45 protein-coding genes and 1 pseudogene (1 of these 46 running past the window's edge) are annotated in these 57,671 nt (G+C 56.0%); 36 read left to right on the plus strand and 10 right to left on the minus strand.

The window, feature by feature from the left end; translation table 11 throughout:
- Together L8H52_RS05160 and L8H52_RS05165 are read right to left on the minus strand one after the other, a co-directional pair.
- Positions 1 to 1,276: the 5' portion of an N-acetylglutaminylglutamine amidotransferase gene (locus L8H52_RS05160; RefSeq protein ID WP_242205798.1), read on the minus strand. 497 nt of this gene lie to the left of the window's left edge; 1,276 of the gene's 1,773 nt are visible here — the first part of the coding sequence; the start codon lies at positions 1,274 to 1,276; its stop codon lies off the left edge, out of view.
- Positions 1,277 to 1,385: 109 nt separating this feature from the next.
- Complete coding sequence (locus L8H52_RS05165) at positions 1,386 to 2,870, minus strand: DUF6543 domain-containing protein (RefSeq protein WP_242205796.1); 1,485 nt, start codon at positions 2,868 to 2,870, stop codon at positions 1,386 to 1,388.
- A gap of 340 nt (positions 2,871 to 3,210) precedes the next feature.
- Between L8H52_RS05165 and L8H52_RS05170 the strand changes: the two genes are divergently transcribed.
- Complete coding sequence (locus L8H52_RS05170; RefSeq protein ID WP_242205794.1) at positions 3,211 to 8,022, plus strand: NEL-type E3 ubiquitin ligase domain-containing protein; 4,812 nt, start codon at positions 3,211 to 3,213, stop codon at positions 8,020 to 8,022.
- Between the two features lie 3 nt (positions 8,023 to 8,025).
- On the opposite strand, the gene mnmC is transcribed toward L8H52_RS05170, so the two are convergent.
- A complete protein-coding gene (mnmC, locus tag L8H52_RS05175; protein ID WP_242205792.1) occupies positions 8,026 to 10,005 on the minus strand; it encodes a bifunctional tRNA (5-methylaminomethyl-2-thiouridine)(34)-methyltransferase MnmD/FAD-dependent 5-carboxymethylaminomethyl-2-thiouridine(34) oxidoreductase MnmC in 1,980 nt (659 codons plus the stop codon).
- Positions 10,006 to 10,176: 171 nt separating this feature from the next.
- On the opposite strand from mnmC, the gene pap reads away from it, so the two are divergent.
- Entirely contained in the window at positions 10,177 to 11,691 is a 1,515-nt protein-coding gene (gene pap / locus L8H52_RS05180) for a polyphosphate:AMP phosphotransferase (protein ID WP_242205790.1), read from the plus strand.
- Positions 11,692 to 11,793: 102 nt separating this feature from the next.
- Positions 11,794 to 12,978: a thiolase family protein gene (locus L8H52_RS05185; protein ID WP_242205789.1), complete on the plus strand. Its 1,185-nt coding sequence runs from the start codon at positions 11,794 to 11,796 to the stop codon at positions 12,976 to 12,978.
- Between the two features lie 134 nt (positions 12,979 to 13,112).
- Here L8H52_RS05185 and L8H52_RS05190 read toward each other — a convergent pair whose 3' ends face one another.
- On the minus strand, positions 13,113 to 13,307 hold the full coding sequence (locus L8H52_RS05190; RefSeq protein ID WP_242205787.1) for a DUF6316 family protein: 195 nt from the start codon (positions 13,305 to 13,307) through the stop codon (positions 13,113 to 13,115).
- A gap of 210 nt (positions 13,308 to 13,517) precedes the next feature.
- Here L8H52_RS05190 and L8H52_RS05195 point away from each other — a divergent pair, with 210 nt between their 5' ends.
- Entirely contained in the window at positions 13,518 to 14,477 is a 960-nt protein-coding gene (locus tag L8H52_RS05195; RefSeq protein WP_242205785.1) for a DMT family transporter, read from the plus strand.
- Between the two features lie 104 nt (positions 14,478 to 14,581).
- Here the strand turns inward: L8H52_RS05195 and L8H52_RS05200 are convergent, their stop codons facing one another.
- Positions 14,582 to 15,976, minus strand: a complete 1,395-nt coding sequence (locus L8H52_RS05200) for a class II fumarate hydratase (RefSeq protein ID WP_007908383.1) — start codon at positions 15,974 to 15,976, stop codon at positions 14,582 to 14,584.
- A gap of 193 nt (positions 15,977 to 16,169) precedes the next feature.
- On the opposite strand from L8H52_RS05200, the gene L8H52_RS05205 reads away from it, so the two are divergent.
- The 7 genes from L8H52_RS05205 to L8H52_RS05235 all read left to right on the plus strand — a co-directional run bounded on the left by L8H52_RS05205 (position 16,170) and on the right by L8H52_RS05235 (position 24,000).
- Positions 16,170 to 16,685, plus strand: coding sequence for a DUF2059 domain-containing protein (locus tag L8H52_RS05205; RefSeq protein ID WP_242205782.1), 516 nt, complete (start codon positions 16,170 to 16,172; stop codon positions 16,683 to 16,685).
- A 12-nt stretch (positions 16,686 to 16,697) separates the two neighbouring features.
- Complete coding sequence (locus L8H52_RS05210; protein WP_064391455.1) at positions 16,698 to 16,997, plus strand: BolA family protein; 300 nt, start codon at positions 16,698 to 16,700, stop codon at positions 16,995 to 16,997.
- Between the two features lie 102 nt (positions 16,998 to 17,099).
- Positions 17,100 to 18,041, plus strand: a complete 942-nt coding sequence (locus tag L8H52_RS05215) for a rhodanese-related sulfurtransferase (RefSeq protein ID WP_242205780.1) — start codon at positions 17,100 to 17,102, stop codon at positions 18,039 to 18,041.
- 35 nt (positions 18,042 to 18,076) lie between these two features.
- On the plus strand, positions 18,077 to 18,679 hold the full coding sequence (locus tag L8H52_RS05220; protein ID WP_242206005.1) for a DsbA family protein: 603 nt from the start codon (positions 18,077 to 18,079) through the stop codon (positions 18,677 to 18,679).
- Positions 18,672 to 20,498, plus strand: coding sequence for an ABC transporter ATP-binding protein (locus L8H52_RS05225; protein WP_242205779.1), 1,827 nt, complete (start codon positions 18,672 to 18,674; stop codon positions 20,496 to 20,498). Before L8H52_RS05220 ends, L8H52_RS05225 begins: the two co-directional genes overlap by 8 nt.
- A gap of 201 nt (positions 20,499 to 20,699) precedes the next feature.
- Entirely contained in the window at positions 20,700 to 23,159 is a 2,460-nt protein-coding gene (locus tag L8H52_RS05230; RefSeq protein ID WP_242205777.1) for an EAL domain-containing protein, read from the plus strand.
- A 46-nt stretch (positions 23,160 to 23,205) separates the two neighbouring features.
- The gene (locus tag L8H52_RS05235) at positions 23,206 to 24,000 is read left to right on the plus strand and encodes an iron-containing redox enzyme family protein (protein WP_242205775.1); all 795 of its coding nucleotides are present in this window, start codon (positions 23,206 to 23,208) and stop codon (positions 23,998 to 24,000) included.
- Between the two features lie 138 nt (positions 24,001 to 24,138).
- Here L8H52_RS05235 and L8H52_RS05240 read toward each other — a convergent pair whose 3' ends face one another.
- From L8H52_RS05240 to L8H52_RS05260, 5 genes are all read right to left on the minus strand, one after another.
- A complete protein-coding gene (locus L8H52_RS05240; RefSeq protein ID WP_242205773.1) occupies positions 24,139 to 25,065 on the minus strand; it encodes a GGDEF domain-containing protein in 927 nt (308 codons plus the stop codon).
- Between the two features lie 361 nt (positions 25,066 to 25,426).
- Positions 25,427 to 26,167 carry a YciK family oxidoreductase gene (locus L8H52_RS05245; protein WP_242205771.1) on the minus strand — a complete coding sequence of 247 codons (741 nt, stop codon included), beginning with the start codon at positions 26,165 to 26,167 and terminating at the stop codon, positions 25,427 to 25,429.
- Positions 26,168 to 26,243: 76 nt separating this feature from the next.
- A complete protein-coding gene (gene mupP, locus L8H52_RS05250) occupies positions 26,244 to 26,915 on the minus strand; it encodes an N-acetylmuramic acid 6-phosphate phosphatase MupP (RefSeq protein ID WP_127929289.1) in 672 nt (223 codons plus the stop codon).
- Positions 26,916 to 26,919: 4 nt separating this feature from the next.
- Positions 26,920 to 27,618 carry a bifunctional 2-polyprenyl-6-hydroxyphenol methylase/3-demethylubiquinol 3-O-methyltransferase UbiG gene (gene ubiG, locus L8H52_RS05255; protein WP_016986963.1) on the minus strand — a complete coding sequence of 233 codons (699 nt, stop codon included), beginning with the start codon at positions 27,616 to 27,618 and terminating at the stop codon, positions 26,920 to 26,922.
- Positions 27,619 to 27,676: 58 nt separating this feature from the next.
- Positions 27,677 to 29,011, minus strand: a complete 1,335-nt coding sequence (locus L8H52_RS05260; RefSeq protein WP_242205769.1) for a TRZ/ATZ family hydrolase — start codon at positions 29,009 to 29,011, stop codon at positions 27,677 to 27,679.
- A 108-nt stretch (positions 29,012 to 29,119) separates the two neighbouring features.
- On the opposite strand from L8H52_RS05260, the gene mtnA reads away from it, so the two are divergent.
- The 25 genes and pseudogenes from mtnA to L8H52_RS05385 all read left to right on the plus strand — a co-directional run bounded on the left by mtnA (position 29,120) and on the right by L8H52_RS05385 (position 57,571).
- Complete coding sequence (gene mtnA / locus L8H52_RS05265; RefSeq protein WP_242205767.1) at positions 29,120 to 30,196, plus strand: S-methyl-5-thioribose-1-phosphate isomerase; 1,077 nt, start codon at positions 29,120 to 29,122, stop codon at positions 30,194 to 30,196.
- Between the two features lie 423 nt (positions 30,197 to 30,619).
- Positions 30,620 to 33,394, plus strand: coding sequence for a DNA gyrase subunit A (gene gyrA, locus L8H52_RS05270; protein WP_242205765.1), 2,775 nt, complete (start codon positions 30,620 to 30,622; stop codon positions 33,392 to 33,394).
- Positions 33,395 to 33,625: 231 nt separating this feature from the next.
- Positions 33,626 to 34,711 (plus strand): 3-phosphoserine/phosphohydroxythreonine transaminase, encoded by a 1,086-nt coding sequence (serC, locus tag L8H52_RS05275; RefSeq protein WP_212549006.1) that lies wholly within the window; start codon positions 33,626 to 33,628, stop codon positions 34,709 to 34,711.
- A complete protein-coding gene (gene pheA, locus L8H52_RS05280; RefSeq protein WP_007908404.1) occupies positions 34,711 to 35,805 on the plus strand; it encodes a prephenate dehydratase in 1,095 nt (364 codons plus the stop codon). The genes serC and pheA overlap by 1 nt, the downstream gene beginning before the upstream one ends.
- A 13-nt stretch (positions 35,806 to 35,818) precedes the next feature.
- A complete protein-coding gene (hisC, locus tag L8H52_RS05285) occupies positions 35,819 to 36,931 on the plus strand; it encodes a histidinol-phosphate transaminase (protein ID WP_242205763.1) in 1,113 nt (370 codons plus the stop codon).
- A 28-nt stretch (positions 36,932 to 36,959) separates the two neighbouring features.
- The gene (locus L8H52_RS05290) at positions 36,960 to 39,167 is read left to right on the plus strand and encodes a bifunctional prephenate dehydrogenase/3-phosphoshikimate 1-carboxyvinyltransferase (RefSeq protein WP_242206004.1); all 2,208 of its coding nucleotides are present in this window, start codon (positions 36,960 to 36,962) and stop codon (positions 39,165 to 39,167) included.
- Complete coding sequence (gene cmk, locus L8H52_RS05295; protein ID WP_064391442.1) at positions 39,164 to 39,853, plus strand: (d)CMP kinase; 690 nt, start codon at positions 39,164 to 39,166, stop codon at positions 39,851 to 39,853. Before L8H52_RS05290 ends, cmk begins: the two co-directional genes overlap by 4 nt.
- 119 nt (positions 39,854 to 39,972) lie before the next feature.
- Complete coding sequence (rpsA, locus tag L8H52_RS05300; RefSeq protein WP_093435292.1) at positions 39,973 to 41,658, plus strand: 30S ribosomal protein S1; 1,686 nt, start codon at positions 39,973 to 39,975, stop codon at positions 41,656 to 41,658.
- A gap of 364 nt (positions 41,659 to 42,022) precedes the next feature.
- Positions 42,023 to 43,078 (plus strand): class I SAM-dependent methyltransferase, encoded by a 1,056-nt coding sequence (locus L8H52_RS05305; RefSeq protein WP_242205761.1) that lies wholly within the window; start codon positions 42,023 to 42,025, stop codon positions 43,076 to 43,078.
- Between the two features lie 95 nt (positions 43,079 to 43,173).
- Positions 43,174 to 43,310 (plus strand): annotated as a pseudogene (locus L8H52_RS05310) (group II intron reverse transcriptase/maturase); the annotation flags it as partial.
- 235 nt (positions 43,311 to 43,545) lie between these two features.
- Positions 43,546 to 43,824 carry a hypothetical protein gene (locus L8H52_RS05315; RefSeq protein WP_242205758.1) on the plus strand — a complete coding sequence of 93 codons (279 nt, stop codon included), beginning with the start codon at positions 43,546 to 43,548 and terminating at the stop codon, positions 43,822 to 43,824.
- A 152-nt stretch (positions 43,825 to 43,976) separates the two neighbouring features.
- A complete protein-coding gene (gene ihfB, locus L8H52_RS05320) occupies positions 43,977 to 44,273 on the plus strand; it encodes an integration host factor subunit beta (RefSeq protein ID WP_007950920.1) in 297 nt (98 codons plus the stop codon).
- Between the two features lie 30 nt (positions 44,274 to 44,303).
- Positions 44,304 to 44,543, plus strand: a complete 240-nt coding sequence (locus tag L8H52_RS05325; protein ID WP_242205756.1) for a LapA family protein — start codon at positions 44,304 to 44,306, stop codon at positions 44,541 to 44,543.
- Between the two features lie 224 nt (positions 44,544 to 44,767).
- The gene (rfbB, locus tag L8H52_RS05330) at positions 44,768 to 45,844 is read left to right on the plus strand and encodes a dTDP-glucose 4,6-dehydratase (protein ID WP_242205754.1); all 1,077 of its coding nucleotides are present in this window, start codon (positions 44,768 to 44,770) and stop codon (positions 45,842 to 45,844) included.
- The gene (gene rfbD, locus L8H52_RS05335; RefSeq protein WP_242205752.1) at positions 45,841 to 46,734 is read left to right on the plus strand and encodes a dTDP-4-dehydrorhamnose reductase; all 894 of its coding nucleotides are present in this window, start codon (positions 45,841 to 45,843) and stop codon (positions 46,732 to 46,734) included. Before rfbB ends, rfbD begins: the two co-directional genes overlap by 4 nt.
- Positions 46,735 to 46,919: 185 nt before the next feature.
- Positions 46,920 to 47,843 (plus strand): glycosyltransferase, encoded by a 924-nt coding sequence (locus L8H52_RS05340; protein WP_242205750.1) that lies wholly within the window; start codon positions 46,920 to 46,922, stop codon positions 47,841 to 47,843.
- The gene (locus L8H52_RS05345) at positions 47,840 to 48,802 is read left to right on the plus strand and encodes an SDR family oxidoreductase (RefSeq protein WP_242205748.1); all 963 of its coding nucleotides are present in this window, start codon (positions 47,840 to 47,842) and stop codon (positions 48,800 to 48,802) included. Before L8H52_RS05340 ends, L8H52_RS05345 begins: the two co-directional genes overlap by 4 nt.
- Positions 48,799 to 49,803, plus strand: coding sequence for a glycosyltransferase family 4 protein (locus tag L8H52_RS05350; RefSeq protein ID WP_242205746.1), 1,005 nt, complete (start codon positions 48,799 to 48,801; stop codon positions 49,801 to 49,803). The genes L8H52_RS05345 and L8H52_RS05350 overlap by 4 nt, the downstream gene beginning before the upstream one ends.
- Before the next feature lie 691 nt (positions 49,804 to 50,494).
- On the plus strand, positions 50,495 to 51,379 hold the full coding sequence (rfbA, locus tag L8H52_RS05355) for a glucose-1-phosphate thymidylyltransferase RfbA (protein ID WP_242205744.1): 885 nt from the start codon (positions 50,495 to 50,497) through the stop codon (positions 51,377 to 51,379).
- The gene (rfbC, locus tag L8H52_RS05360) at positions 51,379 to 51,957 is read left to right on the plus strand and encodes a dTDP-4-dehydrorhamnose 3,5-epimerase (protein ID WP_242205742.1); all 579 of its coding nucleotides are present in this window, start codon (positions 51,379 to 51,381) and stop codon (positions 51,955 to 51,957) included. The genes rfbA and rfbC overlap by 1 nt, the downstream gene beginning before the upstream one ends.
- Positions 51,954 to 52,733 (plus strand): ABC transporter permease, encoded by a 780-nt coding sequence (locus L8H52_RS05365; RefSeq protein WP_242205740.1) that lies wholly within the window; start codon positions 51,954 to 51,956, stop codon positions 52,731 to 52,733. Before rfbC ends, L8H52_RS05365 begins: the two co-directional genes overlap by 4 nt.
- A gap of 1 nt (position 52,734) precedes the next feature.
- Positions 52,735 to 53,460 carry an ABC transporter ATP-binding protein gene (locus L8H52_RS05370; RefSeq protein ID WP_242205738.1) on the plus strand — a complete coding sequence of 242 codons (726 nt, stop codon included), beginning with the start codon at positions 52,735 to 52,737 and terminating at the stop codon, positions 53,458 to 53,460.
- The gene (locus L8H52_RS05375) at positions 53,457 to 54,881 is read left to right on the plus strand and encodes a hypothetical protein (RefSeq protein WP_242205736.1); all 1,425 of its coding nucleotides are present in this window, start codon (positions 53,457 to 53,459) and stop codon (positions 54,879 to 54,881) included. Before L8H52_RS05370 ends, L8H52_RS05375 begins: the two co-directional genes overlap by 4 nt.
- Positions 54,871 to 55,743: a class I SAM-dependent methyltransferase gene (locus L8H52_RS05380; protein WP_242205734.1), complete on the plus strand. Its 873-nt coding sequence runs from the start codon at positions 54,871 to 54,873 to the stop codon at positions 55,741 to 55,743. Before L8H52_RS05375 ends, L8H52_RS05380 begins: the two co-directional genes overlap by 11 nt.
- A 673-nt stretch (positions 55,744 to 56,416) precedes the next feature.
- Complete coding sequence (locus L8H52_RS05385; protein WP_242205732.1) at positions 56,417 to 57,571, plus strand: acyltransferase; 1,155 nt, start codon at positions 56,417 to 56,419, stop codon at positions 57,569 to 57,571.
- The last annotated feature ends 100 nt before the right edge of the window (positions 57,572 to 57,671 follow it).

The following is a 57,671-nucleotide window of genomic DNA, read 5'->3' on the forward strand; positions in this document are numbered from 1 at the left end:
AGTCGCCGGCTGCATCGTTCGCGGTCAGCCATTTGGGCTGCACGGTCGCGGCATAGTCGTCGTAACTGCGGTCGAAAAACGCATTGCGATAGGCCGCATACGGATCGGCCGCGCCGTCGACTTGCGGATACCAGTGATAACCGGCGAACAACTCGTCCGCGCCCTGGCCGCTCTGTACCACCTTGCAATGCTTGGCCACTTCGCGCGACAGCAGATAGAAGGCGATGCAGTCATGGCTGACCATTGGCTCGCTCATCGCGCGGAACGCGGCGGGCAGTTGCTCGATGATCTCTTTCTCGTCGATACGCAATTGATGATGTTGGGTGCCGTAGTGTTTGGCGATCAGATCCGAATACTGAAACTCGTCACCGCGCTCACCGCCGGCATCCTGAAAACCGATGGAAAAGGTCGACAGATTCTCGACGCCGACTTCACGCAACAGGCCAACCAACATGCTTGAGTCGACACCGCCGGACAGCAGCACACCGACATCCACAGCGGCGCGTTGACGGATCGCCACCGCTTCGCGGGTGCTGTCGAGCACGCGGTCGACCCAGTCTTCGAGGGTGAGGTTTTTCTCGTCGTCGCGTGGGCCGTAAGGCAGGGTCCACCAGGTTTTCTGCTCGGTGCTGCCATCGGCTTCAACACGCATCCAGGTCGCCGGCGGCAGTTTTTCGATGCCCGCCAGCAAGGTGCGCGGCGCCGGGACCACGGCGTGGAAATTCAGGTAGTGATTGAGCGCCACCGGGTCGAGGATCGGGTTGATGTCACCGCCCTTGAGCAACGCCGGCAATGCCGAGGCAAAGCGCAGGCGCTGGCCGGTGCGCGACAGGTACAACGGCTTCACGCCGAGACGGTCGCGGGCGATGAACAGGCGTTTGGCGTCGCGTTCCCAAATGGCAAACGCGAACATGCCGTTGAGCTTCGGCAGTAGTGCCTCGCCCCAGGCGTGATAGCCCTTGAGCAGCACTTCGGTGTCGCCACCGGAATAGAAGGCATAACCCAGCGCTTCGAGCTCGGCGCGCAGTTCCGGAAAGTTGTAGATCGCGCCGTTGAAGGCCAGGGACAGGCCCAGTTGGCTGTCGATCATCGGCTGCGCCGAGCCGTCCGACAGGTCCATGATTTTCAGGCGACGATGGCCCAGGGCAATCGGCCCTTGGGCATGGAAGCCCCACGCGTCGGGGCCGCGAGGGGCCAGGTGATGGGTAATTCTCTCGATCGCTGCAAGGTCTGCAGGTTGTTGATCAAAACGTAACTCGCCAGCTAATCCGCACATAAAATCCTTACCGGTTTTTCCGTTGGGGAGGGGTCAGACCGTACCTCGCCAGAAGGGCGGGTACTCAGAAACTGACCCGCCCCGGTAAGTGGAGTTTTAGAACGATAAGTTATAAGGCATCAGGTTCTAGCTTGTGCAGCAGAGCGCCCGGTTGCTCGCGCGAATGTTTTTGCACCTCGAACTGCCCGAAGTAGTCGTCAGCCAGTGCACTGTTTATCTGAGCACCGGGTTTAACGGTGTCTGTGGTGGACAAGCGTTTTTTCATATTTACCAGTCGAGACAGCCCGTCGTGTTTTTCGATGGCGGTCCAGCGGTCGAGGCTGGCGAAGACGAGGGCGAGCAGTTCGTCCGTGGCATAGACACGCAAGCGCCTGCTGAAATCCTCGTTCGCGTTGTTGAGATGCGCAGTGTCTGTGCGTAACGCCTGAGTCTGTCGTCGATTGGCGTAGGCGGGCTCGTTGACATTGGCAACTGCGACGGCAAGTTCCCCGGCATCTGCAGTCAACTTGTCGAGATGGCGATCGAAAAAATGTTTGTACAGACCTGTCTTCAGCGGGGTGAACGCGATGTCGTCTACAAACGAAATGCTTTGCAGATTCAATGCCCGAAATTCACCTTGTTCGCGGTGAGTCAGTTGCGAAATCAACAGTTCCTGCAGTTCTTCACTTGCAACGAGGTTGACGGCCAGGCGATATCTGCACTGTTCTTCACTATCGTCCTGATAAAAGCTGTCGCCAGTATCATTGGGGATGTAGACGTAATAACTGTCTTTCGTCGAGTGATCGGTCTGGCGACAGGTGATCAATACGGCATCTGTCATGTATTTGCCAAATAACTGTATCGACTGCAACTTGATGTTGGAGTGGTTGAACAGGTCGCCATGAAAGATGTCTTCGTTGCCTTTGGCAAGATTCAACAGGGTGATCAGTCGATGAAGCGGGAAGTTCGGCTTGCTGAAATACTTTGCGTACGCGGCGAGCTTCATGTTTGTTTTGTGCATTCGCAGACTGATCAATTCGAGGCTCGAGACTCTGAACGTTCTGGAAACATGTTTCTGGTAACTGCCGCCGAGATCAAGCTGGCGGCTCAACAGGGCAAACGCTTGTGCGGTTATCTGGGTGGGGATTGAGCCGTCGGCCGATTTTTTGTCGACTTTGGACAGGGTCTTGCTGTCGTCCGAGAAGTAACCGGCAGCCGCTTCCTGCTCCGTAAAATTCAGCATTGCCGCCTGTAGCAAGGTGTAGGTGTGGGTACCGTCATCCACAGCCGTTGCGGGTTTGAGCTTGATGCTGTCGCTGACGCTGAACCGCCTTCCATAGTCTTGCTGCAGTGCCTGTCGCAGCTTGCGCTTGCAGAAATCCTCCAGTGTTTCCAGTTTGCTCAGCAATTGATCAATGTAGTTCTGGTAGGGCAGCGCCTCATCGAGTAATGCGCGGAATTCGCCAAGCCTGACCGGATCGGCTTTAAGCAATCCGTCATTGATGAAATGGGCCACGACGTTTGCCTTGTCCTGGTCACCCAATTCATTGAGCAGTTTTTTCTGCGTGGCTTCGTTTGCCAAAGCGCTCGCTTGTTGTTCGGGCTGGATAATCATGTGCAAGTCTCGTGTTGAATAAGAGACTCGATCCTAGGCCGCCAAGACGAAAAATAATAACGTGTTTAGTTGATCGCTTGAGCCATGAAGTGAACGGTATTTTGATTGAAAAATATACATATATATCGCCACGGAAAGGTCTGAGTGTGTATGCGGTATTTGCATCGAAAATGACGATCCGGGCGCTCTGCAGGTATTGGGGAAATGGTGGTAGATATCTATGTTGTTGATGAAAAATACTGTTGCTTTGTGCGTGCCTGAGCATTGGATTTTGTATTGTTAATTGTGTTGCGCTTTCTATATGTTCAATGCTCCAGCTCGCAATAAAGGACTATTGACGATGTCAGCCAAAGTAAAGACGCAACAAGCAATCCTCAGCACATTGCTCGATGCCACAGAGGATCTCGATACTGCCCGGGCTTTGCAGAAAAGCCTGCCGGCGCATTTATTGAAAGCGCCGGCGGCCGCTTTGTCCGCCCTTGATCAGACAAGCCGTGATCTGCACAGGATTCAGTCGACCGTGGCGGCGGACCTGCTCGCGTTAAAGCCGTTGCAGGCGTTCTGCATCAGTGAACTGAGCGAGGCCTTGAAGCGCAAATGGTCGGTAACCTTTGATGTCGAAAAGGACTTCCTGAGTTTGCCGGGCGTTGATTGCGGTTGCCCCGCGATTTCAACCGATGAGAACGGTATTCAGACCTACCCGCACGCTACACCGACGCTGTTGCAAGCGGCGATGCAGAACTTCAGCGAAGACGAGGCGGCTGAAAACTTTCCAGAAGGCAGTTTCATTCGAGTGCACAGTGCCCCGGACGGGGTCACCGGGCTGACCCCGAAAACGTTCGCCGCTTTTTGTCGAACGCTGGATCTGGGCAAACGCTACCAAGAGCATTTTCAGCAAGTGTTTGGCCTGCTCGACAGCGATGGCGAGGTGATCGTCACCAGTACCATGACCGCTGATATCGCGAAAATGAAAAAGCTGCTGTTGCAATTCGACATGCACCAGGCCGCGCTCAAAAGCCATATCACTCTGGCAGGTCAGCGCATGCTGCAGACGCTGATCGACGAAGATGGCGTGGCGTCAGCGCAAACGCTGCGCTACGGCAACCGAACGCTGATCATGCAAGGCATCAGGATTTTCGACAGTTGTGTCTGGGGCGTGGTGGTGTTTTCTGCCCGTTCGGTGGAGTTGTACCCGGATGAGTGGTGCCTGGTGTACATGGCCGGTGAACCCGAGCGCCCCCTGTACGAGTACTCCGGTTTCACCGCGTTCAAGCAGTACCTGACACAGCAGTTGAAGCTAAAAAGTTACAAGGATTATCTCGCCAACAGCATCGATGATGATGACAAGGCCGACTTCTTCAAGTCCGTCGCCGATAGCGCTGATCTGGGCCACATCAAGCAGGTGCCGATCACCGTGGCGCTCTTTGAGTTCATGGTGCAAAGCCACGTTGGCAAGGTGCAACTCGATGCGCGCAAGCTGGCCGTGCCGACCGCCGATGTCGATGAGGAGGTGCGCAAGAAGCGCCTGCTGGATTTTCTGCAGTTGGGTGTGACCATCGTCTCCGTGGCGGGCTTCATCGTGCCAGTGCTGGGGCAGTTGATGATGGGTGTTGCAGTCGGGCAGTTGCTCGGCGAGGTGTATGAAGGTGTCGAGGACTGGCGCCGTGGCGATCATGAGCAAGCGCTGTCGCATCTGTTGAGCGTGGCGGAAAATATCGCCCTGATGGGCGTCTTTGCCGGCGGGCAAAAAGCTTTGGGAACACTGGGTAAAAAGCTGCTGCGCTCACACCCGGAGTTCTTCGGTGAATTTGCCGCAGTGCTCAATAGCGCCGGCAAACCGCGCCTGTGGAAACCCGATCTCTCGCGCTATGAGCATTCCCTTCCGGAAGGCGTGACCGTCGCGCCGGGTTCCAGGGATTTTTATCAGATCGGCGGGAAAACCATCGCCCGCGTCGAACATCGGTTTTTCGCCGGTCCCTACGATTCCGCCGCGAAAGTCTGGCGTCTGGAACATGCCGAACGTGCACGCGCTTATGTTCCAGAACTTGTCCGGCACGTCGAAGGCGGCTGGCGGCTGCCCGCAGAAGAACCACAGCAATGGAGCAGTGCGGCCTACACGCTCAAGCGTATCGATCCGCAGTTGAGTGAATTCGTCGATACCGATCTGGACATGCTGTGCCGCGTCAGCGACACCCCTCACGATGCCTTGCAACAGGCCTTTACCGACAATTTGAGCCTGCCTGTGCGCTTGCGGGAAACCGTCGAGCGCGCGCGGATCGTGCGCCAGCTGCGGCAATTGACCCTCGAACTGCAAAGCGGCGAAACCCATTCCGGCCAGCCTGTCGAGGAGCAGTTGCAGGCCTTGCCGAAAATGTCCGGCTGGCCGGCCGACCGCTACATCGAGGTGACCGACGCCGAAGGCAGCGTGACGGCGACTTATCCTCTGACCACGGTCCTCGATGAATCGCTGGGTGTGGTAGTCAGCGAGCAGCAACTGGCGCGCGGGCAGTTGTTGCAAACCGTGGTTGATGGCCTGTACCAGAACGAGGTCGACGCCCTGCTGGGCAGCAAAGTCGCGAAAAGCGTCGAAGAATCGACCCTGGCAAAGAAACTGGGCGCGGCGCTCAAGGCAGATCATCGCGCGGCGTTCGAGCGCATGTATCAGCGCTACGATCAGAGTGACATTGATGATGTTCTGAAGCTGCGCCAGGTGTTTGCAGACATTCCAGCGCGCTATGCGCAAGCGCTCATCGAACGTGCGCCGAGTGCGCAGCGCCTGCATTTGCGCTCGACCGGACGAGTGCCGCTGAGGCTCGGGCAACAAGTCCGGGAGGCCATCGACCAGGTGCGTCTGGACCGCGCACTGGCGGGGTTTCACTGGCCGCGTCTGGCCAATGACGACACCGACAATCTGGCGATTCAGTTGTTGCCTCGGCTGAGCGGCTGGGATTCTCGACTGCGTCTGGAGCTACGTGACAAGGCGCTCACCGGGCCGATTCTGCAAGCCGTTGGCGAAACGTCGGCGACCCCCGTCAATACCTGCTCGCTGGTCAAAACCGCCGAAGGCTATGAAGCGTTTGGCGGCGATGGCAAAACCCTGGGCAAGGTTGCTTCCGGCCCTGACGCCCTGTACGCCGCCATCCTCAAGGCACTACCGCCACGCCAGCGAATAACCGCCGGATATGCCGATCCACTGCCGGCCGACAGCTCACGGCTGCGCAAACAGTTGCTCAATACTGCGCTGGAGCAGCGCGAGGCCACGGCCCGCACGCTGGCCCGGGGCACATACGAACCGCGGGTGGTCGAGCCTGCCTGTATGCAAGGCGACCATCCACCGCCGGTGAAGCATCCGCCAGCGCTGATGCGCAAAGTGCGCAAACTCTATCCGCGCCTGAGTGAAGCGCAGGCCAGTGAGTTCATTGAGGGGCTGGGACAAGACCTGCTGACCCGTGCAACACGGGTCAATGAGTTGCGCCGGGATCTGCAAAGCCTGCGTGAAGCGCTGTTTCTCTGGAGCGAGGATACGACCGCCATGAGTAAGCTGGGAGGTGATCTAGCGGAGGTGCGGCACAGTCGTCAGACCATGGCCGAGCTGATCGAAAAAGGCTTTCGCCGGTTCTACTCGGTCAATAACGAAGCTGGAAAATCAGTCGGCGTGTTGAATCTTGATGGCATGCGCGTCGGCAAGCTGCCGACGCTGCCACCGGGGATCAGTTTCGAGCATATCCAGCAACTGTTCATGAATGACATGGCGCTGGATGATGATGTCGCGCACTTCCTCAAGTCGTTCAAAAAGCTTGAGTCGCTGGAACTCGACAAGAACGCCATCACTCGTCTGCCTGAAGTGCTGTCGCATATGCCCGATCTGAGCCGCTTGAGCCTGGCGCACAACAAGCTCCAGTTGACCGAGCAGACGCTGGCCAAACTCAACGGTTTGCGTTCGCTGCACCATCTGAACCTCAACGAAAATCCGCTGGGTGCCACGCCGGATGTCAGCCAGATGTTCAATCTGCGCCGGCTGCTGCTGGAAGCTACCGGCCTCACGGAAATGCCCAAGGGGCTGGAGCGTCTGCTGTATCTGGACTGGACAGACTTGAGCCGCAACCAGATCAAAAATCTGCCTGACTGGCTGTTCAAGACACCGCGACGTTTCAGCCAGACGCTGAACCTGAGGCTCAATCCTCTGGTCGATCCGAGCAAAACGTATCTGGAGATCTATCGCGACAATTTCGGCGTCGGCATGGGCTATCTGGAAAACGACATCGCTCGACTCAACGAACAACAGGCACGCTCGCTGTGGCTTTCCGAGGAGACGGGTGAGGTCGGGGTCAGGCGTGAACGGATCTGGAACGCATTCAAGGATGATTCACGCGCCGACGGCCTGTTTCATCTGCTTGCCGAACTGGGCGATACCGCCGATTCGGAGAAGGTCAAAAAGGACATGCAGCGGCGGGTCTGGGCCGTGCTGGAAGCAGCCGAATCCGATAGCGTGCTGTGTGACCAGATATTGAACGTGGCCGCCACCCCGATCAATTGCACCGACAGTGCGGCGATGAATTTCAGTTATCTGGAGGTTGCTGTGGAAGTCGATCGGGTCACCCGGCTCGCCGGCGAACGAATCACCAGCGCCAGACCGCTGCTGGAACTGGGGCGTGGTCTGTTCCGGCTTGAGCAACTGAACGACATCGCCCTGGCACATGCCGCCAAGGTCCCGGCGGCTGATCCGCTGGAAGTGAGTCTCGCCTATCGCATCGGCCTGGCCGAGGCGCTGGATTTGCCCGGGCAGCCACGCAACATGCTTTTTGGCACATTAAGCACGGTTACCGAAGCCGATCTGGAAGTGGCAAAAAACCAGGTCGCAACGGCGGAACTCTCGCCCAAATGGCTGAAGTTCATGAGTGAGCGATCATTCTGGAGAGCCTACCTGCAACGCACGTTTGCGCGAAAATTTTCCCCTCTCGATGACGTGTATGTGCCGCGCATGAGTGCCTTGGACGCGCAGAAGGAGGAGTTGTCCGATGCCGACTATTTGAGTCAGGCGGAAGTCATCAAAGCCGAGCGGCAAAGCGCCATAGACGATGTGGTGACGAACCTGACCGCCGATGCGCTGCGCGTTGCGGACCTGGGTATCTGCGCCCTGAGCGACGCATGAGTATCACTTGCCGCGAATCAGTTGGCGCAGCGCGAAACGGTTGGGATGACAGGCTTCGGCGACACTTTTGGGCAGCGGCAGTGGTTCGTTGTCCAGCCAGGCGGCCAGCAGCTCGCCCGATAGCGGTGCGGTGATCAGTCCTCGCGAACCATGGCCGCTGTTGATGTACAGCCCGTCGAGCCACGGGCAGGCGATGTCCGGCACCTGACGGGCGTCTTTGCTCAGCGCCGCATAAGCGTCGAGGAACGCTTGGCGATCGGCCAGCGGGCCGACAATCGGCAAATAGTCAGGGCTGGTGCAGCGAAAGGCTGCGCGGCCCTGCAGGTTTTCGACAGGCTGTTCGCTGATTTGCAGACGGGCGACGAGGTCAGTGGAAATCTCTTCGAGCATCGCCAGATTGCCAGCGTGTTCAGCGGTGGTCGGTGTCAGGTCATCGCTGGTGAAATCGAAACTGGCGCCGAGGGTGTGTTCGCCCAAACGGGCAGGCGCGACGTAGCCTTCGGCACAGACCACTGTGGCCAGCGTCTGACTCGCTGCGGTTTCGGCGAGACGCGTGATCTGCCCGCGAATGCGTTTGAGCGGCAACTCGGCACTCTGGGCGAAGCGTTTGATCTCGGCAGCACCGGCCAGCACCACGACCGGCGCGCTGGCGAGCAAACGGTCACCGTCCAGCGCTTGCCACTGACCATCGACTTTACGCAGTTGCAGCGCTTCGCAATGGTTGAGCAGTTCGATGTTCGGCTGCGCCGCTTGCGCCTGACACAGCGCCGGAGGATGCACCCAGCCACCTTCGGGATAGTACAAGCCGCCATGGGCCACACCGACACCGGCGCGGGCCTGCGCCTCGGGTTGCTCCAGCCACTGCAACAGATCTTCCGGGAAGGCTTGCGCCAATTGCGCGTGACGCTCGGCTTCCTTGGCATTGAACGCCAGTTGCAGCACGCCGCAAGCGTCCCAGTCGCTGCCGCGTTGCAGGGACTCCAGCAGACGCCGGGTGTAACCGAAACCGCTGACGATCAGTTGCGACAACGCCGTGCCGTGGGCGGACAACTTCAGATACAGCACGCCCTGGGGGTTGCCCGAGGCTTCTTGCGCCACGGCGTCGTGGCGTTCCAGCAACGTGACCTGCCAGCCGCGTGCGGCCAGGCTGGACGCCGTGGCACATCCGGCCAGACCGGCGCCGATCACCAGCGCACGCCGCTCACCGACAATCGGGGCAGGGCGGGCGAACCATGGCTTGTCCGGCACTGGCGGTGCAACTTCCGCTGGCCAGCCGAGAAACTCGCCACGGAGGATTTCCCACTTGTGACCGATGCCCGGCGTGCGCTTCATTTTGAATCCGGCGGCATTCAGCAAACGCCTTACCCAACCGGTACTGGTGAAGGTGCTGATAGTCGAGCCGGGCGCTGCCAGTCGCGCCAGTTCGACGAACAGTTCGGCAGTCCACATGTCGGGGTTTTTCGCCGGAGCGAAGCCGTCGAGAAACCACGCGTCAATCTGTGCATCGAGCTGCGGCAGTTGTTCCAGTGCATCGCCGATCAACAGTGTCAACGTCACGCGGCCGTTGGCCAAAGTGATGCGCTGAAATCCCTGATGGATCGCCACGTAGTGCCTCAGCAACTGATCGGACAGTGGCTTGAGTTCAGGCCACAAGGCCAGGGCACGGTGCAAATCCGCTGGGCTCAATGGGTACTTTTCAACACTGACGAAATGCAGCCGCGCACCGGCCATGGCGTGCTGTTCGAACAGCTGCCAGGCGCAGAGAAAGTTCAGCCCGGTGCCGAACCCGGTTTCGCCGATGACCAGCCGCCCGTGTGCCGGTAACGCGGCAAAGCGCTCGGCCAGACGGTTTTGTTCGAGGAACACATAACGGGTTTCTTCCAGCCCTGATTTGTCGGAAAAATACACGTCATCGAACACCCGCGAACGCGGGCGTCCCTGATCATCCCAATCGAGTTGGGCGTGGGGCATTACAGGTTTCATGGCAGGCTCGGCAACGGCAAGGCGGCCATTCTAGCCGATCGCGCAGGCGTTGCTTGATCCATGGCAAGGCTTGCCGCCGCGACTGACGGACAATCTGCTACCTGCGGGAATTTCTGCGCCGCTGCTGTGCCCAATCCGCTAGTCTTGCTGAATCCTGGAAGGAGCCGTCCCATGTTTGAATCCGCTGAAATCGGTCACGCCATCGACAAAGAAACCTTTGATGCGGCCGTGCCTGCGCTGCGTGAAGCACTGCTGGAAGCGCAGTTCGAGTTGCAGCAGCAAAAGCGTTTCCCGGTGATCATCCTGATCAACGGCATCGAAGGCGCGGGCAAGGGCGAGACGGTCAAATTGCTCAACGAGTGGATGGACCCGCGCCTGATCGAAGTGCGCACCTTCGATCAGCAGACCGATGAAGAGCTGTCGCGGCCACCGGCCTGGCGTTACTGGCGGATGCTTCCGGCCAAGGGGCGCATGGGGATTTTCTTCGGCAACTGGTACAGCCAGATGCTGCAGGGCAGGGTGCACGGCTTGTTCAAGGATCCGCGTCTGGATCAGGCGATTGCCGGCGCCGAGCGTCTGGAAAAGATGCTCTGCGATGAAGGCGCACTGATCTTCAAGTTCTGGTTTCACCTGTCCAAGAAACAGATGAAGGCGCGGCTCAAGGCGCTGGCCGATGACCCGTTGCACAGCTGGCGCATCAGCCCGCTGGACTGGCAGCAATCGCAAACCTACGACAAGTTCGTCAAATACGGCGAGCGTGTATTGCGCCGCACCAGTCGCGATTACGCGCCTTGGCATGTCATCGAAGGCATGGATGCCAACTACCGCAGTCTGGCGGTCGGCAAGATTCTGCTCGAAGGTTTGCAAAGCGCGCTGAAACGCCCGGACGTGCATCCGCACGATGTCAGCGCCGCGCCGCTGGGCACACCGGTCGATCAGTTGAACCTGCTCGACAGCATCGACCTGACCCAGCGTCTGGACAAGAAAGACTACGAAGAGCAACTGATCACCGAGCAGGCGCGCCTGTCCGGACTGATGCGCGACAAACGCATGCGTCGCCACGCGTTGGTGGCGGTGTTCGAAGGCAACGATGCGGCAGGCAAGGGCGGGGCGATCCGTCGGGTGGCGGCGGCGCTCGATCCGCGTCAGTACAACATCGTGCCGATTGCCGCGCCGACCGAAGAGGAACGTGCGCAGCCGTACTTGTGGCGTTTCTGGCGGCACATTCCGGCGCGCGGCAACTTCACCGTGTTCGACCGTTCCTGGTATGGCCGAGTGTTGGTCGAGCGCATCGAAGGCTTTTGCACACCCGCCGACTGGCTGCGCGCCTATGGCGAGATCAATGATTTCGAAGAGCAACTGGCGGACGCCGGGGTGATCGTCGTCAAGTTCTGGCTGGCCATCGACAAGGACACGCAGATGGAGCGTTTCCAGGCCCGCGAAGAAATCCCCTTCAAACGCTTCAAGATCACCGAAGACGACTGGCGCAACCGCGACAAGTGGGATGACTACCGCGCCGCCGTGGGCGATATGGTCGACCGCACCAGCTCGGAAATCGCCCCGTGGACACTGGTCGAAGCCAATGACAAGCGTTGGGCCCGGGTGAAGGTGTTGCGCACGATCAACCGCGCACTCGAAGAAGCCTTCGAGAAATCCGACAAGCACGCGAAGAAACACAAGGACTGAGTCGATGGACACGCATACGCGGGGTGAATGATTGTCGCGGTCGTTGATGCGGTGGACTTATGCTCGGTCCACTCTCAACCGACAACAACAATGAGGTATGCCATGCGTGAAGTGGTGATCGTCGACAGCGTACGGACTGGCCTGGCCAAATCCTTTCGCGGCAAGTTCAACCAGACCCGTCCCGATGACATGGCGGCTCATTGCGTCAACGCCCTGCTTGAGCGCCACGACATCGACCCGGCCAGTGTCGAGGATTGCATCGTCGGCGCCGGCTCCAACGAAGGCGCGCAGGGCTACAACATCGGCCGTAACGTCGCGGTGCTCTCGCGTCTGGGCACCGGCACTGCCGGCATGACTCTCAATCGTTTCTGTTCGTCGGGTTTGCAGGCAATTGCGATTGCCGCCAACCAGATTGCCTCGGGATGCAGCGACATCATCGTTGCCGGCGGCGTTGAGTCGATCAGCCTGACGATGAAAAGCGTCAACACCGATCACCTCATCAATCCGTTGCTCAAGCAACAATCGCCGGGCATCTATTACACGATGGGCCAGACCGCCGAAATCGTGGCGCGGCGTTATGGCGTCAGCCGCGAAGCGCAGGACCGGTATGCGCTGCAAAGTCAGATCCGTACTGCGCAGGCGCAGGCGGCCGGGTTGTTCAACGATGAAATCGTGCCGATGGCGGTGAAATACCGCGTCGAGGACAAGAACACTGGCGAGGTGCAGATTCTCGACGGCGTGGTCGAACGCGACGATTGCAATCGTCCGGACACCACTTATGAAAGCCTTGCTGGATTGAAACCGGTGTTTGCTGAAGACGGTTCGGTGACGGCGGGCAACTCGTCGCAGCTCTCCGACGGTGCCTCGATGACACTGGTGATGAGCCTGGAAAAAGCCCTGCAACTGGGCCTCAAGCCGAAAGCGTTTTTCCGTGGTTTCACCGTCGCCGGATGCGAACCGGACGAGATGGGCATCGGCCCGGTGTTTTCGGTGCCGAAACTGCTCAAGGCCAAAGGCTTGCAGGTGGCGGGTATCGATTTGTGGGAGCTGAACGAGGCGTTTGCTTCGCAGTGCCTGTACAGCCGTGACCGGCTGGAGATCGACAACGACAAGTACAACGTCAATGGCGGCTCGATTTCGATTGGTCACCCGTTTGGCATGACCGGGTCGCGGCAGGTCGGGCATCTGGTGCGGGAGTTGCAGCGGCGTAATTTGCGTTATGGGATCGTGACGATGTGTGTGGGCGGGGGGATGGGCGCGACCGGGTTGTTTGAAGCAGTGCGTTAACAGCTGAATTTGCGTTGCATGTTCGGGCCTCTTCGCGAGCAAGCTCGCTCCCACATGGGGTAAGGGTGTACATATTTTTCATGTTCACCCCAATCCTGTGGGAGCGAGCCTGCTCGCGAAGGGATCGACCGGGTCTACCGGTTGGAATCCAGCAGTTGCATCCGCGCGATATAAGCCTTTATCTCCAGCTCAGCTTTCTCGGCATTCTCAAACGGCCCTTCAAGGGTATTTTCCCGAGTGCTGAAAAACAGTTCACCATTGACCCAACACACCCGCTCGCTGCGAAAGTGCGTGGCGGGGGCGCTGTCGCGGGCGCGCATTGCTAACATGATCGGTCTCCTTGGCTGATGCGCTGAAAGGGATCCATTGAGCTTATGCCTGAAGCACTTGACGCGCCCGGCCAGCCGATCAACGGCGCCGCGTCAATTTAATGCTGCGACCTGCACAGTTTCATTCGCGTCCTGAGCGCAACTGTCCCTGTGTCGCGACCAGTGGCAGGCCTAGAATGAGCGCACTTGTCAGCAGGCTTTGGGGTTTCCATGCACATTTCATCCGGTCGCTGGGTGTACGGCTTGTTCCTCGCGCTGCTGACCGCGTTTCTGTGGGGCATCCTGCCGATCAAACTCAAACAGGTGCTGCTGGTGATGGACCCGGTCACGGTGACCTGGTTTCGTCTGTTGGTTTCCGGTGGTTGTCTGTTCATCTATCTGAGCGCAGTGAAACGCCTGCCCAGCCGTAAAGTGCTCGGGCCCAAGGGTGGCTGGCTGGTGCTGATGGCGGTGCTCGGGCTGGTCGGCAACTATGTGTTGTACCTGATGGGCCTCAATCTGCTCAGCCCCGGCACCGCGCAACTGGTGGTGCAAATGGGCCCGATCATGTTGCTGATCGCCAGTCTGTTTGTCTTCAAGGAGCGTTTCAGTATTGGCCAGGGCATTGGTTTGGCGGTGCTGTTGATCGGTTTTGTGCTGTTCTTCAATCAGCGCCTGGCGGAGCTGCTGACCTCGCTGTCGGATTACACCGCAGGTGTGCTGCTGGTGCTGTTGGCGTCGACGGTGTGGACCTTCTATGCGCTGGGTCAGAAGCAATTGCTGACGGTGTGGAATTCGTTGCAAGTGATGATGGTGATCTATCTGTTCTGCGCACTGTTGCTGACGCCTTGGGTGCATCCACTGGAAGCGCTGAATTTGAGTCCATTGCAGGGCTGGTTGCTGTTGGCGTGCTGCATGAACACGCTGATTGCCTACGGCGCGTTCGCTGAGGCGCTGGCGCACTGGGAGGCGTCGCGGGTCAGTGCGACGTTGGCGATTACGCCGTTGGTGACGTTTGGCGCAGTGGCGATCGCGGCCGGGATCTGGCCCGAGTATGTGCATGCCGAGCAGATCAACGGGCTCGGCTATGGCGGCGCGGTGCTGGTGGTGCTGGGTTCGGCGCTGGTGGCGTTGGGGCCGTCGTTGATTGCCGGGCTCAAGGCGCGGCGGATGAAGATGGCGGCCAGTTAAACCGCGTCGCTCCCATTCGCGAGCAGGCTCGCTCCCACAGGGAAGTGCATTCCAATGTGGGAGCGAGCCTGCTCGCGAAGACGGACTTTCAGGCGCTAGAAAACTTAACCCTTGGCACCCGCCTCGATCATATTCTCCGGCCGCACCCACGCATCAAACTCTTCATCCGTCAGATAGCCCAACGCCAACGCCGCCTCACGCAAGGTCAGGCCTTCGCTATAGGCCTTCTTGGCAATCTCCGCCGATTTGTCGTAACCGATATGCGGATTCAGCGCCGTCACCAGCATCAACCCACGTTCCAGATGCCGGGCCATGACTTCGGCATCCGGCTCCAGCCCGGCGATGCAGTGCTGCTGGAAGTTGCTGCAGCCATCGGCCAGCAGACGAATCGATTGCAGCAGGTTGTGAATGATCACCGGTTTGAACACGTTCAATTGCAAGTGACCCTGACTGGCGGCAATGCCGATCGTCACGTCATTGCCCAGCACCTGACAGGCGAGCATCGACAACGCTTCGCACTGGGTCGGGTTGACCTTGCCCGGCATGATCGAACTGCCCGGCTCATTCGCCGGCAGGCGTACTTCGGCAAAGCCTGCGCGTGGCCCGGAGCCGAGCAGACGCAGGTCGTTGGCGATTTTCATCAGCGCCACGGCGAGGGTTTTCAGCGCGCCGGAAAGGCTGGTCAGCGGTTCGTGGCCGGCGAGGGCGGCGAACTTGTTCGGCGCGGTGACGAACGGCAGGCCGGAGAGCGCCGCCAGTTCTGCGGCAATCGCTTCACCAAAACCGTGCGGCGAATTCAGCCCGGTGCCGACGGCGGTGCCGCCCTGGGCCAGTTCACACACCGCTGGCAGCGCCGCGCGGATCGCGCGTTCGGCGTAATCGAGTTGCGCTATAAACCCGGACAGCTCCTGACCGAAGGTGATCGGCGTTGCGTCCATCATGTGTGTGCGTCCGGTTTTCACCAGTTTCATGTGCCGCGCCGCCAGTTCGGCGAGGCCACCGGACAGCTCGGCAATCGCCGGCAGCAGTTGTTCCTGCACGGCTTGCGCGGTGGCGATACTCATCGCGGTGGGGAAGCAGTCGTTGGAGCTTTGCGAGCGGTTGACGTGATCGTTCGGGTGCACCGGCGTCTTGCCGCCGCGCGGGTTGCCGGCCAGTTCATTGGCGCGACCGGCGATCACCTCGTTGACGTTCATGTTGCTCTGGGTGCCGCTGCCGGTCTGCCAGACCACCAGCGGGAACTGGTCGTCGTGCTGGCCATCGAGCACTTCATCGGCGGCCTGTTCGATCAGGCGGGCGATGTCGGCAGGCAGATCACCATTGCGGTCGTTGACCCGGGCAGCGGCTTTCTTGATCAGGGCCAGGGCGTGCAGCACCGGTAGCGGCATGCGTTCCTGACCAATGGCGAAGTTGATCAGCGAGCGTTGCGTCTGAGCACCCCAGTAAGCGTCGTCCGGGACTTCGATCTGGCCCAGGCTGTCGGTTTCGATACGGCTCATCGTGCACACTCCTGTTGGTCTGTTTGCGCAGTTTAGGCCGGCATCGGCCGTGGTGGTTCCATCGAGCCGATTGTTGACCGGTAAAACCCGGGCAATCAAGCGCGGCAAGGCTCGGGGGTTGAGCCACGAGGTTTTTTAGGCGCAGAATGGTCGCCCTTGGGGTTTTACCTCGCCTAGCTGAAAAGGAAACTCGATGACTCGTCTTCGTGCCATCTGCACCGCGGTTGCACTGGTTTGCGCCAGCGGCCAGGTGCTTGCCGATACCGCCAGCCACAACGCCAGTGCTGAAGCGTTCCTGACCCTGGCGCACGCTGACAAGCTGGGCACTCCGGTGTACATGCAAGTGCAGCAAATGTTCGCTCAGCGTTTTGAACAGACGAAAGCTCCGGAAGCCAAGAAAGCCGTCCTGGAAACCTACCAGGCCAAGGCCAACGCCGCGCTGGACCAGGCCATTGGTTGGAACAAGCTGAAGCCGGACATGGTCAAGCTCTACACCACTAACTTCAGCGAATCCGAGCTGAAAGACCTGGTCGCGTTCTACCAGTCGCCACTGGGCAAGAAAGTTCTGGAAAAAATGCCGCAGCTGACTCAGCAATCGGCCCAGATGACCCAGGCCAAACTGGAAAGCGCCGTACCGGTCGTCAACAAGCTGCTCGACGACATGACCAAAGAGCTGGCTCCTGCAGTTGCACCGGCCAAGAAGAAGTAAGCGGAGTTCGTGATGACCATGCAACAACGCATCGAATCGACGCTGGCGCTGCTTCAGCCCGAACATCTGCAAGTGCTGGATGAAAGCCACATGCACAGTCGCGGGTTGCAGACGCACTACAAGGCAGTGGTGGTCAGCGCGCAGTTTGACGGCCTGAACCGGGTCAAGCGCCACCAGAAAGTCTACGGCACGCTCGGCGAGCTGATGGGCGAGTTCCATGCGTTGGCGCTGCACACCTACACCCCGCAGGAATGGGCAGAGATCGGCGCCGCTCCGGCGTCGCCAACCTGTGCCGGCGGCAGCAAGCATTAAGCTTCGGTTTTTTGCTAGAATCCGCAACGCGCCGCTCACCCGGCGCGTTTTTTTTTGAATCCGGTTCACCCTTTGCGAGGGTAGCCACCTGGAGAAATACCCATGACACAACCGATTGTCGTGGCGGCACTGTATAAGTTCGTCACCCTCGAAGATTACGTCAACCTGCGCGAGCCCTTGCTGCAAGCGATGGTCGACAACGAAATCAAAGGCACTCTGCTGATCGCCGAAGAAGGCATCAACGGCACGGTCTCCGGCAGCCGCGAAGGCATCGATGGCCTGCTCGCCTGGCTCAAGAATGACCCGCGCATGATCGACATCGATCATAAAGAGTCGTATTGCGACGAGCAGCCGTTCTATCGGACCAAAGTCAAACTGAAGAAAGAGATCGTCACCCTCGGTGTCGAAGGCGTCGACCCGAACAAAAAGGTTGGCACCTACGTTGATCCGCAAGACTGGAACGCGTTGATCAGCGATCCCGAAGTGCTGTTGATCGACACGCGCAACGATTACGAAGTGTCGATCGGCACCTTCGAAGGCGCCATCGATCCGAAAACCACCAGTTTTCGCGAATTCCCTGATTACATCAAAGAACACTTCAACCCGGCCGTGCACAAGAAGGTCGCGATGTTCTGCACCGGTGGCATTCGCTGCGAAAAAGCCTCGAGCTACATGCTCGGCGAAGGCTACGAAGAGGTTTACCACCTCAAGGGCGGCATCCTGAAGTACCTCGAAGAGGTGCCGCAGGAAGAGACCAAGTGGCAGGGCGACTGCTTTGTGTTCGACAACCGCGTGACCGTGCGTCACGACCTCAGCGAAGGCGACTACGATCAATGTCATGCCTGCCGCACACCGGTCAGCGTTGAAGATCGCGCCTCCGAGCATTACGTCGCTGGCATCAGCTGCCCGCATTGCTGGGACAAACTGAGCGAGAAGACCCGGCGCAGTGCCATCGATCGGCAGAAGCAGATCGAGCTGGCCAAGGCGCGCAACATGCCGCATCCGATCGGCTACAACTACAAGCAAGCATCCACCGAGGCTTAATCATGTCTGCACGCCTGCTCTATGTGATGGACCCGATGTGTTCGTGGTGCTGGGGTTTCGCTCCGGTGGCCAAGGCCTTGGTCGAGCAGGCGCAAGCAGCTGGAGTCGAGCTGCATCTGGTGGTCGGTGGTTTGCGCACCGGCAGTGGCTCGGCGCTGGAGCCGACCACGCGTCGCTACATTCTTGAACACTGGCAAGCGGTCACCGAGGCCACCGGTCAGCCGTTCAAGTTCGACGGCGCGTTGCCCGACGGTTTTGTCTACGACACCGAACCGGCCTGCCGGGCGATCGTTACTGCGCGCAGTCTGGCGCCGGATTGCGCGTGGACACTGGTCGGACTGATCCAGCAGGCGTTTTACGCCGAAGGTCGCGATGTCACCCAGGCCAGCGTGCTGGTGGAACTGGCCGAGCAGGCCGGCGTGCCGCGTATCGAATTCGCGGCGCTGTTCGACCGTGCCGATCAGCACGAAGCCACCTTGGCAGATTTCAATTGGGTGCAGGATCTCGGCATCGCCGGGTTCCCGACCTTGCTCGCCGAGCGTAACGGTCAATTAGCATTGCTGACCAACGGCTATCAACCGCTCAGCGAGCTGTCGCCATTGCTCGGCCGCTGGCTGGAGCGCGCCGCCTGTGCATGATCCGGCCGATGACACGCCAGCCGTAAAGCGTGTCGACCGGCTGAGCTGGGCAGAAGTCCGGCGCCTGGCACTGCATCACAAAAAATCCCTGTGGATCGCCAATGGCGTGGCCGTTCTGGCAACGCTGTGCAGTGTGCCGATTCCGTTGCTGCTGCCGTTGCTGGTGGACGAAGTCCTGCTCGGCCATGGCGACGCGGCATTGAAAGTCATGAACCATGTGCTGCCGACGATGTGGCAGCAGGCGGCGGGCTATATCGGCTTGATGCTGGTCGTGACGCTGACCCTGCGTTGCAGCTCGCTGTGCTTCGGCGTGTTGCAGTCGCGGCTGTTCGCGCGGCTGGCCAAGGACATCGTTTACCGCATCCGTGTGCGCCTGATTGAGCGGCTGAAGCGGATTTCCCTCGGCGAATACGAAAGCCTCGGTAGCGGCACGGTGACCACACACTTGGTCACCGATCTCGATACCCTCGACAAATTCGTCGGTGAAACCCTCAGCCGCTTTCTGGTGGCGATGCTGACGCTGGTCGGCACTGCGAGCATCCTGATGTGGATGCACTGGAAACTGGCGTTGCTGATTCTGCTGTTCAACCCGCTGGTGATCTACGCCACGGTGCAGCTGGGCAAACGCGTCAAACACCTGAAGAAACTCGAGAACGACAGCACCGCGCGCTTCACCCAGGCGTTGAGCGAAACCCTCGATGCGATTCAGGAAATCCGCGCTGGCAATCGTCAGGGGTTCTTCCTCGGGCGACTCGGCTTGCGCGCACAGGAAGTGCGCAATTACGCGGTCAACTCGCAGTGGAAAACCGACGCCTCCAACCGCGCCAGTGGATTGTTGTTCCAGTTCGGCATCGACATCTTCCGTGCGGCAGCGATGCTCACGGTATTGTTCTCCGATCTGTCGATCGGCCAGATGCTCGCGGTGTTCAGCTACCTGTGGTTCATGATCGGCCCGGTCGAACAACTGCTGAACCTGCAATACGCCTACTATGCGGCGGGCGGGGCGCTGGCGCGGATCAACGAGCTGCTGGCGCGCGCCGACGAGCCGCAATATCCCGGTGGCGTCGATCCGTTCAAGGGCCGCGAAACCGTCGGCATTCAGGTGCAAGGCCTGAGCTTCGGCTATGGCGATGAACTGGTGCTGGACCAACTGAATCTGTCGATTGCCCCCGGTGAGAAAGTCGCGATTGTCGGCGCCAGCGGTGGCGGTAAAAGTACCCTCGTGCAGTTGCTGCTCGGGCTGTATACACCGCTGTCCGGGACCATCCGTTTCGGCGGCTCGAGCCAGCAGGAGATCGGTCTGGAAACGGTTCGCGAAAACGTCGCCGTGGTGCTGCAGCACCCGGCGCTGTTCAACGACACCGTGCGCGCCAACCTGACCATGGGCCGCACCCGCAGTGATGAAGCCTGCTGGCAGGCGCTGGAAATCGCTCAGCTCGAAGCGACCATCCGTGCCTTGCCCAATGGCCTGGACAGTATTGTCGGGCGCTCCGGCGTGCGCCTCTCCGGCGGTCAGCGCCAGCGCTTGGCAATTGCGCGGATGATCCTCGCCGAGCCGAAAGTGGTGATCCTTGACGAAGCCACCTCGGCCCTCGACGCCGCCACCGAGTACAACCTGCATCAGGCCATGGCGCGGTTCCTCAATGGCCGTACCACGCTGATCATTGCCCACCGATTGTCGGCGGTGAAACAGGCTGATCGCGTGCTGGTGTTCGACGGTGGTCAGGTTGCCGAAGACGGTGATCATCAGCAGTTGATTGCCGATGGCGGCCTGTACGCCAAGCTCTACGGCCATCTGCAACAGATCCAGCGCCCTTGAGTTTCGTGCCGGTTTCTGTGCTTAGTGCTTGAATTGCATTGAATAAAATCACCTGAAGCGCTTCAGCAGACCAGCCACTTGCACAATCGACCTAGAGGACGGCAGAGCTGTCCCTTTGATATGTCGAAAATTAGCCTAGGCTGAGCTGTCAGGAGCGGGATTTTCCGGTGTTCATCTGGCAGTGCTTGCGCAAGGGATCTCATGAAGCAAAAGCGGACTCTCGGAACGCCACGGTTGTTGGGCATCGTCTGGCCATTTATTGCCGTCGTGTTGTTTCAAGCGTTATTGGGTGGCGTGAGTCTCTACGTGCTGTCAGCCGTTCGCGGTTACGTCGCCGGCGAAAGCCTTTGGTCCAAAGGCCAGAAAGACGCGATCTACTACCTCAATCTGTACGCCGACAGCCGTGACGAGGTCATTTACCAAAAATATCAAAGCGCAATCAGCGTGCCGCAGGGTGGGCATCAATTGCGTCTGGCGCTTGATCGGCAACCGCCCGATCTGCAAGCCGCACGTGAGGGCATCCTCAAGGGCGGAAACCATCCGGACGATGTCTCAAGCCTGATCTGGCTCTATCTGAACTTTCGCCATTTCAGCTACCTGGAAACCGCCATCGACCGCTGGACAGTGGGGGATGCCTACCTGGTGCAACTCGATGATGTGGCCCGGGAGATGCAACAGCGCATCTCTGACAACGAGGCCACACTGATCGATATCCAGCGCTGGAAAGGTGAGATTCTCGCCATCAACGAAGGCGTAACGCCTGCGGCCAAGGCTTTCAGTGATGCGCTCGGCGAGGGGTCGCGGATGATTCTGCGACTCTTGTTGTTCACCAATATCGCCACCGCACTGGGTCTGATCCTGTTGGCGCTGTTGCGTACACACAAACTGCTCAAACAGCGCCACGCCTTCGCCGAAGCCCTGCAGCTGGAAAAGGATCGTGCGCACGTCACCTTGCATTCGATCGGTGATGGCGTCATCACCACCGATGTCAGCGGCGCCATCGATTACATGAACCCTGCCGCCGAAGCCATGACCCACTGGAAGGCTGAACAAGCCGCCGGTCTGCCGCTGGCCGCGCTGTTCAATTTGCTCGACGACAACGCTCAGGCCGAAGGCCTGACGCTGATCGAGCACATTCTCGGCGGCAAACTCAGTGGCGGCAGCGAACATTCGAAACTGATCCAGCGTCTGGATGGCACGACATTGTCGGTGACGCTGGTCGGTGCGCCGATCCGTAATGCCGGCAAGGTCAGTGGCACGGTGCTGGTGCTGCACGACATGACTCAGGAGCGGCAATACATTGCCAATCTGTCGTGGCAGGCCACCCATGACGCGTTGACCGGGCTGGCCAACCGTCGCGAGTTCGAATATCGCCTGGAGCAGGCGCTGCACAACCTGACGCGCCATGCCGGACGACATGCGTTGATGTTCCTCGACCTCGATCAATTCAAACTGGTCAACGACACTTGTGGTCACGCTGCGGGCGATGAACTGTTGCGGCACATCTGCACGCTGCTGCAATCAGGACTGCGCGAGGGCGATACGCTGGCGCGGCTTGGCGGTGATGAGTTCGGCATTCTGCTGGAGAACTGCGCACCGGAGGCGGCGGAGAAAATCGCCGAAGCGCTGCGCCAGACTGTGCAGAATCTGCATTTTGTCTGGAAAGGGCGGCCATTCCTGACCACGGTGAGCATTGGCCTGGTACATATTGCGCAGACCCCGACCACGCTTGAGGCCTCACTGCGCGCTGCCGACATGGCCTGCTACATGGCCAAGGAAAAGGGCCGTAACCGCGTGCAGGTTTACCACGCCGACGATTCCGAGCTGTCGCTGCGCTTTGGTGAAATGGCCTGGGTGCAGCGTCTGCACATGGCGCTGGAAGAAGACCGCTTTTGTCTGTACGCCCAGGAAATCGCGCCACTCAAGCCGAGTGACAGCAAGGGCGGGCACATCGAAATTCTCTTGCGTCTGCACGACGAAGCCGGGCGAATGATTCTGCCGGACAGTTTCATTCCTGCTGCTGAACGTTATGGGTTGATGAGTCAGCTGGACCGTTGGGTAGTTCAGAACGTATTCAAGGTTATTGCTCAATGTATTGCGCAAGAACATGAAGGTCCTTTAGCAATGTGTGCGATTAATCTGTCAGGCATTACTATAGGAGATGACGCGTTTTTGCACTTTCTGCGCGAGCAGTTTGTTAACTACGCAATACCGCCTGAAATGATTTGTTTTGAAATTACAGAAACCAGTGCAATTGCAAATCTGGGCAGTGCAATAAGATTTATTAATGAACTCAAAGGCTTAGGTTGCTACTTTTCGTTAGATGATTTTTGCGCCGGAATGTCTTCATTCGCTTATCTGAAACATTTGCCTGTAGACTTCCTGAAGATCGACGGGAGTTTCGTAAAGGATATGCTGGACGACCCGATTAACCGCGCAATGGTCGAAGTGATCAATCACATCGGGCATGTCATGGGTAAGCAGACAATTGCCGAGTTTGTTGAAACAACCCAGATCGAGCAGGCATTGCTTGAAATTGGTGTGGATTACGCTCAAGGGTATGTTATAGAACGCCCACAGTTGTTTACCTGTGACAGTTTGCAAAGTCGGCCCGCCAGACCGCAACCGCTGTTATTCAAAGCGCCTGGCACGTTCCGTTGAAGTCTCTTGCCGATCCTTACAATCACAAATCAAAAGGAGCCGAACAGTGATCGACACATTCAACCGAACCGGACCACTCATGGAAGCTGCAAGTTATCCAGGCTGGGCACAACAGCTCATCCAGGACTGCAGCGAGAGCAAGCGCCGGGTTGTCGAACATGAACTTTATCTGCGCATGCGTGATAACAAGCTCAGCGCCAGAACCATGCGTCAGTACCTGATCGGGGGCTGGCCGGTGGTAGAGCAATTCGCGTTGTACATGGCGCAGAACCTCACCAAAACCAAATTTGCCCGTCACCCGGGCGAAGACATGGCGCGGCGCTGGCTGATGCGCAATATCCGCGTTGAACTCAATCACGCCGATTACTGGGTGCATTGGAGTCGCGCACATGGCGTCAGTCTGGAAGACCTTCAGGCCCAGCAAGTGCCGCCGGAACTGCATGCCTTGAGTCATTGGTGCTGGCACACCAGTTCAGCCGATTCACTGATCGTGGCCATCGCGGCCACTAACTATGCGATCGAGGGCGCGACCGGGGAGTGGTCGGCGGTCGTCTGTTCGACCGGTGTTTACGCGGCCGCGTTTCCGGAAGAAGACCGCAAGCGGGCGATGAAGTGGCTGAAGATGCATGCCCAGTATGACGACGCCCATCCGTGGGAAGCGCTGGAAATCATCTGCACCCTGGCCGGGATGAACCCGAGCAAAGCCTTGCAGGCTGAGTTGCGACAGGCAATCTGCAAGAGCTACGACTACATGTATCTGTTTCTGGAGCGCTGCATGCAGCTGGAGACTTCCGAGCGCTTGCTGGTCAATCGGGAGCGCAGGGCGGTAGTCGAGAGCTGATTTTCGGCCTCACGCAAAAACCAATGTGGGAGCGAGCCTGCTCGCGAAAGCGGTCCGTCAGTCAACTCATGGTTGAATGTCAGATTGCATTCGCGAGCAGGCTCGCTCCCACACTGTTTTGTGTTGGCTGGAAAACCCTTAGCCGGCCATGGCCAACCGATTGCGCCCTTCACGCTTGGCCACATACAGCGCACTGTCAGCGCGGCGCAGCAAGCTGTCGGCGGATTCGCCCGGCAACAACGTTGAGCATCCCAGGCTCACGGTCAGCTCGATCGACTGCCCATCGGCGTAATACTCGGCCGCCTGAGTCGCGTAGCGCAGACGTTCGCCGACCATGGCCGCCGCTTCTCGGCTGGTGTTGGACAGCAGGATCAAAAACTCTTCCCCGCCATAACGAAACACCATGTCGACATTGCGCAACTGGGCCTTGATCGTCGCGGCGATCGCTTTGAGCACGTCATCGCCGGCGCTGTGGCCGTGGCTGTCGTTGACCCGTTTGAAGTGATCGATATCGAGCATCAGCAGTGACAGCGGTTGCAGGTGCCGACGGGACATCTCGATTTCCCGTTGCAGGGTCTGCTCCATGGCAATGCGGTTACCGGCGCCGGTCAGCGGATCGCGCAGAGCGCTCTGCGTCGCCTCGCGATAGAGCAGGGCGTTGCGCATCGGGTACAGCAAGGATGACAGCAGTGATTCGAGCTGGCCTTGTTCCTTGTCGTTGAAGCGCTGATTGCGACGGAACACCAGTTCGCCCATGTGCTCACCTTCGTGGCTCAGGCTGTAGCTGATCGAATGGTGGCCACGGCTGCCGAACTCCAGGCGCAAATCGCTGTCCTGATGCACGTAGCTGAGCGCGTCCAGCGGCACGAGGCGCTGAACTTCGCGGAAAAACAGACCGAGGATGCGTTGCGGTTCGAGGCTGGTTTGCAGTTGCAGGCTCATTTGCTGGCGCAATTGCGCAAGACTGGCCGGTCGCTCCAGAAGGGGAGGCAGTTGACCAAAGCCCAGGCGTTGCAATTTGGCACTGTCAAAGTCAATTGCATTGGTCTGGGAGGGTGATTTCATATGGCGTGAACCCTTAGCGGTAAGTCTGTCTTACAGGCTGGGTGAGAGCGGCTATGGGCTGCGCGTCATACTGATCCATCAGTCCCGTAGGACGTTTGGCGTAAGTCTAGTCTGCCGGATGACGATTAGTAAGCTATCGAAATCGGCCTCGCCCCATTGCCTTCACGCGGCTTGTTTTGAGGAAATTTAGAGCGAAAGTCGTGCCATTCAGTTCGGTTTTATTTAAACCGTTTGTAATCAATGGCTTGTCTTTGAAGGCGGGAAGTGGGTGCTGGAAAATTGACTGGATTGTGACGCTCTCGAGCGGCAAATGCATGCCGCGACAGGAATCTGCCGCGGCAACAAATGCGACGTATGGCAGTTATTGCGCGTTGAATGCCTGACCGTTGATGCCGGTGCTGTCCGGGCCCATCAGGTACAGGTAGACCGGCATGATCTCCTCGGGCGTCGGATTGTTCAGCGGGTTTTCCCCCGGATAGGCCTGCGCGCGCATGCTGGTGCGCGTACCGCCCGGGTTGATGCTGTTGGAGCGTACCGGCGCTACGCCGTCGACTTCATCGGCCAGGGTTTGCATCAAGCCTTCGGTGGCGAATTTCGACACGCCATAAGCGCCCCAGTAAGCACGGCCCTTGCGCCCGACGCTGCTGGAGGTGAACACCACCGAAGCATCCTGAGACAGCTTGAGCAGCGGCAGCAGGGTGCTGGTCAGCATGAACATGGCGTTGACGTTGACCTGCATGACGCGCATGAAGTTTTCGCCGGACAACTGCTCGATCGGCGTGCGCGGGCCAATGATCGAGGCATTGTGCAGCAGACCATCGAGGTGGCCGAATTCGGTCTCGATCATCGCTGCCAGCTCGTCGTACTGATGGGGCAGGGCGGTTTCGAGGTTGAACGGAATCACGGCGGGTTGCGGATGGCCCGCTGCTTCGATGTCGTCGTAGACCTGCGTCAGATTCGCTTCAGTCTTGCCCAGCAGGAGCACGGTGGCACCGTGAGCGGCGTAGGTTTTCGCCGCAGCCGCGCCAATGCCACGACCGGCACCGGTGACCAGAATGACCCGATCCTTGAGCAATTCGGGACGAGCGGAGTAATCAAACATAAAAACCTCATCATGGAGTCAGATCGTTCCCCACGTTCCGCGTGGGAATGCAGCCAATGACGCTCTGCGTCAGGCCTCAGCAGCTGCAAAGCGCGCTATCGAGCACCTTGCGCAACTCCGACGGGTGATCCACCACCACGTCCGCGCCCCAATGCCGCGGATTGTCGTCCGGGTGGATATAACCAAACGTCACCGCCGCGGTTTTCGTACCGGCATCGCGGCCCGATTCGATATCACGCAGATCATCGCCGACAAACAGAACCGTCGCCGGATCCAGATCAAGCATCTTGCACGCAAGGATCAACGGCTCCGGATCCGGCTTGCTGTTCTTCACATGATCCGGGCAGATCAGCAGTGCCGAGCGCTCGGCCAGCCCCAGTTGTTGCATGATCGGCTCAGCAAAGCGCAAAGGCTTGTTGGTGACCACGCCCCAGATCAGGTTGGCCTTCTCGATGTCGGCGAGCAGTTCGCCCATGCCATCGAACAGCTTGCTGTGCACCGCGCAGCCGACCAGATAGCGCTCAAGGAACTCCAGACGCAGTTCTTCGAAGCCCGGCGATTCCGGGTCCATCGAAAACGTCACCGCGACCATGGCTTTGGCGCCGCCGGAAATCTCGTCGCGAATGTGCTTGTCGTTCATCGGCGGCAGGCCACGATCGGCGCGCATCGCCTGGCAGATGGCGATGAAGTCCGGCGCCGTGTCGAGCAGGGTGCCGTCCATGTCGAAGAGAACTGCTCTGATGGCCATCGGCTTACTCCTCGCGCAGGGTCTGGATCATGTAGTTGACGTCAACATCGTTGGCCAGCTTGTAGTGCTTGGTCAGCGGGTTGTAGGTCAGGCCGATGATGTCCTTGACGGTCAGGCCGGCCATGCGGCTCCAGGCGCCGAGCTCGGACGGGCGGATGAATTTCTTGAAGTCGTGAGTGCCACGCGGCAACAGCTTCATGATGTATTCAGCGCCGATGATGGCGAACAGATACGCCTTCGGGTTGCGGTTGATGGTCGAGAAGAACACCTGGCCGCCGGGCTTGACCATGCGGAAGCAGGCGCGGATCACCGATGACGGATCAGGCACGTGCTCGAGCATCTCGAGGCAGGTCACTACGTCGAACTGCTCAGGCATTTCTTCGGCGAGGTCTTCGGCGGTGATCTGGCGGTATTCGACGTTGACGCCGGATTCCAGCTGATGCAATTGCGCGACCGCCAGCGGCGCTTCGCCCATGTCGATGCCCATCACAGTGGCGCCGCGTTGCGCCATGGCTTCGCTGAGAATGCCGCCGCCGCATCCGACGTCGAGGACCTTCTTGCCGGCCAGATTGACCCGTTCGTCAATCCAGTTGACCCGCAGCGGGTTGATGTCGTGCAGCGGTTTGAATTCGCTTTCGCGGTCCCACCAACGATGGGCCAGGGCTTCGAATTTGGCGATTTCGGCGTGGTCGACGTTGCTCATGGTCAATTCCTCTAAAACTTGAAAAAGGGCTGTAGCCCCGGAGTCTGCTCCGGGGTGTTTACGATTCGGTGTGGCCGCTGATGCGCTGGCCCCAGGCCCGGGCGGTAGCGCCCAATTGTTCTTCGTCGAGTCGGGTCAGACGCCGGTCGTCGAGCAGTTGTTTGCCGGCGACCCACAGGTGTTTCACGCAATCGCGACCGGTGGCGTATATAAGTTGCGAAACCGGGTCATACACCGGTTGCTGGGCCAGGCCAGACAGATCGAAAGCGACGATGTCGGCAGCTTTGCCGATTTCCAGCGAGCCGACTTGCGCTTCGATCCCTAGCGCCCGCGCGCCATTGAGCGTGGCCATGCGCAGTGCACGGTGGGCGTCCAGCGCCGTGGCCGAGCCGGCGACGGCTTTGGCCAGCAGGGCGGCAGTGCGGGTTTCGCCGAGCAGATCCAGATCGTTATTGCTGGCGGCGCCATCGGTGCCGACCGCGACATTCACGCCAGCCTGCCACAAACGCTCCACCGGACAGAAACCGCTGGCCAGTTTGAGATTGGATTCCGGGCAATGGATCACGCTGGTGTTGCTTTCTACCAGCAACGCCAGGTCGTCATCGCTGATCTGGGTCATGTGCACGGCCTGGAAACGCGGGCCGAGCAGGCCCAGACGACCGAGGCGAGTGAGCGGGCGTTCGCCGTGTTGCTCCAGCGCTTGCTGGACTTCGAACGCCGTTTCGTGGACATGCATGTGGATCGCCGCGTCCAGTTCCTCGGCAATCACGCGGATTTTCTCGAGGTTCTCGTCGCCGACGGTGTACGGTGCATGAGGACCGAAGGTGATCTTGATGCGATCGTGATGCTTCAAGTCGCCGAACAGCTCGACGCCCTGACGAATGGCTTCATCGGCGTTCGCGGCGCCTGGAATCGGGAAGTCGAGGATAGGAATCGCGATCTGCGCGCGAATGCCGCTGTTGTGCACGCGTTCACTGGCGACTTTCGGGAAGAAATACATGTCCGAAAAACAGGTGATGCCACCCTTGATCTGCTCGGCAATGGCCAGATCGGTGCCGTCACGCACGAAATCTTCGCTGACCCATTTCGCTTCGGCCGGCCAGATGTGGTTTTCCAGCCAGGTCATCAGCGGCAGATCATCGGCCAGACCACGGAACAGCGTCATCGCCGCGTGGCCGTGAGCGTTGATCAGGCCGGGGGCGAGCAGCACGTCCGGCAGTTCGCGGATTTCAGTGGCGTTACACTTCAATGCTTCGGCGCGCGGGCCGATAAACACGATGCGACCGTCGCGGATGCCCAGGCCGTGCTCCTTGAGCACAACGCCTGCAGGTTCGACGGGTACCAGCCAGGTCGGCAGCAATAATAAGTCGAGCGCAATGGCAGGTTTCGGCATCGAGGGTCGGTTCCAGTGCTTTTGTAAAGGATGGCGAAGTATACCCGAGCGTCTTCGCGGGGGGATCGCTATAATCGGCGGCTTTTGTTCATGAGTGCGGGGTGTAGGATGCGCGATCGACTGTTGGCTGCGGAAAAAGTGAAGGCCATCGATTGGCGTGACAGCGCGCTGCACCTGCTGGATCAGCGTATTTTGCCGTTCGAAGAAACCTGGATCGCCTACACCAGCGCCGCTGGCGTGGCTGAAGCGATTCGCTCGATGGTGGTGCGTGGCGCGCCAGCCATTGGCATCAGTGCGGCGTATGGCATTGTCCTCGCGGCCCGTGCGCGGATCGCCGAAGGTGGCGACTGGTATGCGGCACTGGAAGAGGATTTCGCCTTGCTGGCCGATTCCCGTCCGACGGCGGTCAATCTGTTCTGGGCGCTCGGCCGTATGCACGATCGCCTCGATCGCTTGAAAGAGAATGCCGATCCGCTGGCGGCACTGGAAGCAGAAGCCATCGCCATCCACGAAAGCGACCGTGAAGCCAACCTGACCATGGCCCAGCTCGGCGTTGATCTGATCCGCAAGCATCAGGGCAATGCCCAGGCAATTCTGACCCATTGCAATACCGGCGCGCTGGCCACCGGCGGCTTCGGCACCGCGCTGGGGGTGATTCGTGCGGCGTTTATTGAAGGTATGGTCGAGCGCGTTTATGCCGACGAAACCCGCCCGTGGTTGCAAGGCTCGCGCCTGACCGCGTGGGAGCTGGCCAACGAAGGCATCCCGGTAACACTCAATGCTGACTCCGCTGCCGCGCACATCATGAAAACCAAAGGCGTGACCTGGGTGATCGTCGGTGCTGACCGCATCACCGCCAACGGCGACGTGGCGAACAAGATCGGCACCTATCAACTGGCGGTCAACGCCATGCACCATGGTGTGCGTTTCATGGTGGTGGCGCCGAGTTCGACCATCGACATGAATCTGGCCAGCGGTGATGACATCCCGATTGAAGAGCGTGACGGTGCCGAGTTGCTGGAAGTCGGCGGCAAGCGCGTCGGTGCGGACGTTGAAGCGTTCAACCCGGTGTTTGATGTGACGCCGGCGGATCTCATCGACGCGATCGTCACCGAGAAGGGCATCGTCGAACGCCCGGACACCGCGAAAATGGCCCAGTTAATGTGCCGAAAACGCCTGCATTGATTGGCTTGATGTCTGCGTTGTTCTCTTCGCGAGCAGGCTCGCTCCCACAGATTTTGTGATCACCACAGAACCCTGTGGGAGCGAGCTTGCTCGCGAAGGGGCCTTAAAAGTCAATAAACATCCGCAAATCCGCCCTCAAATCTGCATTCAAAGAAGCTCTGAGCTTCTCTCGTCCCCGTTAAGCCTGTCACCGGTCAACTAACTATGCTCCATGCGCATCTGGGGGATAGGTGCGTGGCGGCCTTTGTGATAACATCCGGCGTTTTCCGAGGCAGCTCCACGGAGCTGTCTTTACTGCGCAAATCCACGATCCAGTGTTGATTTGTCGTAAGTCGGCGCATGGCACTCGGCCTGCACCGACGAGCTTCGTTGCTCCCACATGGATATGACGAAGTTTCACCAGAAAAAGGAATCAGGCTTCTCATGGGCGAACTGGCCAAAGAAATCCTCCCGGTCAATATCGAAGACGAGCTGAAACAGTCCTACCTCGACTACGCGATGAGCGTGATCGTCGGCCGTGCACTGCCGGATGCGCGCGATGGCCTCAAGCCCGTGCACCGTCGCGTACTGTTCGCGATGAGCGAGCTGGGCAACGACTTCAACAAGCCGTACAAGAAATCTGCCCGTGTTGTCGGCGACGTGATCGGTAAGTATCACCCGCACGGTGATACTGCGGTGTACGACACCATCGTTCGTATGGCACAGCCTTTCTCCCTGCGCTACCTGCTGGTAGACGGTCAGGGCAACTTCGGTTCGGTCGACGGCGACAACGCTGCGGCGATGCGATACACCGAAGTGCGCATGACCAAGCTGGCGCACGAGCTGCTGGCTGACCTGCACAAAGAAACCGTGGACTGGGTGCCGAACTACGACGGCACCGAAATGATCCCGGCGGTCATGCCGACCCGTATTCCCAACCTGCTGGTCAACGGCTCCAGCGGTATCGCCGTGGGCATGGCGACCAACATTCCGCCGCACAACCTCGGTGAAGTCATCGACGGTTGTCTGGCGCTCATCGACAACCCTGAGCTGACCGTCGATGAACTGATGCAATACATCCCCGGTCCGGACTTCCCGACCGCTGCGATCATCAACGGTCGTGCCGGCATCATCGAAGCCTACCGCACCGGTCGCGGCCGTATTTACATGCGTGCCCGCTCGATCATTGAAGACATCGACAAGGTCGGTGGCCGTCAGCAGATCGTCATCACCGAGCTGCCGTACCAGTTGAACAAGGCACGTCTGATCGAGAAGATCGCCGAGCTGGTCAAAGAGAAGAAGCTCGAAGGCATCACCGAACTGCGCGACGAGTCCGACAAGGACGGTATGCGCGTCGTGATCGAACTGCGCCGCGGCGAAGTGCCTGAGGTGATCCTCAACAACCTCTACGCCCAGACCCAGCTGCAATCGGTATTCGGCATCAACATCGTTGCGCTGATCGACGGCCGCCCACGCATCCTTAACCTCAAGGATCTGCTGGAAGCCTTCGTCCGTCACCGTCGCGAAGTGGTTACCCGCCGTACCGTGTTCGAACTGCGCAAGGCGCGCGAGCGTGGCCACATCCTCGAAGGCCAGGCCGTTGCCCTGTCGAACATCGACCCGGTTATTGCCCTGATCAAAGCCTCGCCGACGCCGTCGGAAGCTAAAGAAGCACTGGTCAGCACGCCTTGGGAATCCTCGGCAGTGGTGGCGATGGTGGAACGTGCCGGTGCCGATTCGTGCCGTCCGGAGAACCTCGATCCGCAATACGGTCTGCGTGAAGGCAAGTACTTCCTGTCGCCAGAACAGGCGCAAGCCATTCTGGAACTGCGTCTGCACCGTCTGACCGGTCTGGAACACGAAAAGCTGCTGGCCGAGTATCAAGAGATTCTCAACCAGATCGGCGAGCTGATCCGCATCCTCAACAGCGCCGTGCGCCTGATGGAAGTGATCCGCGAAGAGCTGGAAGTGATCCGCGCCGAATACGGCGACCAGCGTCGCACCGAGATTCTCGATGCCCGTCTCGATCTGACCCTGGGTGACATGATCCCGGAAGAAGAGCGCGTCGTGACCATCTCCCACGGTGGCTACGCCAAGACCCAGCCATTGGCTGCGTACCAGGCTCAGCGTCGTGGCGGTAAAGGCAAGTCGGCTACCGGCGTCAAGGATGAGGACTACATCGCTCACCTGCTGGTTGCCAACAGCCACACCACGCTGCTGCTGTTCTCCAGCAAGGGCAAGGTGTACTGGCTCAAGACCTACGAGATTCCGGAAGCGTCCCGCGCTGCCCGTGGTCGTCCGTTGGTCAACCTTCTGCCATTGAGCGAAGGCGAATACATCACCACGATGTTGCCGGTCGATCTTGAAGCCATGAAGCGTCAGGCTGAAGAAGAAGAGGCTGAAGGCGTTGAGGCTGATGTAGAAGAAATCGAAAACAGCAACGAGACCGACGAAGAGCGTCGTGCCCGTATCAAGGCTGCCGACCGCAAGAAAGCCCCGTTCATCTTCATGTCGACCGCCAATGGCACCGTGAAGAAGACCCCGCTGGTGGCCTTCAGCCGTCAGCGTAGCGTTGGTCTGATCGCGCTGGAGCTGGACGAAGGCGACATCCTGATCTCCGCTGCCATCACCGATGGCGAGCAGGAAATCATGCTGTTCTCCGACGGCGGCAAAGTGACGCGCTTCAAGGAATCCGAAGTTCGCGCCATGGGTCGTACCGCTCGCGGTGTGCGTGGTATGCGTTTGCCGGAAGGGCAGAAACTGATTTCCATGCTGATTCCGGAAGAAGGCAGCGAGATACTCACGGCCTCCGAACGCGGCTACGGCAAGCGTACGGCGATCACCGAGTTCCCTGAATACAAGCGTGGCGGTCAGGGCGTTATCGCCATGGTCAGCAACGAGCGTAACGGCCGTCTGGTCGGCGCGGTTCAGGTGCAGGACGGTGAAGAAATCATGTTGATCTCCGATCAGGGCACTCTGGTGCGTACCCGTGTCGACGAAGTGTCGAGCCTGGGCCGTAACACTCAAGGTGTCACGCTGATCAAGCTGGCCAAGGATGAAACTCTGGTCGGGCTGGAGCGGGTTCAGGAGCCTTCGGAAATTGAAGGTGAAGAGCTCGAGGGTGAGGAGGGCGAGGAATTCGAAGGCAGCGTCGTGATCGACGACGCTGGCGAAGACCAGCAACTCGACGCCGCAGCAGACGAAGAACCGCAAGAATAAGCGGGCAAACGAGGGGGCGGATGAGAATTCGCCCCCTTGTTATTTGTCCGGTATGAAATTTCGACATCATGGAGATCCCCTGTGGGAGCGAGCCTGCTCGCGAATGCAGGCGCTGCGGTACCTCTGACGCACCGCGGTGATGCATTCGCGAGCAGGCTCGCTCCCACAGGGCCGTGTTGATCGGTAGTGTGATTTATTGCGTGATACCACCAAATCAGAGCGAGATTGGATGTGAGCAAGCGAGCCTATAACTTCTGCGCCGGTCCTGCGGCGCTTCCTGAAGCTGTCCTGCAACGTGCTCAAGGTGAACTCCTTGATTGGCACGGCAAGGGTTTGTCGGTCATGGAAATGAGCCATCGCAGTGATGAGTTCGTGTCCATCGCCACCCAGGCCGAGCAGGATCTGCGTGACCTGCTGAATATCCCGTCGAACTACAAAGTGCTGTTTCTGCAAGGTGGCGCCAGCCAGCAATTCGCGCAGATCCCGCTGAACCTGCTGCCTGAAGGCGGCTCGGCCGACTACATCGACACCGGTATCTGGTCGCAGAAAGCCATCGAAGAAGCCTCGCGCTACGGCCACGTCAACGTTGCCGCCACTGCCAAGCCATACGACTATTTCGCCATCCCGGGCCAGAACGAGTGGAACCTGTCGAAAGACGCCGCTTACGTTCATTACGCACCGAACGAAACCATTGGCGGTCTGGAATTCCAATGGATCCCGGAAGTCGGTGATGTGCCGCTGGTCGCTGACATGTCTTCGGACATCCTCTCGCGTCCGGTCGACATCTCGCGTTTCGGCATGATCTACGCCGGCGCGCAGAAAAACATCGGGCCGAGCGGCATCGTCGTCAACATCATTCGTGAAGACCTGCTCGGCAAGGCGCGCGCGCTGTGCCCGACCATGCTCGACTACAAGGTCGCAGCCGATAACGGTTCGATGTACAACACCCCGCCGACTTTGGCCTGGTACTTGTCCGGTCTGGTGTTCCAGTGGCTGAAAGAGCAGGGCGGCGTCGATGCGATCGCCAGGCTCAACGACGTCAAACAGCGCACGCTGTACGACTTCATCGACGCCAGCGGCCTCTACAGCAACCCGATCAACAAATCGGATCGCTCGTGGATGAACGTGCCGTTCCGTCTGGCTGACGATCGTCTGGACAAGCCTTTCCTCGTCGGTGCCGAGGCGCGCGGTCTGCTCAATCTCAAGGGCCACCGCTCCGTGGGTGGCATGCGCGCCTCCATCTACAACGCCGTCGACATCACCGCGGTTAACGCGCTGGTGGCGTACATGGCTGAATTCGAGAAGGAACACGGCTGATGTCCGAGCAAGAACTCAAGGCACTGCGCGTTCGCATTGACGCTCTGGACACCAAAGTCATGGAGCTGATCAGTGAGCGTGCGCGTTGCGCCCAGGAAGTCGCGCGAGTAAAGATGGCCTCGCTGGCCGAAGGCGAAGTGCCGGTGTTCTATCGTCCCGAGCGCGAAGCTCAGGTGCTCAAGCGAGTTATGGAGCGCAATCAGGGACCGCTGGGTAACGAAGAGATGGCGCGCTTGTTCCGCGAAATCATGTCGTCGTGCCTGGCGCTGGAGCAGCCGCTGAAAGTGGCTTACCTCGGCCCTGAGGGTACTTTCACCCAAGCCGCAGCGATGAAGCACTTTGGTCACGCCGTGATCAGCAAGCCGATGGCGGCGATCGATGAAGTGTTCCGTGAAGTGGCTGCCGGCGCGGTGAATTTTGGCGTGGTCCCGGTGGAAAACTCCACCGAAGGCGCGGTCAACCACACGCTGGACAGCTTCCTCGAGCACGACATGGTCATCTGCGGCGAAGTCGAGCTGCGCATTCACCATCACCTGTTGGTTGGTGAAAACACCAAGACCGACAGCATCAGCCGTATCTACTCTCACGCGCAGTCGCTGGCTCAGTGCCGCAAGTGGCTGGACGCGCATTACCCGAATGTCGAGCGCGTCGCGGTTTCCAGCAACGCCGAGGCGGCCAAGCGGGTTAAAGGTGAATGGAACTCGGCGGCGATTGCCGGCGACATGGCGGCCGGTCTGTATGGCCTGACCCGTCTGGCCGAGAAGATCGAAGACCGTCCGGACAACTCGACGCGCTTCCTGATGATCGGTAACCAGGAAGTGCCGCCGACCGGCGACGACAAGACTTCGATCATCGTGTCCATGAGCAACAAACCCGGCGCGCTCCATGAGTTGCTGGTGCCGTTCCATGACAACGGGATCGACCTGACCCGTATCGAAACGCGTCCGTCACGCAGTGGCAAATGGACCTACGTGTTCTTCATCGACTTCGTCGGCCATCACCGTGATCCGTTGATCAAGGGTGTGCTGGAAAAGATCAGTCAGGAAGCAGTAGCACTCAAAGTGCTGGGTTCCTACCCGAAAGCAGTTCTCTAAGGGGCGGTAGCAAATGAGTGGCAATTTCCTCGCTCTGGCACAGCCGGGCGTGCAACAACTTTCGCCGTACGTTCCGGGCAAGCCTGTGGACGAACTGGCGCGTGAGCTGGATCTGGATCCGGCAAAAATCGTCAAACTGGCGAGCAATGAAAACCCGTTGGGCGCGAGTCCAAAAGCCTTGGCGGCGATCCGCGAAGAGCTGGCCGAGCTGACCCGTTATCCGGATGGCAATGGTTTCGCGCTGAAATCGCTGCTGGCCGAGCAATGCCGCGTAGACCTCAATCAGGTCACGCTGGGCAACGGTTCCAACGACATTCTTGAGCTGGTCGCGCGTGCCTATCTGGCGCCGGGCCTCAATGCGGTTTTCAGCGAGCACGCGTTCGCGGTATATCCGATTGCTACTCAAGCGGTCGGTGCTCAGGCCAAAGTGGTACCGGCCAAGGATTGGGGGCATGACCTGCCGGCAATGCTCGCGGCCATCGATACCAACACCCGCGTGGTGTTCATCGCCAACCCGAACAACCCGACCGGCACCTGGTTCGGCGCTGAAGCGCTGGACGAGTTCCTGCAGGATGTTCCGGAGCATGTGCTGGTGGTGCTCGACGAGGCTTATATCGAGTACGCCGAAGGCAGCGATCTGCCGGACGGTCTGGATTTCCTCGCTGCTTACCCGAATTTGCTGGTATCGCGCACGTTCTCCAAGGCCTACGGTCTGGCGGCGTTGCGCGTTGGTTACGGTCTGTCGACTGCGGTTGTTGCTGATGTGCTGAATCGTGTTCGCCAGCCGTTCAACGTCAACAGCCTGGCCCTCGCGGCAGCCTGCGCAGCGCTGAAGGATGAGGAGTATCTGGCGCAAAGCCGCCAACTCAACGAGTCCGGCATGCAACAACTGCAGGCTGGTTTTCGTGAGCTGGGTCTGAGCTGGATCGAGTCCAAAGGCAACTTCATTTGCGTCGACCTCGCTCAAGTCGCGGCTCCAATATTCCAGGGTCTGCTGCGCGAAGGTGTGATCGTGCGTCCGGTGGCCAACTACGGCATGCCGAACCACCTGCGGGTGACTATCGGTCTGCCGGCGGAAAACAGCCGTTTCCTTGAAGCGCTGCGCAAGGTTCTGGCTCGTGGGTGATGTCACTGCACTGCAATCTGCTGCACCTATGATCGGTCGCCTTGTGGTGGTGGGTCTGGGGTTGATCGGTGGTTCGTTTGCCAAGGGCTTGCGTGAAAGCGGCGTGTGTCGCGAAGTGGTCGGGGTCGATCTCGACCCGCAATCGCGCAAGCTCGCGGTCGAGTTGGGTGTGGTTGATCGCTGTGAGGATGACCTGGTTGCGGCATGCCAAGGCGCTGACGTGATTCAACTGGCAGTGCCGATCCTGGCCATGGAAAAACTGCTCGCGCGTCTGGCGAGCATGGATCTGGGGCAGGCGATTCTGACTGATGTCGGCAGTGCCAAAGGCAATGTGGTGCGCGCGGCAACTGAGGCGTTTGGCGGTATGCCGGCGTGCTTTGTGCCGGGCCATCCGATCGCCGGTTCCGAGCAGAGTGGGGTGGAAGCCTCGAATGCCGAACTGTTCCGTCGTCACAAGGTGATTCTTACGCCGCTCGAGCAAACCGATCCGGTTGCGCTGGCGGTGGTCGACCGTCTCTGGCGAGAACTGGGCGCCGATGTCGAGCACATGCAGGTCGAGCGTCACGATGAGGTGCTGGCTGCGACCAGTCATCTGCCGCACCTGCTGGCCTTTGGTCTGGTCGACTCGTTGGCCAAGCGCAATGAAAATCTTGAGATCTTCCGTTACGCTGCGGGCGGTTTCCGCGATTTCACAAGAATCGCCGGAAGCGACCCGGTGATGTGGCACGACATCTTTCTCGCCAACCGCGAAGCTGTCCTGCGCACACTCGATACATTTCGCAGCGACCTCGACGCCTTGCGCGACGCGGTCGATGCAGGGGATGGGCACCAATTGTTGGGCGTTTTCACTCGCGCCCGGGTTGCCCGCGAGCATTTCAGTAAAATCCTGGCCCGCAGGGCCTATGTGGACGCTATGAATTCCAACGATCTGATCTTCCTGGCTCAACCTGGTGGCCGCCTGTCCGGTCGGATTCGCGTACCGGGTGACAAATCCATTTCCCACCGTTCGATCATGCTCGGCTCGCTGGCCGAAGGCGTCACCGAAGTCGAAGGCTTCCTTGAGGGCGAAGACGCTCTGGCGACTTTGCAGGCGTTCCGCGACATGGGGGTGGTCATCGAAGGCCCGCACCACGGCCGCGTGACCATCCACGGTGTCGGCCTGCATGGCCTGAAACCGGCGCCGGGCCCGATCTATCTGGGCAACTCCGGTACGTCGATGCGTCTGCTCTCCGGCCTGTTGGCTGCGCAGAGCTTCGACAGTGTTTTGACCGGCGATGCCTCGCTGTCCAAGCGTCCGATGAATCGCGTGGCCAATCCACTGCGTGAAATGGGTGCCGTGATTGAGACCGCTGCTGAAGGTCGTCCGCCGATGACCATTCGCGGCGGCCACAAGCTAAAAGGTCTGACCTACACCATGCCGATGGCCAGTGCGCAGGTGAAATCCTGCCTGCTGCTCGCCGGTCTGTACGCTGAAGGCAAGACCACCGTGACCGAGCCGGCTCCGACTCGCGACCATACCGAGCGCATGTTGCGTGGCTTCGGCTACCCGGTGAGTGTTGAAGGTGCGACGGCTTCGGTTGAGTCTGGCGGCAAACTGACCGCAACTCATATCGAAGTGCCGGGCGACATCTCGTCGTCGGCGTTCTTCCTGGTCGCGGCATCGATCGCCGAAGGTTCGGAGCTGGTGCTTGAGCACGTTGGCATCAACCCGACCCGCACCGGCGTCATTGACATCCTGCGTCTGATGGGCGCTGACATCACTCTGGAAAACCAGCGTGAAGTCGGCGGCGAGCCTGTGGCTGACCTGCGCGTGCGAGCAGCTAAACTCAAAGGTATCGAGATTCCTGAAGAGTTGGTTCCGCTGGCTATCGACGAATTCCCGGTGCTGTTCGTCGCTGCGGCCTGTGCTGAAGGACGTACCGTACTGACTGGCGCCGAAGAGTTGCGGGTCAAGGAATCGGATCGTATTCAGGTCATGGCAGACGGTCTGTTAGCGCTGGGCGTGAAATGCCAGCCGACCCCGGACGGTATCATCATCGACGGCGGCCAGATCGGCGGCGGCGAAGTGCATGGTCACGGCGATCACCGTATCGCGATGGCATTCAGTGTGGCCTCCCTGCGCGCCACCGCACCGATCCGTATCCATGATTGCGCCAACGTCGCGACGTCGTTCCCTAACTTCCTCGCGCTGTGCGGGCAGGTCGGTATTCGTGTGGCGCAAGAGGCTCAGTCGTGAAAAACATTGCACCGGTCATCACCATTGATGGGCCAAGCGGCTCGGGCAAAGGCACCGTAGCCGGAATTCTGGCCAAGCGTCTGGGCTGGAACCTGCTGGATTCCGGTGCGTTGTACCGCTTGCTGGCATTTGCTGCGCACAACCACGGTGTCGATCTGACCAATGAAGAGCTGCTGAAGAAACTTGCCGCTCATCTGGATGTTCAGTTCATTGCGGCGACCGAAGGTCAGTTGCAGCGAATCATTCTGGAAGGCGACGAAGTCAGCGATGTCATCCGCACCGAAAGCGTCGGCTCCGGCGCTTCGCAAGTGGCTGCATTGCCCGCCGTGCGCGAGGCGCTGCTGCAGCGCCAGCGTGCTTTTCAGGAAGCACCGGGCCTGGTAGCCGACGGTCGCGACATGGGCACGGTGGTTTTTCCTGACGCGCCGCTGAAGATTTTCCTGACCGCCAGTGCCGAGGAGAGGGCGCGCCGTCGATATTTGCAGTTGAAGGGCAAAGTCGAGGGTGTTAGTCTGTCGAGTCTGCTAGATGAGATCCGTGCACGCGACGAGCGTGACACCCAGCGAGCGGTAGCCCCGCTTAAGCCGGCGGCTGACGCCATACAGCTGGATTCCACGGAGTTGTCCATCGATCAGGTGCTTGAACGCATCATGAGCGAGATCGCCATTCGCGATATCGCCGGGTGACCAAGAAGGTCGCAGGGGACCAGTCATAGTCCTGCGGCGCTTCTTCTATATGAAACTAACCCACACCGTCTGGGGTGTGGAGATGGGCGTATCCTTCGCCCTCATTTACAGGAATTAAAATGAGCGAAAGCTTTGCGGAACTCTTTGAAGAAAGCCTAAAAACCCTGAACCTTCAGGCAGGCTCCATCATCACCGGTGTTATCGTTGATATCGATTACCAGGCTCGCTGGGTAACCGTTCACGCTGGCCTGAAGTCTGAAGCACTCATCCCGCTTGAGCAGTTCTACAACGACGCTGGCGATCTGACTATCAATGTCGGTGACGAAGTTCACGTTGCTCTGGACTCGGTTGAAGACGGTTTCGGTGAAACCAAGCTGTCCCGTGAAAAAGCCAAGCGCGCCGAGTGCTGGATCGTTCTGGAAGCAGCCTTCGCAGCTGAGGAAGTGGTCAAGGGCGTTATCAACGGTAAGGTTAAAGGCGGCTTCACTGTCGACGTTAACGGCATCCGTGCGTTCCTGCCAGGTTCCCTGGTTGACGTCCGTCCAGTGCGCGACACCACGCACCTGGAAGGCAAAGAGCTGGAATTCAAGGTCATCAAGCTGGACCAGAAGCGCAACAACGTTGTCGTTTCCCGTCGCAGCGTCCTGGAAGCCGAGAACTCCGCCGAGCGTGAAGCTCTGCTGGAATCCTTGCAGGAAGGCCAGCAAGTCAAAGGTATCGTCAAAAACCTCACCGATTACGGCGCATTCGTCGATCTGGGTGGCGTGGACGGCCTGCTGCACATCACCGACATGGCTTGGAAGCGCATCAAGCATCCTTCCGAGATCGTCAACGTTGGTGACGAAATCGACGTCAAGGTTCTGAAATACGATCGCGAACGCAACCGTGTTTCCCTGGGCCTGAAGCAACTGGGCGAAGATCCGTGGGTTGCTATCAAAGCCCGTTACCCAGAAAGCACTCGCGTTACCGCTCGTGTAACCAACCTGACCGACTACGGCTGCTTCGCTGAGCTGGAAGAAGGCGTTGAAGGTCTGGTACACGTTTCGGAAATGGACTGGACCAACAAGAACATCCACCCTTCGAAAGTCGTACAAGTCGGCGACGAAGTGGAAGTTATGGTTCTGGACATCGACGAAGAGCGTCGTCGTATCTCCCTGGGCATCAAGCAGTGCAAATCTAACCCATGGGAAGATTTCTCTGGCCAGTTCAACAAGGGCGATAAAATCTCCGGCACCATCAAGTCGATCACCGATTTCGGTATCTTCATTGGTCTGGACGGCGGCATCGACGGTCTGGTTCACCTGTCCGACATCTCCTGGAACGAAGTTGGCGAAGAAGCTGTTCGTCGTTTCAAGAAGGGCGACGAGCTGGACACCGTTATCCTGTCGGTTGACCCAGAGCGCGAGCGTATCTCCCTGGGTATCAAGCAACTGGAAAGCGATCCGTTCTCCGAGTACGTCTCGGTTAACGACAAAGGCGCAATCGTTACTGGCACCGTGAAAGAAGTTGACGCCAAAGGCGCCATCATCGTTCTGGCCGACGATATCGAAGCGACTCTGAAAGCCTCCGAAATCAGCCGTGACCGCGTTGAAGACGCGCGCAACGTTCTGAAAGAAGGCCAGGAAGTAGAAGCCAAGATCATCAGCGTTGATCGTAAGAGCCGTGTAATTCAGCTGTCGATCAAATCGAAAGACGATGCTGAAGAGAAAGAAGCAATCCAGAGCCTGAAAGAAGGTGAGGCTGCTGCTCCTGCCGATACCACTATGGCTGCACTGCTGCGTCAAGCAATGGCCAAACAGAACTAAGTTCTGCTTGATCATGAAAAAGGGCGACTTCGGTCGCCCTTTTTTGTGCCTGCGCCAAGCATCGCGCGCTGCGTGTAAGCGAAACTGTCTTGGGGGTTGTGTCTAGTGGTATCGAGATGAAAATCCTCTTCCCATTCGGCAAGGGGAGGTGCTAGTCGGAGGCAGGGGCGGGGCGTGGGTGATGTGACGAACTGTTGCTCGAAGATAGTCGCGCTGCTCGATCTTTAAAGGGTATCTGTATTTTATCAATGCTCCGGTGAGTAGAAGGCCCCCACATAAAATTTTCCGGTGCATGTATTACGGGGTAGTGAAAGGCTGCTAGGCTTAAGCGAAAAAGCACTATGTGCATATCGGGGCTTAAGACATGGATCGTGCCACTTTTTTAACATCTGGAATCAGTCGAGATGCATTCGGCATTGAAATAGGTCCTTTTTACAATCCAATCGCACCCAAAGCACACGGTTGGAATACAACGGTTATCGACTATACCGATCAAGAAGGCCTACTCAACCTTGCTCGTAACCATACGGCCCAGGTTATAAGAGATATGGCATCAAATATTGAGGTGGTGGACGTAGTCTGGCGAGGAGAGCCGATCGATCAAGCATGCCTATCGATCCGAAAAGAGGGCTTTCACTATCTTATCGCTAGTCATGTTATTGAACACACTCCCGACATAATCAGCTTTCTGCGTCAAGTGTCAAATCTCGCAGACAAAGATTTCATCCTCTCCCTTGCAGTTCCCGATTGCCGTCGGACGTTTGATTTTTTTAAGCCTCTGTCCACTACAGCGGATGCATTGCTCGCCTATCGCCAAAAACGTTCTTTGCACGCGCCGGAAACAATGTTCGTTGCCTACTCATGCTCTCTTTGGGTGAACGGTGTGGGGGCGTGGTTGCCTGGACAGACGGGAGAGTTAAGGCTGCCGGATCGTTTGGATGAAGCACACCTAAAATACACTGATTATCTTAGTAGATTCGAGACTGGAACCCAAAGCTATGTAGATTCTCATTGCTGGTATTGGACTCCAAGTAGCTTCGAAATGATGATTCTGGAACTAAATTATTTAGGTTACGTGGATTTTATTATCGACACTTTGGAGTCACAGCCCTCATCCGAGTTTCTTGTGCGTCTGAGAAAAGGGAAATGTCATCTTGGTGCCGAAGAGTTGCATGAAAGAAGGCTGCATCTCATGATGAATACTAGGCGTGAACTGGCGGAAGCATCTGCAATGGTGCTTATCCAGAATAAGGAGGAGGACGCCGTTATGAAATCAAAAATTAGCAGCCAAGAGATCACGTTGGCGGAGTTGCGTGCCGATCTTGCTTCAGCTCAGCGACAGATTCTCGATATGGAGAACTCCACTTGTTGGAGATTAACAAAACCTATTCGCGCAGCGAAAAGCCTATTGATTCGGTGAGTTTTTGCTCAACGATTACCCCTGTGTAACAAGAGTATCGTGCGGTAATGGGCAGCTTCCACTCGGGGTGCCCGATTAGCGAAGCGTGTGCTGCATCGGCGCTCGACGGGCGAGACCCATAATGGGAGTCGGTAGCGCCCCAAATGATAAGGCGCTTCCGAAAACGCTGTGGGATCGACTCGGGTTGCTCTCACGACTGGATGCGATAAACCGGCTTAAACACATAGCCTGAACCTTCATATCAGAAGCCGTACGTAAGATGGTGTGGTATGAGGGGCGAATGTAAATCCGCCTCCTCAAGTCCCGTCATCGGGCCTTCCTGCAATCTTGGCATGAAACTAATGCCTTTGCCCGCAGGTCTGTTGCTTTAATCGGTTTAATCGGTTTAATCGGTTTAATCGCCTATTCGCGTATAAGCTTGGTTGTAACTGCGTAGCCATAGGGCTTGGCCTGGCGTAAGGAAGTGGATGAACAAGTTTCTAGCCGTTGCAGTGGTCCTGATGTTGGCAGGATGCAGCACCAACGCGAAAACCCATGCCGTGCGTGGCGTCAGTGGTGTTGAGGTTGACTGCTCCGGCCTTGGTTCTGGTTGGGATAAGTGCCAAAGGCGCGCTGCCAAGGAGTGTAAAGGAGTCGGTTACAAGGTCATCACTCGTTCTGATGATGCAAAAGAAGAAGACGGGTTTCTGTTTGGCTTCAATCCCGCAGGTTACGTAACCCGAACCATGGTGGTGATATGTCGCTAGTGCGCAGAGATCCGGGTTCGCTAATTGAATGACTTAAAGTGGGCGTTTCGACCCCAGAGAGCTTATGTTAATTCTTGGGCTGTTCAAAATCTTCCGGTCATGCTAAAACCATTTGAGCACTGATATAGCTGCTTGAAAAAGAAGGGAAAAATATGACGAAGTCGGAGTTGATCGAACGAATTGTCACCCATCAAGGGCTACTCTCATCCAAGGATGTGGAGCTGGCCATCAAGACCATGCTTGAACAAATGTCTCAGTGCCTTGCCACGGGTGATCGCATTGAGATCCGTGGATTTGGCAGCTTCTCCCTACACTACCGTGCGCCCCGCGTCGGCCGTAACCCTAAGACTGGCCAGTCTGTAAGTCTGGACGGTAAATTCGTCCCGCATTTCAAGCCGGGCAAGGAATTACGTGACCGGGTGAACGAGGAAGAGGAGGAGGGCGCTTGATCTTTGCTATTGAGATTCGAGGGGGCGTGAATGCCTAACCTGAAACGCATACTGGTTTGTGTTTTTCTCCTGCTGATGATTCTGCTTGTTCTAGTGTTTGTGCTTGAGAACCAGCAGTCAGTTTCGCTTTTGTTTCTGGGTTTTTCCGGTCCGCAACTGCCAGTGTCTGTGGTGGCAATGCTGGCAATGCTGATCGGTATGCTGATCGGCCCAGTAATGTGCTGGTTTTTGGGGCGTTCGTCCAGAGCCGCACGCAAGCGGATGATTTGAAAACGACGAGCGTCCGGCATCTGTCGAAATTGCGTCTCTGCATATCTTTATCCATTAGTAAAACGTCCGTTAAGCTGTAAAATGCAGCCTTGTTCGACTAGGTGCTTGTTGCACGTCGATTCAGACTGACTCTTACGGAAGCCTCGTTCTGATGGTTTCTGCATTCATGAATTAGGCGGTGCCCGGTGAGGGCACTGTTTGCAGCTCAAGGGTGTGGTTTTAAAGTGAAAATTCTAGTTACCGGCGGCGCCGGGTTCATCGGTTCGGCAGTCATCCGTCACATCATTTCCAACACCACCGACTCTGTCGTCAATGTCGATAAGCTTACTTATGCAGGTAATCTCGAGTCGCTGGCTGAGGTTGGCCAAGACCCGCGTTATGCTTTCGAACGCGTTGATATCTGTGACCGTGATCAAGTTGATCGAGTTCTGCGTGAGCACCAACCGGATGCGATCATGCATCTGGCCGCAGAGTCTCATGTTGACCGTTCAATTTCTGGTCCGTCTGAGTTTATACAGACCAACATTATCGGTACTTACACGCTGCTGGAAGCTGCCCGCCATTATTGGGCAGCGCTGGATGATGTGCGCAAAGTCAACTTCCGTTTTCACCATATTTCGACTGACGAAGTTTACGGAGACCTCGAAGGTCCGGAAGATCTCTTCACTGAAACCACCCCGTACCAGCCAAGCTCGCCTTATTCGGCAAGCAAGGCGAGTTCCGATCACCTCGTCCGTGCTTGGGCTCGTACTTACGGCTTGCCGACCTTGGTCACCAATTGCTCTAACAACTACGGCCCTTGCCACTTCCCCGAGAAATTGATCCCGCTGATCATCCTTAATGCGCTGGAAGGCAAGCCGTTGCCCGTTTATGGGAAAGGCAACCAGGTTCGTGACTGGCTCTACGTGGAAGATCACGCCCGTGCACTTTATAAGGTCGTGACTGAAGGTGTTGTTGGTGAGACCTATAACATTGGTGGTCATAACGAAAAGCAGAACATTGAAGTCGTGCATACCCTTTGTGCCTTGCTGGATGAATTGCGTCCAGATTCGGCGCATCGCCCGCACGCCAGCCTGATTACATATGTTCAGGATCGCCCGGGTCACGATCAGCGCTACGCGATTGATGCAAGCAAGATTCAGCGTGAGCTCGGCTGGACCCCTGAAGAGACTTTTGAAACCGGTATTCGCAAGACCGTTGAGTGGTACCTGAGCAACACTGATTGGGTAGAGCACGTGAAGAGTGGAAGCTACCAGCAGTGGATCGACCAGAACTATGCGGATCGCTCGGGCAAAGTATGAAAATTCTCCTTCTGGGTAAAAACGGTCAAGTGGGTTGGGAGTTGCAGCGCTCACTTGCGCCGTTGGGCGAATTGATCGCGCTGGATCGGCACACGGTCGCAGGTCTCAGCGGTGACTTGGCTGACCTTGAATCGCTTCGTGCAACGATTAGTCAAGTCAAACCTGACATCATCGTCAACGCGGCAGCCTACACTGCTGTTGATAAAGCCGAGTCAGAAATGGAGCTTGCTGATCGTGTCAACGGCTTGGCAAGTCAGGTGATGGCGCAGGAGGCTGCTTCCCTGGGCGCGTGGTTGATTCATTATTCGACAGACTACGTCTTCAATGGTGCGGGCTCGACGTCATGGAAAGAAACTGATTCCGTTGCTCCAGTGAATCATTACGGCTCAAGTAAGCTCGCTGGTGAGCGGGCAATCATCGAGTCCGGTTGCAAGTATCTGATTTTCCGTACCAGTTGGGTTTACGGCGCTCGAGGCAACAACTTTGCCAAGACGATGCTGCGACTGGCGAAAGAGCGGGAAACGCTCAGCGTGATCGCTGATCAGGTTGGTTCGCCTACCGGCGCAGATTTAATTGCTGACGTAACTGCTCTGGCAATTCAGCAGGTGCTGAAGCGTGCCGAGCTTGGAGGTCTTTACCACTTGGCGGCAGCAGGTGAAGTGTCATGGCATGGTTATGCCAGTTACGTTATCGACTTTGCCAAGGCGCACGGCGAAGAGCTGGCGGTATCGGCCGTTGATCCTATCGAAACCACTGCTTATCCAACGCCAGCGAGCCGCCCGTTGAACTCGCGGTTGAATACTCAAAAGCTACGTGACAATTTTTCACTATATTTACCTGGCTGGCAGGGCGGTGTAAGCCGAATGCTTACAGAGTTTTTGAGTAAATAATTGTATTCAAAAACTTTTTTGTAACTGTCGACCAGTGGGCAAGTGTTTGCGTATGCGAGTCTATTTCCTGAGTATCACTATAAGAAATAGGTGGTGTGATTGGTGTTCTCGCAGGCTGCTCCTATTCACTGGTTCTATCTCCGTTTTTTTGAGCAAATGCGTTAACGAGTGCTAGCGGGAGTGGTATGCCGGTTAAACATCCCAAGATTGCGGTTTTGCTGGCTGCCTACAATGGTACTCAGTGGATTGAAGAGCAGTTAGCCACGATTATTGGTCAGTTGTTTGTCGATATAGCTGTTTATATTAGTATTGATCCTTCCGTTGATGGCACTGAAGAGTGGTGTGCAGCATATGCTGCGCTTCACCAAGAAGTACATATTTTACCTGCTGCTGGTAAGTTTGGTGGTGCATCTCGAAATTTCTTTCGGCTCATTCGTGATGTCGATTTTAAAGATTATGATTACATTGCTTTTGCCGATCAGGATGATCGTTGGCATGAGGATAAGCTTCACCGTGCCATTTGTGCAATTGAGTCGCTGGAGGTCGATGCTTACTCCAGTAATGTCACGGCTTTCTGGTCTGATGGTAAAACCTGTTTGTTGGATAAAGCCCAGCCTCAAGTTGCATGGGATTACTTGTTTGAGGCGGCGGGGCCGGGCTGTACTTACGTAATGAGTAGTAACCTCATGGGCCCGCTCAAGGCGTCAGTGCTTGATAACTGGCAACTGTTGCAGGCTGTCAGTTTGCACGATTGGTATTGTTATGCATTTACTAGAAGTCAGGGGTTCAGGTGGCACATAGATCCCGCGCCTTCAATGGATTATCGTCAGCATGCAGCCAATCAGATAGGTGCCAACAAGGGATTGAGTCCTCTACTTGCTCGCTTTAAATCGATTCATAATGGTTGGTGGTTCAGTCAGGTGCAATTGATTGCCAGCTTGGTCGGCGAGCGTTCGGATCCATTTATCCGGATTTGTTTGAAATTGCATCGTAAACAACTTGTCAAGCTTTCATTTAGTGCGTGGAAGTGCCGCAGAAGGCTGCGTGATAAATTTCTTTTTTTCTTGATTTGCTGGTTGGCTGCACTGATAGGGAAACAAGCCAAATGAATCTACCCCAAGTTTTGGTCACAGGAGCGAGCGGCTTTGTTGGCGAAGCGTTAGTTTTCCGACTGTTGGTAGACAGGGAATACACTCCAATTGCAGTTTTACGAAAGCCTACGCGGCTGTGTGGGTTGTGTCGTATTCAAACACTGGACTTGGGTGATCCAAAGAGCTTGCCGGTGCTCGTTAATGTTGAAGTTGTGATTCATGCGGCTGCTCGAGTGCATGTCATGAATGAAACTGCAGACAATGCATTGGCCGAGTTTCGAAAAATTAACGTTGATGGCACTTTAAGGTTGGCGCGGCTTGCTGCTGAATCGGGTGTGAAGCGTTTCATCTTCGTTAGTTCAATTAAGGTTAATGGAGAGACTACGGTTTCGGGTCGGCCATTTCGTGCTGATGATCCCTCAAGCCCATGCGATCCTTATGGTGTTTCAAAGTATGAGGCTGAAGAGGCTTTAAAGGCACTCGGGTATAAAACCGGCATGGAGATCGTCATCATCCGCCCACCGCTGGTTTATGGTCGTGGAGTGAAAGCTAACTTCCTCAGTATGCTGAACTTGATCTACAAAGGTATGCCACTACCTCTTGGCGGTATTCGAAATCAGCGAAGTCTTGTGGCGATCGAAAATCTGCTAAGTCTAATAATTACCTGCATCGATCATCCTGCTGCGTCTAATCAAACCTTTCTGGTTAGTGATGGCGACGATGTTTCTACGCCCCAACTCTTGCGTCGCTTGGCGAGGGCGTTAGACAGGCCTGCGCGACTTTTGCCAATTCCAGGGTGGATGTTGGAGTGGGGGGGCTCCGTGTTGGGTAGAAGGGGTGTGGTGGCGCGTGTCTGTGGTTCGCTGCAAGTTGATATTGAAAAAAACAGTGAGCTGCTTGATTGGAAGCCCATCTTTAGTATGGAAAAAGCCCTGCATCAAACGGCTGACTATTATCTGGAAGAGCGAGCGAAATGAAAGTTTGGTGGCTGCTTATAGTAGTATTCATTTGCTCTTGGGGGATGACGTTCTTGCTTCGTCGATATGCCCTAGCGGCGAACTTGATGGATGTGCCCAATGAGCGCAGCTCGCATTCTATTCCAACTCCGCGTGGTGGCGGGGTCGCGATCGTTGCTTCCTTTCTTCTGATATTGCCGGTTGCTGCAAGCCTAGGACTGCTAAGTAGTGCACTTCTATATTCGTTTCTAGGGGCGGGGTTACTTATTGCGATCATAGGCTTCGCCGATGATCATGGACATATTGCTGCAAGGTGGCGGTTGTTTGGTCATTTCATTGCAGCGGGTTGGGCGTTGTATTGGCTCAACGGGTTTCCTCCGATCGATATGTTTGGTGTGATTCTAAATATGGGTTGGACCGGAGACATATTGGCATTGGTGTATCTGGTCTGGATGCTCAATTTATATAATTTTATGGATGGCATTGACGGTTTGGCCAGTGCGGAGGCCATTAGCGTTTGTTTGGGTATGTGCCTTATTTACTGGTTGTGTGGGGTTGTCGATATGATTTGGCCGCCGTTGATTCTCGCGGCGGCTGTTGCCGGGTTTTTATGGTGGAACGTGCCTCCTGCGCGCATCTTTATGGGGGATGCGGGAAGTGGATTCCTGGGGGTAGTTTTGGGCGTAATTGTTCTTCACGCTACGTACAGTAATCCTAGGTTTTTCTGGAGTTGGCTGCTCCTGTTGGGTGTCTTTGTCGTAGACGCAACTTGGACGCTTGTTCGCAGATTATTGGCGGGGGAAAAGGTCTTTCAAGCGCACCGTAGTCACGGTTATCAAAAAGCCGCTGCTCGCTGGGGGCATTTAAAAGTAACTTGCGCGGTCGTAATCTTAAATATTGCTGTACTGCTTCCAATTTCTATTTCGGTAGCAATGGGCAAGCTGGATGGTCTGGTCTCAGTAGTAATGACCTACTTACTGCTTGCTTGCCTTGCATGTTGGACAAGGGCTGGTGTGAAATGAACGCGTACCTTCAGTTTGTAAAGACAGAGGTGTCGACAAACGCTGCTTTCATGGTGTCTGTGGGCAAAAGCTATGCTCGCGAGATTTATTGTACACAAGGTTCAGTACAGTGATGGCAATTAGCTTTGTTTAGGGATGCAGAGCTGGCGTTGCATTCTGTAACAGTTACTGAATTCTACCGTCGGTCAATGTCCAGATTGTATTTAAGAGCGGTTTCTGTGATAATTTTGACCTTTTTTAATGTGTATCAAGGTGTCCTCTATTCCTTTGTTAAGGAATAATATGAGGCCAAATTCATCAGGGTTTCGCTGTCGTTGGGCGGCCAGTTGGAGCGTTCTGATTGTTACGGGTAACCCAGCGGCCTGCCAGTGAGGTTGAATTGTTCAGATATGATGCTGCCATGCTATGTGCCAGCTCAGGCAGGCAGAGCGAGAGGAAGGCTCCTCGGCAGCGTTCGAAAAAGGAACGCTTCGCTCGTTTTATCCTCGAACAGGTCCAGGCAGCATGTGAAGAACTGAATTCCATCCCGAAACGGGGGGCTATAAGTGACAAAGGTTTATCTTATCCCGGCCTAACGCCTCAACGGCTCCCGACTCAATTATCCAAAAACTGCAGAATGCCTTTCCATTGCGCTTGCCTGAATGGCAAGGCGGTGTGGCACGGATGCTCATAGAGACACAGAGAAATAAACATGCTCAAACGTAAAGGAATCATCCTGGCCGGCGGCTCAGGCACTCGTCTCCATCCTGCGACTTTGGCTATTTCCAAGCAGTTGCTGCCGGTCTATGACAAGCCAATGATCTACTATCCGCTGACCACACTCATGCTGGCGGGGATTCGCGATATCCTGATCATTTCCACACCTCAGGACACACCTCGTTTCGAACAGCTGTTGGGCGATGGCAGCAGTTGGGGCTTGAATATTTCCTATGCTGTGCAGGCTTCACCAGATGGCCTGGCCCAGGCCTTTATCATCGGTGAAGAATTCATAGGTAATGACCTGTCAGCGTTGGTGCTTGGCGACAATATTTACCATGGTCATCATTTTGATGAACTACTTCAAAGCGCCATGGTTCGGCAAGAAGGGGCGAGCGTATTTGCCTATCACGTGAACGATCCTGAGCGATATGGGGTCGTGGAGTTTGATGGCACAGGTAAGGCCATTAGCCTGGAAGAGAAGCCTGTTCAGCCGAAATCCAACTATGCAGTAACCGGGCTGTATTTTTATGATCAGCAAGTTGTTGATATTGCCAAGAATATAAAGCCATCGCCTCGTGGTGAGCTTGAGATTACCGACGTCAACCGTGTCTACATGGAGCGGGGTAGCTTATCCGTAGAGATCATGGGTCGAGGTTATGCCTGGTTGGATACGGGGACTCATGACTCTCTACTTGAAGCCAGTCACTTTATTGCTACGCTTGAGCACCGTCAGGGCCTAAAAGTAGCCTGTCCCGAAGAAATTGCCTTTCGGCAAAAGTGGATCAGTGCGGAGCAATTGGAGAAGCTTGCTGCCCCATTGTTAAAAAATGGCTATGGTCAGTACCTGAAGCGCATTCTGATAGAGACAGTGTACTGATGATTGCCACCCGGCTTGCTATTTCTGATGTGGTTCTATTCGAGCCCAAAGTATTCGGTGACGAACGTGGTTTTTTTTACGAAAGCTTCAATCAACAGCTGTTTGAGGCTGCAATTGGTCGCCGCGTAAATTTTGTGCAGGACAACCATTCTCGCTCAACGAAAGGAGTGTTGCGTGGTCTGCACTATCAGCTTAATCAACCTCAGGGAAAACTGGTGCGTATAGCACAAGGTGAGGTTTTTGATGTGGCTGTAGATATGCGTCAAGGCTCTCCCACGTTCGGGGAGTGGGTTGGCGAGCACCTTAGCGCTGAAAACAAGAAACAGCTGTGGATTCCTGAGGGATTTGCGCATGGTTTTATCGTGCTAAGTGAAAGTGCCGAATTCCTATATAAGACAACCAATTATTATGATCCGGGTTCTGAACGGTCTCTCTTGTGGAACGACCCGGAGTTGAATATTAATTGGCCAGGCCAACTCGATCCCGTCTTGTCTTCGAAAGATCAAGGTGCCAAGCGGTTAAGGGAAGCGGAGAGTTTTTCACTAAATTTCCTTAATGACAAAGAGAGCGATAAATGAAAGAGGGAATAACAGATCTGTTTGCGTCTATTGCCAGGCGCGACATTTGGCTTCATTTCGCTATTAGTGATACCAAGGCGCGGTACTCGAGAAGTACTCTTGGACCGTGGTGGATTACATTAGGGACCGCTCTGGGTGTTATAGGGTTAGGGTTGGTGTGGAGCGCCGTAATGAACGTCGATCTTCATGTCATGCTCCCTAATCTTGCCGTGGGTCTGGTTTTGTGGTTTATGATTTCGGGCATTATTTCCGAGTCGTCAAACTGTTTTACCAATCAATCGTCAGTTATTAGAAACTACCCACTACCGCTATCACTTCATACGTTGCGGTTGCTCTCCAAGCATCTGATTAATTTCTCTCACAATATATCTATCGTAATTGTTGTTTTCTTTATATATGGGTTTCCAAGTCTGGTGAATTTCGGCTGGGCAGTACTGGGTTTCCTCCTTCTGGTGCTAAACCTTTGGTGGATTTCCCTTCTGGTTTCGACTTTAGGAGCGCGGTTCCGTGATCTGGGTCCATCGATTGACGCACTGATGCCGATCCTGTTTTTCCTGACTCCCATTCTTTACAAGAAATCCGATGTAGTTTCTGCTGCGGCCTGGTTTCAGTACAATCCGATAGCAACCTTGTTTTCTCTCGTTAAAAACCCTCTGCTTTCGTTGCCCGTAACACCCGTCGACTACGCCAATATGGCTGTACTTGGTCTGGTGGGTTGGGTGCTGGCTGTCGCGGTTTTTGGTCGTCACAAAAAACATATTGTTTTCTGGATTTGATATGGCACTTATAGAGCTTAAAGATCTATCGTTGACTTTTCCTGTGATAACTGAGGCCGGGGCGTCGATAAGAAATAAGTTGGTGAGAATGAGTACGGGTGGTGTTATCAAAAGTGATAACACTCATACTGTTCATATTCAAGCATTAAAAAATATAAACCTGACACTCAAGCCCGGCGATAGAGTTGGTCTGATTGGGCACAATGGTTCTGGTAAAAGCACACTATTAAGAACTCTCGCGGGAATCTACGCTCCTTCAAGTGGAACTCGACACATGGAGGGTAGTGTTCGAGCGCTATTTGAGTTGGGAGTCGGGACCGATCATGAGTTATCGGGTCGCGCCAATATCGACCGTCTAGCTCGTCTATATGGTTATCCGCTGGAAAAAGTACGAAGTGACATTGCCGCCATCGAAAGCTTTTCCGGGCTGGGCGGGTATCTGGATCTGCCAATTAGATCCTACTCTTCTGGTATGCAGTTAAGGCTGATTTTTACTGTTTCCACGCTTTATCCCAGCGACATTCTCCTCATTGATGAGGTTTTTGGTGTTGGAGATGAAGCATTCCAGGAAAAAGCCAAGCAGCGTATGGAAAGCATGATGCAAAGCTCCAAAATTGTTGTAATAGCTTCTCATTCGAAGGAGCTGATTAATAAATTCTGCAATAAAACAATCAGGCTTGAGTCGGGCAGTATCGTGGAAGTTAATGAGATAAAGGAGGACGTATGAGTAAAGCTGCATTTTTGAGGATTGCCAAAGTTTCAGCGTTTGAAATTCTGGGGCCCTATGCTTGTCGTCTTGCTCTGGCTACTTTGCGCGAAGGGAAGCGCCCGGTAAATTTATCTTTGAGAGTTAGGATTGCCTACTACTCTCTAAGGTTCGTAAATATTTTCTTCCCTATGGCCTCCATGATGCGGGAGCAAGAGAAGTCAGAGATCGAGCGGCCACAAGTTTATGACGAGCATCTATTGAACTTGATGGTTAACAGAGCTTACGATCTTCCCGAGGTTGTTGTCGATGCAAATGCCCCGGTACGTGTAAACGTATTAGTGCCTGCGTTCACAATAAACACGATCTCGGCAGGTTTCTTTGGTGTTTTCAACGTGGCCCTGTTTATTGCTCAGCAAGGCTACCGTGTTCGTTTGGTACTGTTTGATAATTTCTACTATGTTGAAGACGAGTTTCGGCGTGCTTTGAAAAAATTCCCCTCCATGGAGAATTTGTTTGAACAGCTTGAGATTGAATACATAGGTTCACGAATTGAGCCCCTAGTTGTGTCGCCGAAGGATAATAGTGTTGCTACCGTTTGGTACAGTGCTTATTTCGCCAATAAGATCGCACAATCAACAGGTGGTCGCCCGTTTCTTTATCTGATTCAGGATTTTGAAGCGGCATTCTATCCGTTTAACAGTCAGTACTGCATTTCCAGAAATTCCTACGACTTCAAATATCATACTTTGTCGTCGTCTAGTGCTTTGCTGGAATACCTGAAGGTTAACTCTGTTATTCCTGAGGGGCCGAATCTCAAAGCCATAAGCTTTGATAATGCTTATTCTTCGTCTATCTACTCGCAAGAAGAGTTTCATACTCAGAAGAAAAAGAGCAAAAAACGTTTTGTGTTCTATAGCCGTCCCGCGGTTAACAGAAATATGTTCGAAATGGCAGCTCTGGCATTGATTGATGCTTTCAAAAAAGGCGCATTCGACGAGGACGACTGGGAGTTTTACGGCATGGGCATTGGTAATACTACGGTTCGGTTGGCCGACGGTGTAGAAGTTACCCAGCTACCAAGGATGCCTTTGGATGAATACGAGGCGATCACCAAGACGTTCGACTTGTGTCTGACGTTGATGTCCTCGCCGCACCCTAGCTTGATTCCTATGGATCTCGCAGCCTCAGGTGCGATTGTTGTAACAAATACCTTTGAAACGAAAACGCCACAATATCTGACTAATATTTCAAAAAATATTATTCCTGCTCATCCCGACCTGCATCAGTTGTCGCAGGCAATTGTTGAGGGCGTAAAGCGTACTAACGATACTCATGCCCGCTATGAAAATGCCACAGTGAACTGGCCTAAGTCGTGGAACGAGACTTGGACGAATAAACATCGTGATTTTATTCAAGAGGTTTTTGCTGATGCAAAATAAGAATGATTTTGAGGAGCATCTTCGCGCGATCGGCACGCAATGTGGTTGCGATAAAGTCATTCCACATAACTATCATCCTTTTTACGCAACACATTTTTTGGATTATGTTGGTCGCCCGTTCAAACTGCTGGAGATCGGCGTAGGTGGAGAGGGGCGGGAAGTAGGCGGCGCGTCGCTGAAACTTTGGTCCGAAGTCTTTCCATTAGCAGAAATATACGGTCTTGATATTTATGATAAAAGTGTCCTGGACACCGACAAAGTAAAAACTTTTATTGTCGACCAGGGCGATGCTGCGGCTTTGAACGAGTTCGTGGCGAAGCATGGTCCATTTGATATCATTATTGATGATGGTAGCCATAAACGCGCTGATCAACTAACCAGCTTGTTCGCTCTTATCTCAAGTGTCGTGCCGGGAGGTTACTACGTTCTTGAAGATTACTTTACCTCGTACTGGCCTGTTTACGACGGCTCCACGTTGGCTAAAGATTTTCTTGATACGCCAGTCCGGTGGCTGAAGCAATCCATTGATATAATCAACAGAAACAATCTTCTTTCTGAAGAAGTTAAAGGCATGCTTCCCGATTGGGGAGTTGAAGAACTGCATGTTTATCCTGGTGTTGCTTTTTTAAGAAAAGGAATGCAGGCAGTTCGCAGCGAGATACCAAGTGCCGATTTTTCTGAAAATCAGATAGAGTTGGATGATCTGCGTTACGGTGAATATAAGTCTCTGTTCTTTGATTACGCGAGAGACCCAATGGTCAGTCTGACCATGCTGCGCGAAATAAAAAAGAAGATAGAAGACGAGATATCAAGTATCGAGAGCGGAACTCCTTCAGAAGGCTCGAGTGATCCGCAGAGTTAAGATTGATGGTGGCTTGGGGAACTGTTCTCAATTGTGAACAGCTCCCCAGACTTTCCTTAAGTTTTCACGAGCATTTTCCCCGCGACACTCTGGCGAAGTTGGTGAATCAATTTTCTGCTTCACTTGAAACTCTTGTTCGTTTGGAAAAATAGCACCCGTTGTTGTTTTGCCATACTCTCCTTGTACTGCAGATTTTCGTCACACCGCTTTCAGTCTCAACGCATGCGCAGCTTTTAAGGCTGTTACTCTTGGCTGGTGCCTAATATTTTTCTATATCGTTGATTAACTTGGCGGCAGAATCCCAAGCCGCAGTCCTTCGGTCAGACTGATACTGGTTTAAAGACAGCCACTTTTAAGGCGCGGTGCCATCCATGCTTGTATTTCCGGATCAGCGGTGAATCCTGTCGGGTCTGAGGCTGCCCATTGAGGTGGCTTTTCGTGGGATAACCTCTGGATTGTGTGTCGCGAGCCCGGAAGATGCTGACTGCCTCTAAAAATAGTGTGAGAAATGCATCGTGGGCGGCCCGGCGGATTGACGATCCACGAGGAATCCCGGTACTGTTGCGCCCCCATTGGAGCCGTAAATTGGGCAGGGTTAAGTCTTACCCTCTGCCAACTCTCCATTTGTGGAAGCATTACTGATACAAAAATTAATATATAACGAGCACAGCAGATGAAGAAAGTTGAAGAGATTGAGCTATTACGCGCAGTCGCCATTATTTTTACTTTGTTTCAGCATTTAGGCATTCTGCTGATGCCTTCCAAGGATGCGTGGGCATTTTTCAATTTAAACAATCCATATTGGGGTGGCGTAGACCTGTTTTTTTGCATATCGGGATTTGTAATCTCAAAAAGCATGGTCCGAACCTGGCATAATCTTTCGACAAAAGAGCATTGGTTAGAGGTTAAGCGATTCTGGATCCGACGGTTCTTTCGCATAGTTCCGACCCTCTGGTTATGGATAGGCCTCTCACTGGTAGCAACTTTATATTTTAACGAGTCTGGAATATTTGGGCCTATCGTGCCAAATCTCATGGACTCCGCCGCTGCCGTTCTGAACTATTCCAATGCGCACGTTTTTCTCTGTGTAATCGGTCAGTCGTCCTGCGGTCCAAACCCGGTGTACTGGAGCCTTTCATTAGAGGAGCAGTTTTATTTTGCTCTGCCATTTCTATTCTTTTTACCAAAGCGGTTGCTGATTCTAGTAGTTGTAGCGTTGATTTTGATACAGCTTCCAATTCACCGTATGCCTTGGGAGCAGACTGTGGGAGGAGCTCTTTGGTTTGTCAGGACGGATGCCATTCTTTTGGGGGTTTTGATTGCGTACCTTTCAACAACATCTCTCTACCAGCGTCTTGCTACAGTTCTCGAAGCCAAATATCGATACAGGACGGTTGTTTCTATCTGCTTGATTATTTTGCTCTCTGCAATACCGCGGAGTGGTTTTTACTTTGCTGCTGGCGGTATTGCACTCGTCAGCTGCTTACTGGTTCTTTTGGCTTCATTTGATAAAGGATTTCTCTTCAGAAAAACCAGTCTGTCAAAGCCTTTCCTTTGGGTCGGCACGCGCTCATTTTCGATCTATCTTATGCACATGCCGTTATATTATTTTGTCAACGAGATAGCCTTCCGTGTTTCTGGGTTCAGCGCAGAATTCAAGAGCCCCTTGGTTCACGATGGATTTAACCCGTTGCTGGCAATTGTAACATTCGCGGTAGTATTCATTGGCGCTGAGTGTAATTATCGATTCGTGGAAACGCCCCTGCGTAAATTTGGACGAAAATTCGGGGAGAGCAAAAAGGTCGTGACCAGTCCTGCCTTTTCGTGATGAATAATTTGTCTATGAAGTCTATGGTTGGCAGATGCGGGGTCTTGTTTTATTGAGCAGCTGTTTTAACTCTTCTGGCGCTCAGGCTGGTTTTCTTTCC

This window comes from Pseudomonas sp. CROZ-RG-20F-R04-15 (assembly GCF_022662375.1).
Lineage (GTDB): Bacteria > Pseudomonadota > Gammaproteobacteria > Pseudomonadales > Pseudomonadaceae > Aquipseudomonas.

Bases quoted from the DNA above. Each gene is read 5' to 3' on its own strand.
- L8H52_RS05210 (WP_064391455.1), top strand. From the start codon at position 16,698: ATGACCATGCAACAACGCATCGAATCGACGCTGGCGCTGCTTCAGCCC.
- L8H52_RS05315 (WP_242205758.1), top strand. From the start codon at position 43,546: ATGAACAAGTTTCTAGCCGTTGCAGTGGTCCTGATGTTGGCAGGATGC.
- L8H52_RS05220 (WP_242206005.1), top strand. From the start codon at position 18,077: ATGTGTTCGTGGTGCTGGGGTTTCGCTCCGGTGGCCAAGGCCTTGGTC.
- L8H52_RS05195 (WP_242205785.1), top strand. From the start codon at position 13,518: ATGCACATTTCATCCGGTCGCTGGGTGTACGGCTTGTTCCTCGCGCTG.
- L8H52_RS05260 (WP_242205769.1), bottom strand. From the start codon at position 29,011: ATGCCGAAACCTGCCATTGCGCTCGACTTATTATTGCTGCCGACCTGG.
- L8H52_RS05290 (WP_242206004.1), top strand. From the start codon at position 36,960: ATGATCGGTCGCCTTGTGGTGGTGGGTCTGGGGTTGATCGGTGGTTCG.
- L8H52_RS05380 (WP_242205734.1), top strand. From the start codon at position 54,871: ATGCAAAATAAGAATGATTTTGAGGAGCATCTTCGCGCGATCGGCACG.
- L8H52_RS05325 (WP_242205756.1), top strand. From the start codon at position 44,304: ATGCCTAACCTGAAACGCATACTGGTTTGTGTTTTTCTCCTGCTGATG.
- hisC (WP_242205763.1), top strand. From the start codon at position 35,819: ATGAGTGGCAATTTCCTCGCTCTGGCACAGCCGGGCGTGCAACAACTT.
- mnmC (WP_242205792.1), bottom strand. From the start codon at position 10,005: ATGAAACCTGTAATGCCCCACGCCCAACTCGATTGGGATGATCAGGGA.
- pheA (WP_007908404.1), top strand. From the start codon at position 34,711: ATGTCCGAGCAAGAACTCAAGGCACTGCGCGTTCGCATTGACGCTCTG.
- L8H52_RS05230 (WP_242205777.1), top strand. From the start codon at position 20,700: ATGAAGCAAAAGCGGACTCTCGGAACGCCACGGTTGTTGGGCATCGTC.
- L8H52_RS05200 (WP_007908383.1), bottom strand. From the start codon at position 15,976: ATGAGCCGTATCGAAACCGACAGCCTGGGCCAGATCGAAGTCCCGGAC.
- rfbC (WP_242205742.1), top strand. From the start codon at position 51,379: ATGATTGCCACCCGGCTTGCTATTTCTGATGTGGTTCTATTCGAGCCC.
- ubiG (WP_016986963.1), bottom strand. From the start codon at position 27,618: ATGAGCAACGTCGACCACGCCGAAATCGCCAAATTCGAAGCCCTGGCC.
- L8H52_RS05240 (WP_242205773.1), bottom strand. From the start codon at position 25,065: ATGAAATCACCCTCCCAGACCAATGCAATTGACTTTGACAGTGCCAAA.
- mtnA (WP_242205767.1), top strand. From the start codon at position 29,120: ATGCGCGATCGACTGTTGGCTGCGGAAAAAGTGAAGGCCATCGATTGG.
- L8H52_RS05350 (WP_242205746.1), top strand. From the start codon at position 48,799: ATGAAAGTTTGGTGGCTGCTTATAGTAGTATTCATTTGCTCTTGGGGG.
- L8H52_RS05385 (WP_242205732.1), top strand. From the start codon at position 56,417: ATGAAGAAAGTTGAAGAGATTGAGCTATTACGCGCAGTCGCCATTATT.
- L8H52_RS05340 (WP_242205750.1), top strand. From the start codon at position 46,920: ATGCCGGTTAAACATCCCAAGATTGCGGTTTTGCTGGCTGCCTACAAT.
- rpsA (WP_093435292.1), top strand. From the start codon at position 39,973: ATGAGCGAAAGCTTTGCGGAACTCTTTGAAGAAAGCCTAAAAACCCTG.
- L8H52_RS05345 (WP_242205748.1), top strand. From the start codon at position 47,840: ATGAATCTACCCCAAGTTTTGGTCACAGGAGCGAGCGGCTTTGTTGGC.
- L8H52_RS05190 (WP_242205787.1), bottom strand. From the start codon at position 13,307: ATGTTAGCAATGCGCGCCCGCGACAGCGCCCCCGCCACGCACTTTCGC.
- L8H52_RS05305 (WP_242205761.1), top strand. From the start codon at position 42,023: ATGGATCGTGCCACTTTTTTAACATCTGGAATCAGTCGAGATGCATTC.
- L8H52_RS05370 (WP_242205738.1), top strand. From the start codon at position 52,735: ATGGCACTTATAGAGCTTAAAGATCTATCGTTGACTTTTCCTGTGATA.
- pap (WP_242205790.1), top strand. From the start codon at position 10,177: ATGTTTGAATCCGCTGAAATCGGTCACGCCATCGACAAAGAAACCTTT.
- mupP (WP_127929289.1), bottom strand. From the start codon at position 26,915: ATGGCCATCAGAGCAGTTCTCTTCGACATGGACGGCACCCTGCTCGAC.
- ihfB (WP_007950920.1), top strand. From the start codon at position 43,977: ATGACGAAGTCGGAGTTGATCGAACGAATTGTCACCCATCAAGGGCTA.
- gyrA (WP_242205765.1), top strand. From the start codon at position 30,620: ATGGGCGAACTGGCCAAAGAAATCCTCCCGGTCAATATCGAAGACGAG.
- L8H52_RS05245 (WP_242205771.1), bottom strand. From the start codon at position 26,167: ATGTTTGATTACTCCGCTCGTCCCGAATTGCTCAAGGATCGGGTCATT.
- L8H52_RS05170 (WP_242205794.1), top strand. From the start codon at position 3,211: ATGTCAGCCAAAGTAAAGACGCAACAAGCAATCCTCAGCACATTGCTC.
- L8H52_RS05205 (WP_242205782.1), top strand. From the start codon at position 16,170: ATGACTCGTCTTCGTGCCATCTGCACCGCGGTTGCACTGGTTTGCGCC.
- L8H52_RS05215 (WP_242205780.1), top strand. From the start codon at position 17,100: ATGACACAACCGATTGTCGTGGCGGCACTGTATAAGTTCGTCACCCTC.
- L8H52_RS05185 (WP_242205789.1), top strand. From the start codon at position 11,794: ATGCGTGAAGTGGTGATCGTCGACAGCGTACGGACTGGCCTGGCCAAA.
- L8H52_RS05165 (WP_242205796.1), bottom strand. From the start codon at position 2,870: ATGATTATCCAGCCCGAACAACAAGCGAGCGCTTTGGCAAACGAAGCC.
- rfbA (WP_242205744.1), top strand. From the start codon at position 50,495: ATGCTCAAACGTAAAGGAATCATCCTGGCCGGCGGCTCAGGCACTCGT.
- L8H52_RS05375 (WP_242205736.1), top strand. From the start codon at position 53,457: ATGAGTAAAGCTGCATTTTTGAGGATTGCCAAAGTTTCAGCGTTTGAA.
- rfbD (WP_242205752.1), top strand. From the start codon at position 45,841: ATGAAAATTCTCCTTCTGGGTAAAAACGGTCAAGTGGGTTGGGAGTTG.
- L8H52_RS05365 (WP_242205740.1), top strand. From the start codon at position 51,954: ATGAAAGAGGGAATAACAGATCTGTTTGCGTCTATTGCCAGGCGCGAC.